This is a genomic window from Ruthenibacterium lactatiformans, assembly GCF_000949455.1.
GTDB lineage: Bacteria > Bacillota > Clostridia > Oscillospirales > Ruminococcaceae > Ruthenibacterium > Ruthenibacterium lactatiformans.
Genome location: NZ_JXXK01000014.1, coordinates 1 through 55,645, shown reverse-complemented (window position 1 = coordinate 55,645; position 55,645 = coordinate 1). Strand labels below are relative to the sequence as shown.

The following is a 55,645-nucleotide window of genomic DNA, read 5'->3' as shown; positions in this document are numbered from 1 at the left end:
GCTGGAGGCGCCGATGTTAAAAATAATAGCGCTGCCCGCCGCAGGCAGGATAACGGCGTAGCACAGCTCCAGGAACGTGTCGTCCGTAAACGGGCGGGCCATGGGCACGGCGCGCTCCAGCACCCAGACATAGAACGAGAGCGCCACCGAAGAGTAAAGCGTGGCCCCGATGACCGCGCGCCCCAGAAACACCAGCCCCAGCACGATGAGCACGCCGTTGATGATAAACATGAACGTGCCCACATCCATATGCGGCAGCAGCGTGGCCGCGATGATGGAGATGCCGGACGTACCGCCCATTGCAAAATTATTGGGTGATTTGAAAAAATGGATGCCTGCCGCCAGCAGCACAAGGCCGAAGTTGAGCAGCAGGAACCAGATGATATGCGCGCGGGTAAAGATTTTTTTAGCAGCTTCCATCTTGGGGTTTCTCCCGTTCTGTGGTATAATATGTCCGGTTGGTGAATGCGAGCCGCAGGCGAAGCATGAGCCTGGCGGCATAGATACCATGTTTCTTAGTGAACACGAGCGGTACGCGAAGTGCGAGCTTAGAAATATGGTATAATAACCTCAAAGCCGCCGCATGTGCGGCCGGGCGTGTGCGTGGCACACGCCCCTGTGCTAACGCACAGAGCTTTGAGAACATTGAACCATGCAAAACCGCAACAAGTGCGGTTTTGTTGAGGTTGCGTCGCGGCGTCATGGTATAATAACCTCAAAGCCGCCGCATGCGCGGCCGCGCGTGTGCACTGCACACGCCCCTGTGCTGACGCACAGGGCTTTGAGGACATTGAACCATGCAAAACCGCAGCAGGTGCGGTTTTGTTCTAGCCACGGCTGGCGGAGACATGATATAATATATAATAATATGGGGTTTTTTAGCCGTTTCCGCAATGTTTTGTCTCTGACCGCCCCCATTTTAGCACACTGTCCGCGTCGGTACAAGCCGCGCGGAGCCTGCCGGAAAAATTTTTTGCCCGGTGCGGGCCGCGCCCGCGAAAAAATATGTTTTTATTGCCCGGGACAGAAGGTGTGCGCGTCCCGCGATAAGGAAAGATTGGAACCCACTGCATGAAATTCAGCGATTTGAACCTGATTCCCCCAATTTTGAAAGCCGCCGCCGAGGCGGGCTACGAAGAACCGTCTCCCATTCAGCAAAAAGCCATTCCGCCCGTACTGGCCGGGCGGGACCTGCTGGGCTGCGCTCAGACCGGAACCGGCAAGACCGCCGCGTTCGCCATGCCCATTCTGCAGCGTCTGGCGGCTGCGCCAGCACCTTCGGGCGGGCGCCCCATCCGAGCGCTCATTCTCACGCCGACCCGCGAGCTTGCGCTGCAGATCGACGAAAGCTTTGCGGCCTACGGCCGCCATATGCGCCTTGCACACTGCGTTATTTTCGGCGGCGTGAACCAGAATCCCCAGGTGGCCCGGCTGAAAAAGGGCGTAGATATCCTGACAGCCACGCCCGGCCGCCTGAACGATCTCATCGGACAGGGCTATATCGACCTGAAAAATGTTGAGATATTCGTATTGGACGAAGCCGACCGTATGCTGGACATGGGCTTTGTACATGATGTGAAGCGGGTGCTCGCCTGCCTTCCGGGGCAAAAGCAGACGCTGCTGTTCTCGGCCACCATGCCGCGGGAGATCGAGGAGCTGGCCGACGGCCTGCTCCACGGCCCGGAAAAGGTGATGGTCGCGCCGCCCGCCACGACGGTGGAGCGCATTGAGCAAAGCGTTTATTTTGTGGACAAGGGCAACAAGCGCCACCTGCTGGCGCAGCTGCTGCAAAAACCGGAGGTGACCAGCGCGCTGGTGTTCACCCGCACCAAGCATGGGGCGGACCGCGTTGTGCGGGAGCTTGCCCGCGCGGGCATCGGGGCTATGGCCATCCACGGCAACAAAAGCCAGAACGCCCGGCAGGACGCGCTGGGCCGCTTCAAGGACGGCCGTATCCGCGTGCTGGTGGCCACGGACATTGCCGCCCGCGGCATTGACGTCAGCGGCCTTTCCCATGTGTTCAACTATGATCTGCCCAATATCCCCGAGACATATGTGCACAGGATCGGGCGCACGGGGCGCGCGGGGCACGCGGGCGTGGCCGTAAGCTTCTGCGACTTTGAGGAAAAGGAATATCTGGCGGATATTGAAAAGCTGACGCACATCCGCATCCCGTCCGTGGAACACGAGTGGCCGATGCAGGTGTTTGAAAAAGAAGAGAAACAGACGCAGGGGCGCGGCCAGCGCGCGCCGCGTACCGAGCGCGCGCCTGCCGTGCGGCCGGCCGTACAGGCGCAGCAGCAGGCCCCTGCGCGGAAAAAGCCGGTCCGGGCCGCCGCCCGGCCGGAAAAAAGTGAGGAATTTCAAATGGAACAGACGAATACGCCACAGCGCCCGCAGCAGGACGGCGCGGCCCCGGCCGAAAGTGCAAAGCGCCGCCGTCGGCGCGGCGGCCGCCGCCATAAGAGCGGCGGGCAGGGCCCGGCTGCAGCCAGCCAGGCGCCGCAGAAAAAAGAGAGTGCTCCGCAGGCGCAGCCCCAGCAGCCCCAAAAGGAGAAACCGGCAAACGGCGCGCCGCGCGGCAAGAACGGACGCGGCGAAAAAGCCGAGCACGCGCCCCGCGCTGAAAAGAGCGCAAAGTCTGCAAAAGAGGAGCCGCGCTTTTCCGAGGTGGACGACAGCATCCAGCTTATCGCACGTAGGGCCCCTGCACAAAAATATGCCAGCTTTGAAGAGTATATGAAGGCGCACGAAGAATAAGCACCGCGGATATACGGCAGGGCGCGGCGCGCCGGGCACACGCCCGCGCCGCGCCTTTTTTGCGCCTGCCGCACCGCGGCGCCGCCCGGAAAAACATGCGAAAGGGAGCGATACCATGGAGCTTTTCCGCTGCCCGGTGTGCGGGGCGCCGCTGACACGCGGCGCCCGCGTCCTGGTCTGTCCCAAACGCCACAGTTTTGACCTCGCGGCTGAGGGCTACGCCCATCTTCTGCCGGCCGCCCAGATGCACGCCAAAATCCCCGGCGACAGCAGGGAGATGGTGGCGGCCCGCCGCCGGTTTCTGGATACGGGCGGGTATGCCTGCTTTTCCGACGGGCTGAATGCGCTTGTCTGCAGCCTGCTTATGGAGCTGCCGGCTCCCTCATTGGTAGACGCGGGCTGTGGGGAAGGGTATTATACCGCCCGTCTTGTACAGGCGCTGCGCGCATCAGGCAAAACGCCGTCGGCGGCCGCGTTCGATATTTCCAAATTCGCGGTAAAGGCAGCGGCCAGGCGGGACAAGGCACATGCCGTGCAGTGGGCGGTGGCCAGCAGCTTCGCCATCCCGGTGGCCGATGCGGCGGCGGATTGCCTGGTCGATATTTTCAGCCCGGCCGCCGCACAGGAATTTGCCCGTGTGGTGAAGCCCGGCGGAGCATTCGTGTTTGCGGTGCCCGGCCCGCGCCACCTGTACGGCCTTAAGGAGGTGCTCTACGAGCGCCCTTACGAAAATACGGTGCAGGATGTCGCTTATCCCGGCTTTGCGCTGGAGCAGAGGATACCCGTACACAGCATGCTCACCGTGACGGGCAGCACGATCCTGGACCTGTTTGCGATGACGCCTTATTATTGGAAAACGCCCCGCTCCGGCGCTGAAAGGCTGGCCTCGCTGGATACGCTTACAACAGAACTGCATTTTGATTTTCTGATCTACCGCCGGGCGCATGCGTGAAACGGCTGCCGGCATGGAACAGATAAAAGGTCTCCGGTACCGCGGTTTGCCGGAGATTTTTTGCATATACTAGAAGTGCGCGCCTGGCCCGGTCCTTGCGGCTTTCAACAAAATAAGATAAAATGTATGATGCAAAACCGATAAAAGGAGATTGGATTTTATGGGCGCTTTACAGGCGAAAGAAAACATCTGGTACGTGGGCGTGCAGGATCCCGGCCTGCGCGTGTTCGATATCATCATGCATTCAGACCACGGTACTTCCTACAATTCCTATATCGTGAAGGGCACTGAAAAAACGGTGCTGTTCGAGACGAGCAAGGAGCCGTTCTTTGAGGAGTTCCTTGCCAATATCCGCGAGGTGTGCGACCCGGCTTCTCTGGATTATATCGTCGTCAACCATACCGAGCCGGACCACACGGGCAGCATGAAGCGGCTGCTGGAGCTTGCGCCCGGCGCCACGGTGCTGGGCAGCGGAACGGCGCTGACGTTTTTGAAAGAAATCGTCAACGGCCCGTTTCCGTCCCGCGCCGTCACGGAGAAGGACGAGATTGACCTGGGCGGTCTGACGATGAAATTCCTCAGTGTGCCCATGCTTCATTGGCCCGACAGCATGTATACGTACATCCCGGAGCTGAAAGCCCTGTTTACCTGCGACAGCTTTGGCTGCCATTATGCCGACCCGCGCGTATTCAACGACCTCATCGACGGCGATTTCACTCCCGCGTACAAATATTATTTCGACCACATCATCGGGCCGTTCAAAGACCCGTTCATGCGCAGCGCACTGGATAAGATCGGCAGCCTGCCCGTGGAGTTTGTGGGCAACGGCCACGGCCCCGTGCTGCGCAGCGGCGTGCAGAAGTATTTTGACATGTACCGCACCTGGTGCCGGCCTGAACAGAGGCCGGAAAAAGTGGTGGCAGTTGCCTACGTTTCCGCTTACGGCTATACGCGCCGCCTGGCCGAGCACATCCGCGACGGCTTGAAGGAAGGCGGCGTGCGTGTGGAAATGTACGACCTCGTCTCCGACGACACCGCCGCTGCAAAGGCCGCGGTAGCCGCGGCGGACGGCTTTTTGCTGGGCAGCCCCACGCTGGTCGGCGACGCGCTGCCTCCAGTGTACGAAATGTTTCTTGGCCTGAACCCCATCATCCACAAGGGCAAGCCGGCGGGTGCGTTCGGCAGCTACGGCTGGAGCGGCGAGGCGGTTCCCAATCTGACTGCGCGCATGCAGCAGCTTCGGCTGAGCCTGCCGCTGGAGGGCATGCGTGTCCGGTTCTGCCCCACACAGGAGGACCTGGCTGCAGCCGTACAGTTCGGCCGGGATTTTGCCAAAGCCGTGCGCGGTGAATGATTCTTTTTTAAAAACTATTGCATTGTATTATCAATTGGCATATAATATCAATAGGTGAAACGAAATGAATAAAAGGAGGTTAGTATTATGAAAAAATGGAGATGCACGATTTGCGGCCAGACATTTGAGGGCGACGTTCCTCCCGTGCCGTGCCCCGTTTGCGGCGCCGGTGAAGAGGCCTTTGAAGAAGTGGCGGAATAAGACTGTACCAATAATAAAAGCCCCGTGCGTATGCGCGGGGCTTTTTGCGTGGCCGAAGAGTTTATATACGGGCGCGTTCAGCCCTCTGCAAACAAAGCAGCCAGGGCCTGACCAACCAGGCGGCCGGAGTATTTGGCCTCTTCCAAAGTATTGGCATGGCCGCCCATCTCAATGAGCAGGCTGCCGGTCGTAAGATCCTGATTGTAATAGCGGTAGTCGAACAGCACAGGCCGTGTGAGGCCGGGGAACATGCTTTCCATCTTATCCTGCCAGCGGCTGGCAAAGCGGAGGTTCTGTTTAAAATTGGGCAGATTGCCGTCCACGTCTGCGCCGCAGATGATCATGACCTGGGCGGCTTTCATGCCGCCGATGTCCGCCACGGGCTTGACACGGGTGCCGTCGTCCCGCTGGATGGCGTCGCGGTGGACGTCCAGCACCACCTTGATGCTGGGATACCGCTCCAGATAACTGCGCACGGTGGCGTTGCTTTTGGCGTAGCTGCCGTTGTAGCTTGGGTAATCGTGCAGGGTGGTGTCGTGCAGGGTGTTTACGCCCGCCGCGTTGAGCTGAGCAGCCATTTCGGCTCCTACTGCGGCCATATTGACAGAAAGATCCGTGCTGCGGGCGGAAAACGCCGGATCGCACCAGTTTTTTTCCTCCAGTTCGTAGGTTTCTGTGGTGTGCGTGTGCATAATGAGTACCTGAGGCTCCGCGCTGTTCAGCTCCACCTGGAACGGAAGCGTCTGCATCATTTCCGCGGCTACCTCGCTGTCAGGCAGGTCGGTGCTGTTGCGCACGGTGGCTGCGCCGCTGGAAACATAGCCCGCACCCGCGCCCTGCTCGTAATGCGCTTCCAGCAGCGGGGCCATGCCATCGGGAATGGGGCCGTCCGGTACGGAGGAAGCGCCGGAAGATACGCTTTGCGCTTCGCTCTGAGGCAGCATTTCCTCCTCGGTCGGGCCCACCGTCCAGAAGCCTGCCTCGGGATCGTCCTCATCGATAGGCTGCGCCGTGGGCACTGCGTCCTCGTCCATGGCGTCGTCCAGCACTCGCCGGGTTGCGGCCAGCGCTGCATTCGGCGCGCACAGAATGCTGCTGAAATACGCGGCAGCCTGCGGGAGGGAAAAGGACGGCGCGGCGAAGGCCGTGCTGCCCAGCGTGGCCAGCGTCAGCAGGCCCGCCAGCACGGGCATTACAATATGCCGCCTTCTGCGCCGCTTGTACATTTTGACATCACCTCATGCAATTTATATGCATAGGGGGTGGGGAAAAGTCCGGCCCGGATAAAATTTTGGACAGGCTGTCCGCCCGGTTTCGGAGGGCGCGCGGCGGAGAGAAAAAACTTCCGCTTACAATTGGGGGCAAAATGTGGTATACTATAAACAGGAAATGCCGCAGCGGCGGCAAAACGGGATACTGAAAAATTGCAGCGTGTGGTTTTGAGGAACGTAAGTCCGGCTGTCAAAACCGCACGCTGTTTTGATTTTTGGCGGAGCGAAGCGCAGGGGAGGGAGCACGGCGCGGCGCGTCCGCCTGTTCGGGACGAAACGGGTGGAGTGGTTTTACAGGAGGGAATACGATGTTTCAAAAAGGCGATTTGATCGTGTACGGGAATATGGGCGTATGCCGTGTGGAGGCTGTGGAGGCTCCGGCGGGGCTGCCGGGCGCCGGCGAAAAAAAGCTGTATTATAAGCTGGACCCTGTGTACGAAACAGGCACGGTATATATTCCTGTGGACGCCAAGGTGTTTATGCGGCCCATTCTGACGCATGCCCAGGCAGAGGCGCTCATCGGCCGGATCCCGGAGATTGAGGAGAACCCATGCGGCGGGAAGGATCAGCAGATGCTGGCCGAGCACTACCGTTCGCTCATGCGCACGCACGACTGCGACGATTTGGTGCAGCTTATCAAGACGATCTACGGCAAAAACAGGGAGCGTACGGCGCAGGGCAAAAAGCCCGCACGTACCGAGGCCGAATATATGAAGCGTGCCGAGGAGCTGCTTCATGGTGAGCTGGCCGCCGCGCTGGGCATCACGCCTGAACAGGTGCCGGGCTATATCGCGGCCGAGGTGGCGCAGGCGGGCTGCGGCGCTGAAACCTGAAAGAAAAAACTGCGCGGCGCGCGGGAACGGAAGCGTCCCGCACCGCGCAGCTTTTTGCAAAGGGAAAGCCCCCGTGTGGTGAGCACGGGGGCTTTTAGGGGTATCTCTCTTGGTGTGAGGAGGAATCATGTGCAGGAACCCGGATTGCGGCTTCCGTGTCCCTGTGATTGTATTATAGAAAAGAATTGCGTAAGGTTTGTTAAACCGCTGTGAACAAACTGTAAATAGTTTTGCCCGGCTTTTCAAATCCGCCACGGTTTGCTATAATAGGACAAGACGGCGGGCCTCAGCCCTCTACGACCCACTTCTTGACGGCGTCCACGGTCTGGGGAATATCGACGCCCTTGTCCTGCTCGTACTTGCTCTTGCCCAGCAGCGCCTTGAAGTCCTTCAGCGTGTAGTGGCCCGTGCCGCGCGGCAGCGCAAGGGTCGCTTTTTTATTGGTGAAAACGCACACGGTCTCCACCTGGATGCCGCGCAGGTTCGCAGTAAACAGCGTGTCACGCACCAGGCGGGTATCGGCCTCTGCGGCGCGCATGGGGTTTTCAAACGAGATGCGCTTTTCCGCGTCCACCTGCAGCCACATCGGGTCGCCGGGGTTGCCGTAGATCTGGCCGCCCAGCCCCACACATTTTACGCACAAAAGGCCGAACCAGCCGACGATGATGAAATCAAGGTCGGCAAATTTGCCGTCCTTGGCAATCTGCGCGGGGGCGATGACCTGATACTGGTGCAGCGCCGCGAAACGGCGGGCCGCGCTCAGGGCTTTTGCGCTTTTTTTCGCGCCGTCCAGGTTTTTGGCTTTCCGGGGCGTTTCTGTGCCTTCGTCCCGGCTTTTGACAAAAAAGAAATAAACGGCCACTGCAGCGGCGATAACAAGGAGCAGAAGCAACAGATCCATGAGAGTCAAAGTGAAAAACCTCCAATAAAACAAAAATACCGCGCAGCGCAAGGCTGCGCGCAGTAAAATCCTTTTACAAGTATACCAAAGCCCGCGCCAAAACACAATTCCCGGCGGCGCACGAAACGTAAATTTATTTTGAACTGAGGAAAAAGAACATGAAACATGAGAAATCCTGCGGGGCGATCTGCTATACCCGCGAAGAAGGCGCGCCCCGCGTGCTTGTCATCTGCCACCGCTATGGCGGCCACTGGGCTTTTCCAAAAGGCCATGTGGAAGCCGGTGAGAGCGAGGAAGAGACCGCCATGCGCGAGGTGCGCGAAGAAACGGGCGCGCAGGTACGCGTGCGTCCGGGCTACCGCGAGGTGACGACCTATTCGCCCGCAAAGGGCGTGACAAAGGATGTTGTGTTCTTTGTGGCCGAGATCACCGGCGGCACGCTGCGGGCCCAGCCGGAGGAGGTGCGGGCAGTTTGCCTGCTGCCGCTGGAGGAAGCACAGCGCCGGCTGACTTATGCCGCCGACAAGGAATTGCTGGAAAAGGCAAAAAATATGATTCTGGACGAAAAAAACGGTTGACAACCGTGTTCGACTATGATAACATATATGATGCACTCCAAAAGCGGAGTGGTATGCGCTGCTAGCTCAGTTGGATAGAGTGTTTGGCTACGAACCAAAAGGTCAGGGGTTCGAATCCCTTGCAGCGCACCACAGGAACGGTATCCCGGTTGGGATGCCGTTTTTGTTTTTTGGGAAAAAGTCGTTCTTATGTGCTGCAAGGGATTCGAACCCGAAAGGGACGAGCCCGTGAAGAAAACGTGCCGGTGGCACGTTTTTAGGGTGAGGGGCCGCAGCGGCTACGCCGCAAGGCCGGCAGACGCGCAAGCGGCTGCAAAATCCCTTGCAGCGCACCACAGGAACGGTATCCCGGTTGGGATGCCGTTTTTGTTTTTCAACGATATTTTGCACTGGAAAGACACTTCAGCGTGCAGCCGTGTCCACGGAACCCGTTCCGCAGGAACGGTGGGATATACAGTTTTTTGTCATACACGAGTGCTATAATAAAGTGATAACAATGAAGTAAATACAAAAGGGAGGCTCGCGGATGGGATGGTTTTTGCTGATTGGCGCACTGGCCGTTACGTTCGTTGTTTATTGCTGCCTCATTGTGGGGAGCGATTCCTTTCAGGACAGACGCAAATAGGCTTGCGGACGGCGCAGAGCCGAAAAATATAGAAACCCGTCCCCGGCCGGGGACGGGTTTTCCGTATCTTCGTTTGACGTTATTGCCTCGGGGACGCGGTTTTCCGGCGGCGCGCTGCAATGCACAGCGTTACCACGGGAAGCCAGAAACTCGGAAGCAGCATCAGGTTGAACAGCTGGAACAGCAGCGTTTTCCAGGACAATACAGCGGCGCCCGCCGCGGAGGAAACCTGCCACAATGACAATATGCCCAACAGGAGCCAGCACAGCAAAGCGGCGGCGGAAAACATCAAAGCAAGCGTATGCTTTGCACGCGGCCCGTTTTGCCCCCAGCGCAGCAGCACGCAGGCGGCGCAGCATCCCAGAATGAAGGGAACGGCGAGCCACAGCGGTGTGAGCATCGGGGCGAGAAAATTTGCAGCGCCTGTTATAAAAATGGCCGTCGGCCCGTCTGCACCGCCGATAACGCCCATGCCGGAGCTTTGAAAATAAAAAAGCAGAAAGGGAAGAATGGAAAGCAGTGCTGCTCCGCCCGCCAGTATCGCCGCAATGAGGAACACCCAGCGCCAGGGGCTGCCTTTGGGAAGAAGCTGATCCTGCATTTCCTCGTTAAAGCCCGCGGCAACCTCCTGCGGCGTGCCCATCTCCGCGATGATCTCATCGATGCTTTGTCCTTTTTCCAGCCGGGCGTGGATATCGGTGCCGATGTCCCCGTTGATGCGCGCTTTTGCTTTCAGAGGCAGGCGCAGCTCCCGCTCGATGGCATTGACATAGCGCTTGATCTTTTTCTCCTGTTCCGTCATAACTGCTCCTCCCTGTCAAATCCGTCCACGCAGTCCGCGAAGGCGCGCCATGCTTTGCGTTGTACGGCATAAGCCGCATGACCCTCCGGCGTGGCCGTGTAGTATTTTTTCGGTGCGGTGCGGCCCCCGCTGGTACGCCATTGCGCTTCGATAAGCCCATCGTCTTCCAGCCGGTACAAAATGGGATACAACGTGCCTTCCTTCAGCGCAAAAAGCCCGTTGCTGCGCCGGGCCATGCTGCCCAGCAGCTCGTAGCCGTAAGTAGGTCCCGCACACACCAGCCCCAGTACCAGCATCTCCAGCGCGCCCTTTTTCAACTGTCGTTCAAAGCGCGATTCCATCCGCTCCCCTCCGTCCTGGTTTTATACCTAGTATTACTAAACACTAATATAGCATAAATTCTGGGAAAGTCAAGACCGTTCTGGAACCGGCGCGCGGTTTTTCAGCCGGGGCCGGCGCCTGTGCTTTTGGTGCAGGCGGTGCAGCAGAGCGGGAAGTGTGGTATAATAACCTCAAGCCCGTCGCTTACGCGGCTGCGCGCATTTCATGCGCTGATGCGCTTTCGCGCATGGGCTTGAGAACATTAAACCATGCAAAACCGCAGCAGGCGCGGTTTTGTTGGGGCCGCTTCGCGGCGGAGATATTTGACTTACCGGGAGGGATACCATTGCAGCTGTTCGATGCGCATATGCACTATTCTGATACCCATGGTCCGGCCTTTGATGCGGTGCGGGAGCGCCACGGCGTCGGGGCCTGTACGCTGGCGTGTATTCCGCAGATGGGCGTATGCTCCACCGTGCCGGATGCGCTTTATTACAAAGCAGTGCATCCGGAGGGAACTGTCTATGTGATGGGAGGGTTGGAACGCAGCGCCTGGTTTCTCCACGAGGGAGATGCGGCGGCGCTGGGCGAAGATCTGGTCGCGCAGGCCGGGGCGCTGCTGGCCGCAGGCTGCGACGGCATCAAGCTGCTGGAGGGCAAACCTGATATCCGGCGCAATTTTCCCATTCCGGATTTCGATACTCCGGCATGGGAACCGTTCTGGCGCTGGGCAGAGGAACAGCGCGTGCCCATTCTGTGGCATGTGAACGACCCGGAGGAGTTTTGGGACGCCTCCCGCATCAATCCCTATGCGAAAAGCGAGGGCTGGTTCTACGGCCCGGAAACCATCAACAATGAGGAGCAGTACCGTCAGGTGTTTGCGGTGCTGGCATGCCACCCGGGCCTGAGGCTCCAGCTGGCGCACCTGTTTTTCTTTTCGGCGCAGCTGCCGCGGCTTTCGGCGCTGCTGCGGCGTTACCCGGAGGTGCGGGTAGACCTGACGCCCGGTATCGAGCTGTACACGAACCTTGCCGGAGATATTCCTGCTGCACGGGCATTTTTTGAAGAATTCGGCACGCGCATCCTCTATGGCAGCGATATCGGCTCCCGTGCCTCCATCGCGCAGCCGCCCCGGCCGCTGGACAGCAGCGAGAGCGCCGCGCGGGTGGACGTGATCCGCACGTTTCTGGAAACGCCGGAGAATGAACCCTATACGCTGCTGCCGGACGGCAGATATCTGTTCCGCATCGCACCCACGCCCATGCGCGGATTGGGCCTTTCATCCGAGGCGCTGGAGCAGGTATACGGCGGCAACGCACGAATGTTCCTGGGCCGTGCGAGACCGGTGGATGCCGCAAAAGCCGCGTCGCTGGCACACAGCTTTGCCGCCGGCGTGGAGGCGCTGCATGCAAGGGAGCTGTTTTTGGCGGCGGATGCGGCCCCGCTGCGGCAAAAGGCCGTGCAGCTGCAGGCGTTGGCGGAGTAAGCGGGCGCGGTCCGCCGCATACTAATACAGAACATGGAAAAGGGGAGAGCGAAATGAAGACAGACAAACGCAAGGTTGCTCTGGTAGGCTGCGGCATGGTGGGCATGAGCTATGCCTACGCTATGCTGAACCAGAACGTATGCGACGAGCTGGTGCTCATCGACGTGGACAAAAAGCGCGCAGAGGGGGAGGCCATGGATATGAACCACGGGCTGGCCTTTTCCGGCAGTAATATGAAGATCTTTGCGGGGAGCTACGACGATTGCGGCGATGCGGACATTGTGTGCATCTGCGCAGGTGTGGCGCAAAAGCCCGGCGAAACGCGGCTGGACCTTTTGCAGCGCAATGCCGCCGTCTTCAAAAGCATCATTGACCCGGTGACGGAGAGCGGCTTCAACGGGCTGTTCCTTGTAGCTACAAACCCGGTGGACATCATGACACGCATTACCTGCGCGCTGTCGGGCTTCAATCCAAGGCGCGTGCTGGGCACAGGAACGGCGCTGGACACCGCGCGTCTGCGCTATCTGTTGGGCGATTATTTTCATGTGGACCCGCGCAACATGCACGCCTATGTGATGGGTGAACACGGCGATTCGGAATTTGTTCCCTGGAGCCAGGCCATGCTGGCCACAAAGCCTGTGCTGGAGCTGTGCCGCCAGTCCGGCGGGCGCTATTGCAGCGAGGAACTGGATAAGATCGCTGAAGAAGTGCGCACGGCCGCCTACAAGATCATCGAAGCCAAGCGCGCCACCTATTACGGCATCGGCATGGCGCTTACACGCATCACGCGGGCGGTGTTCGGCAACGAAAGCAGCGTACTGACGGTATCCGCCATGCTGCGGGGCGAATACGGCCAGAAAGACGTATTTGTGGGCGTACCCTGCATTGTGAACCGCAGCGGCATCCAGCGTGTGCTGGAGCTGAACCTCTCCGAGGAGGAGCAGGCACGGTTCAGCGCTTCCTGCGAGACGCTGCGGGAGAGCTATGCCGGACTGAAGCTATAAACAGAAGAAAAGAAAAAGAAGCAGACGGCTCTGTGCCGTCTGCTTCTTTTTTGGCCCGGAAGGGTCAAAGCGCCGCGTCCTCCGGCGCGCGCAGCCCAAAAACGTCCCACAGCACCTGCGCGGTTTCTGCGCCTGGCGCAACGGAGCGGGAACGGGCCACTGCGCCCTTACGATACCATGTCAGCTTGCTGTCGCGCAGTGACAAATGAGCATCCGGTAAAAAAATAGAGGCCCGCACCGTTTTGTTGAAAGGCGACATCGGATGCACGTCGCAAAAAAGGCTGGGCATAATAAAGTCGATGTCGAGCTGCGGTTCCTCGGTAAAGCCATACAGCCGGCGCCAGGCTCCGCCCGGCGACCGTTTCCACAGGACCCAGCCCCAAAAGGCGTCGCGGGAAAAGCGGTATTCCGTCACGCCGTCCCATTGCGCTTCGCTCTCGGCCAGCACAAGCGGCGCGCGGGGGCCTTCGCTGTTCATGCCTGTTTCGGTGAGATACCTCTTCCCCTCCAGCGTTACGACGAGCACACGGTGGCGGCGCATCTGGATGCCGGCCTCCGAAGGATAGATGAAACGGCCCGCATAGCTGGTGACCTGGTATCCCAGCGAACACAGCAGCCAGCAGAACAGGCCGTTCAGCTCGAAGCAGAGGCCGCCGCGGCGCTTTTCCACGATTTTTTCAAACAATGCTCCGTGTTCCAGAGAGGTGATCGCGCCGCGCAGGAGGTCCAGGTTTTCATAGGGCACATGCAGCAGATGTGCGGACTGCAGGCGGCGCAGCGTTTCCAGCGTGGGAGGAGGAGGGACGGCGTCACGCAGGCCGATGCGGTCAAGATAGCGCAGGATCTGTTCGGGCGGCATCGGTGTTTCGGAGAGCAGCGCGTCCTCCGCGCAGATGGGTCGGTTCGGCATTGTAAAAGCTCCTTTGATGATTTTCCGCAGCACTCATACCGAGAGCGCCAGGCACAGCATGCCCAGATAATAGGCAGCCAGATTCACCGCACGCAGCGCTTTGCGCGGCCTGACATAAAAATAAACGAACAGCAGCACCGCGTCCGAAATGAGGAACAGCGCGGCCCCCACGGCAGCCAGCGCGCCGCGCCGTCCGCCGCAGGCAAAGCCGAACGCTGTGCCGCGGGCGCACATCAGCCCTACGCAGAGCGAGTACGCCAGAGCGGGCAGCTCCATGTGCATGCGCCGCAGCTTGAAGCGTTTGTGCCGCGCGCAGGCAGCCGTCACGGCCAACGCGGCCAGCGGAGCGGCGGCGTCCCACAGTGTGAAGCGCGGTCCGCCCGGCATGGCCAGCGTGAACAGCACGCAGAACCCTGCGTGGGCCAGTGTGAAAGCGCCCACTCCCAGCAGGAACCAGCGGCCGAAAAAGCCCGCGTGGTTATTGGCCAGCCCCAGCAGCACGTCTCCGGCCAGGCACAGCACAAAGCAGGGCAGAAGCCCCCGGAAATACGCATCTGCCGTGTGTCCGCCCAGCAGGTACGCCGTGGCGGCTATGACAAGGAACCCGCAGCTTACGGCGGCCTTTACCGCCGTATAGCGGTTGAAATGATGGCGGGAATACGCCACGCAGAGCAGCGCGGCCAGCCCGCCCAGATAGATGAGGGAAAGCAGCGTCAGCACAGCGGCAGCCATAGCCGCCTCCTTCCCGGCCCTCGGGCCGTGTTTTTTGCATGAAAACGAAAAACGCCGGGCGCGGTTTTCAAACCGGCCCGGCGTTTTTGTGTCACATGCTTTCGGGCACGGTGATCTTCAGCAGGGTAAGCGCGTTGGAGATGACGTTTTTCGTAGCGGTGCACAGTGCAATGCGCGCCTGGCAAACGCAGTGCTCGGCGTCCTTTACGCGGCAGGAATTGTAGAATTTGTGGTAGCGGTTGGCCAGCTCGGTGACGTAGCGCGTGATGCGCGCCGGGTCATAGCTTTTGGCCGCGGAAATGATTTCGCCGGGAAAGTCTGCGATATGGCGGATCAGTTCCTTTTCCGCGGGCTCTGTCAGCAGCGTCAGATCCGCCTTGTCCGCGCCCTCGAACACGATGCCGTCTTCGGCCAGCTTTTTCAGGATGCTGCAGATGCGGGCATGGGCGTACTGCACATAATACACCGGATTTTCGCTGTCCTGCGCCACGGCCAGGTCCATATCAAAGTCCATTACGCTGCCCGGCTCCCGCAGGTTGAACTGGAAGCGGGCGGAGTCGATGGGGACCTCGTCCAGAAGCTCCGCCAGCCCGATGGCTTTTCCGGTGCGCTTGCTCATGCGCACCGGCTGGCCGTCCTGCATCAAACGCACGAACTGCATCAGCACGATGTCCAGCTTTTCGCCGTCTAGGCCGATGGCGTCCATGGCGCCTTTCATTCGGGCCACGTGGCCGTGATGGTCTGCGCCCCATACGTCGATGGCGCGGGAGAAGCCGCGCACCGCGAATTTGTTGTAGTGGTAAGCGATATCCGCCGCAAAATAGGTGGGCACGCCGTTGGCGCGCACCAGGACTTCGTCCTTATCCTCGTCCGTCACTTCGCCGTCCAGGCCCTTGCGCGTCACCTTGTTGCCGCCGTATTTCTCGGCGTACTGCATGGAACGGTACCAGATGGCGCCGTCTTTTTCGTAGGTGGCGCCGCGTTCGGCCAATTTGTCCAGCATTTCCCGGATGGCGCCGGATTCGTGCAGCGTGGTCTCGCTGAACCAGACGTCGTAATTCACGCGGTATTTGGCCATGTCGTCCTTAAGCCCCTGCACGTTCAACGGCAGCGCAAAAGCCGCGATATCCTTCTGCAGTTCCTCAAAAGGCTTTTCCATATAGACGTTCCCGTGCACGTCTGCAAATTTCTGTGCCAGCACACGGATATCCGCACCCTGATAGCAGTCCTCGGGGAAAGGTACGGCGTCCTCGCCCCTGAAGATCTGAAGGTAGCGGACGGCAAGGCTCTTGCCGAACTTGAGGATCTGGTTGCCCGCGTCGTTGATGAGAAACTCCCGTGTGACGTCATAGCCCGCCCAGTCCATGGCGGCGGCGAGGCAGTCGCCCAAAGCGCCGCCGCGGGCGTTGCCCAGATGCATCGGACCCGTAGGATTGGCCGAAACGAACTCCACATTCACCTTTTCACCTTTGCCGTAGCTTGTGCGGCCGTAGTCCGCGCCGGCTGCGTTGGCGGCTAAAACTACGTCGGCAAACCAGCCCGGGGCAAGGAACAGGTTGATGAAGCCGGGGCCCGCGATCTCCACGCGGCTGAAATGCGTTTCCTCCAAAGCGGGCATCGCAGCGGCCACGGCCTCGGCGATTTTACGCGGGGGCATACCGAATACGCGCGCGCCCGCCATGGCGAAGTTGGAAGCCAGGTCTCCGTTCTTCACGTCGTTTGGCACCTCCACCACAAAGGCGGGCAGCTCCTTTTCCGGCAGGCTGCCGTCCGCCATAGCGGCGCGGGCAGCGGCCTCCAGCAGCCCGCGGGCCTCATCCATAGCGGCCTGTTTCGGGTCGAAATGTTTAAAATCCTGCATTTTTTCAAAACTCCTGTCCCTTTGAATTCCTGTTATACCGGCGCGCCCCGTCAGTTGGCGGGCTTGACGGTGATCTTTACAATGTTGCGGCTCACGGCGGCGGTTTCCATGTCCAGCAGATAGCTGAAGCGGACGGTGCCGCCCTCGTCGGAAAGGCGGCTGTGGATCTCGTCCGCGGCCACGCCCAGGCTCAGCGAACCATGGCCCGTCTCGTAATGGCACACATGCCGCCGGCCCTTTTCTATGACGAGCTGGCTGGGCGCCGGGCCGAAGCGCAGCATGCTCACCTTGTGTGAATCCTCCACCTTTACGGTGGTCACACAGCCTGCATAGCCTGTGGCCTCGGTTTCTTTGTAGCTGATGAAGAAGCTGCCGTTGCGCTTGACAAAGCTGCCCCGCGTCATCAGCTTCACGCTGTCGCTTTCGCCGTCCTGCTCCATGGTGCCGTGGATGGTGATGAGATAATCTTCCTTCATACAGGGTCATCCTTTTCCTTTTTACGTTGAGGCGCCTTGCTCCACGGGATAACCGTCCACGCTGATGCGCGTCACGGGCCCGCCCGCGTATTCGCCCAAAAACCAGTCCGAAAGCTGGGCGAAGCTCTCGGTGGTGTCGCTTACATAATAGCGTGCCGTGCCCGCGCGGCCCTCCCGCAGCAGCCCGGCGGAGGCCAGCGCGTCCCGTGCGGCCAGCGCGGTTTCCCGCCCGGGGTCGATGAGCGCCACTTCGGGGCCCATCAGATCCGCGATGATGGGCGCGATGAGCGGGTAGTGCGTGCAGCCCAGGATCAGCGTATCCACGCCCGCGGCCCTTATGTCCTTCAGGTAATCCCGTGCCACAAGGCGCGTCACGGCGTTGTCTGCGCCGAAATACCCGTTTTCCACCAGCGGCACGAACAGCGGGCATGCGGTGGCTACGATGCGCGCGCCGGGCATCAGCGCGGCGATGGCCGCGTTGTAGCTGCCGCTCTTAACGGTGGCGGGCGTACCGATGACACCGATGAGCCCTGTTCTGGTGGCGCGTACGGCGGCGGCCGCCGCGCTCTGCACCACGCCCGTATAAGGCACGGGCAGCGTGCGTGTGTAAGCCTCGGACAGCGTGCTGCTCACGGTGCCGCAGGCGGCCATCACATATTTCACGTTTTGTTCCAGAAGGAATGCGATGTCCTGCTTTGCGTACCGTACAATGACATCTACGCCGCGGGTGCCGTAGGGCACCCGGCCCGTATCGCCGAAATAGACGATGTCCTCGCCGGGCAGGATGCGCCGCAGCTCGCGCACGGCCGTCAGCCCGCCCAGGCCGGAATCGAACACGCCGATGGGAGCGCCGCGCCCCGGCGCGTTTCGCTCAGTCATGGACGCCGCCCGCCCTTTCCAGCGCCAGCGTGATCAGGCTGTCCAGCAGGCCGGGATACGTCTCGCCCGCCGCCAGCATCAGCTTGGGATACATGCTGATGCTGGTAAAGCCCGGCAAGGTGTTGATCTCGTTGAGCAGCACGCGCTGTGTGCCGTGCTCCACAAAAAAGTCCACGCGGGCCAAACCTTTGCAGCACAGCGCCCGGTAGGCGCGCACGGCCAGGTCCCGCACCTCGTCCAGCTTTTCCGGCGCAAGCTGCGCCGGGATGGCCACCCGGCTGGTGCCGGAGATGTATTTGTCATCGTAGGTGTAAAATTCGGCGCTGGCCAAAATTTCGCCGGGATGGGTGCCGGAGACTTCGTCGTTGCCGCGCACCGCGCATTCTACTTCCTGCCCCTGTACGAACCGCTCGAACACCACGCGGGAATCGTGCTGCAGGGCGAGGTCCACGGCCGCCTCCAGCTCCGCCATGTCCCGCGCCTTGGAGATGCCCACGCTGGAGCCCGCGTTGGCGGGCTTGACGAAAATGGGCCAGCCCAGTTTTTCCGCCGCGCGCCGGGCAATGGCCGCCAGCTCCGGCCGCTGCCAGCGCTCCATGCAGTCCCATTCACAGCGGGGAATGCCCGTTGCATCCATCACACGGTTGGCAATGATCTTATCCATGCACACCGCGCTGCCCAGCACGCCGCAGCCCACATAGGGCAGGCCGGCCAGCTCCAGCAGGCCCTGTATCGTGCCGTCCTCGCCGTTTTTGCCGTGCAGAACGGGAAACACCACGTCCACGGGCAGGCTGCGGCAGACGCCGTTTTCAAACGCCACAAGCCCCGCCAGCCCGCTGCCCGGGCAGATGGCTGCGGGCACATTGCCGGAGTGGCGCTCCCAGGCGCCGCTGCAAAGGTCCTCCACAGGGCCGGAGTACAAATACCAGCGCCCGTCTTTCGTGATGCCCACGGGCAGCACATCGTATTTTTCCGTGTCCAGATTGTTCAGCACGCTGGTCGCGCTCATGCGCGATACCTCGTGCTCGCTGGACGCGCCGCCGAACAGTACGGCGACTTTCAATTTCTTCAAAACACTCCACACCTTTCCTCGGGCCGCCGTGGAATAAAGCCCTGGGGCAGGCGCCTGAAAACCCGCGTGCACAAAACGCCCTGCTTTCAGACCGCCCGGAGAAAGGCTTTCGGGACGGACCGCTGCGCGGCAGCACGGCTGTTTTGCCGTGCTGCCCGCATGGTATCACTTGTATGCTGCAATCGTAGCCTTTATAATACCATACAATGGTTGATTTTAAAAGACGGCGCGGCAAATTTTGACGCGCGGCGGAAAAAGCCCGGAAAACGGCCCCGCAGGCGAAAAAATCCCTTGACGCGGGACTGTGTGCTGTGCTATGATGGTTGTACCTCTTTTGCAGGTCTATTTTTTTGTGCGCATTTTTCGATGCGCCGCCTGCGGCAAGAGGGAGGCTATTTGATGGAGGTGCCGAAAAATGAGAGTGAAGATCACCCTTGCCTGCACGGAGTGCAAACAGCGCAACTACAACACCAAGAAGAACAAGAAGAACAGTCCCGACAGGCTCGAGATGAAGAAGTATTGCCGCTTCTGCAAAAAGCATACCGTTCACCGCGAGACGAAGTAAGAAAGGCGGACATGCAACATGGCTGACAAAACCGAGAAAAAGTCCAAAGGCTTTTTCGCTGGCGTGAAGCGCTTCTTCGGACGCATCGGCAAGTTTTTCCGCGATACCGTGAGCGAGATGAAGAAGGTCGTATGGCCCTCGAAAAAGCAGATCATCAACAACACCGTCGTGGTGGCTGTCGTGGTGGTCGTGGCCGCGGTACTCATCATGGTCCTGGACGCTGTGTTCGGCTTCGGGCTGAACCAGTTGCTGAAGGGCGTGTGACCGTCCGCACTTTTAAAGCAGAAAGCGGGGTTTTGACAAATGGCAGAGGATAGAGACACCGAGGCGCGCTGGTATGTGGTGCACACCTACTCCGGCTACGAAAACAAGGTTGCGCAAAACCTTGAAACCATCGTGGAGAACCGGCGCCTGCAGGAGCTTATCCATGAGGTAAAGGTCCCCGTGGAGCTGGTGCCCGACATCAAGGACGGCAAGGAGCGCGAGGTGGAGCGCAAGCTCTTCCCGGGTTATGTGCTCGTCAAAATGGTGATGACGGACGACAGCTGGTATATCGTGCGCAATACGCGCGGCGTCACGGGCTTTGTCGGCCCGTCGTCCAAGCCCATCCCCCTCACCGACGAGGAAGTGGATAAGCTGGGCGTGGACGTACGCGAAGTGAGCCTCGATTACGCCGTGGGCGACAACGTTCAGATCATGAACGGCCCGCTGGAAGGCTTCATCGGTATCGTGGAGGGCATCGATACCGACGCGAAAAAGGTAAACGTAAAGGTTTCCATGTTCGGCCGCGAAACGCCGGCGGAGCTGGACTTTACACAGGTGAAACCCCTGTAAGCCCTGAAACGTTTTTCCGGTAAGAGCACGCGCTGCAAGGCGCTGTTTCTTATAGAGCGCGCGAAGGGTATCGCGCGTTCGTGGGAGGGCCTTGGCAATCCGGCCAAAGCCCGCAACTTACCACAATTTTTGGAGGTGCACAAAATGGCTCAGAAAGTAACGGGGTATATCAAACTCCAGATTCCGGCCGGCAAAGCTACCCCGGCTCCCCCTGTTGGCCCTGCGCTTGGCCAGCACGGCGTGAACATCATGGCGTTCACGAAGGAATTCAACGAGCGCACGCAGAAGGATATCGGTTACCTGATTCCTGTCGTCATTACGGTCTATGCGGACCGTTCCTTCAGCTTCATCACCAAGACGCCCCCGGCGGCTGTCCTTATCAAGAAGGCTGTCGGTATCGAGAGCGGTTCCGGCGTGCCCAACAAGACGAAGGTCGCGTCCATCACGAAGAAGCAGCTGGAGGAGATCGCCAGCACCAAAATGCCCGACCTGAACGCGGCGAACCTGGAGACGGCCATCAGCATGATCGCCGGCACCTGCCGCAGCATGGGCGTTACGGTCACCGACTAACTGTCCGCATAACAACCTTACCATTAGTGGGAGGATCATTCCGTATTACCACAGGAGGATATTATGAATCACGGTAAACATTATGTCGACAGCAAAAAGCTTGTCGACCGTACAAAACTGTACGACACCGAAGAGGCCCTGGCGCTGTGCTGCCAGACCGCCAAGGCGAAGTTCGACGAAACGGTCGAGCTGCATGTGCGCCTGGGCGTTGACAGCCGTCACGCGGACCAGCAGGTGCGCGGCGCCGTCGTGCTGCCCAACGGCACCGGCAAGGACGTGCGCGTTATCGCCATCGCCAAGGGCGACGCCGCCAAGGCCGCTGAAGAGGCGGGTGCGATGATGGTCGGCGACGCCGATCTGGTCGCAAAAATCCAGAACGAAGGCTTTATTGATTTTGACGTGCTGGTCACCACGCCCGACATGATGGGCCTGGTAGGCCGTCTGGGTAAGGTGCTCGGCCCCCGCGGCCTGATGCCGAACCCCAAGGCCGGTACGGTCACGCCCGATGTGGGCCGCGCCGTTACCGAGGCGAAGGCCGGTAAGATCGAGTACCGCTTGGACAAAGCCAACATCATCCATGTGCCCATCGGCAAGGCGTCTTTCGGCGCCGAGAAGCTGGGCCAGAACCTGTCCGTTGTGATGGAAGCCATCGTCAAGGCGAAGCCCGCCGCGGCGAAAGGCCAGTATATCAAGAGCGCTACCGTGGCGTCCACGATGGGCCCCGGCATCAAGCTGAACAGCGCAAAATTCGGCGGCTGAGCTGCAAACTGAAAAAGCGCGCTCCTGCTGATTTTCAACATCGGCAGCAAAATGCGCGCGAACGCGCGGCTTTGGCAACACGGCCGGCGCGTATCTTCCGGCGCATCTACGCGGAAAAGCGCGGAACGGTTTTATGCGAATAAAACCGCAGCGTTTCCGGCTTTTCGGGTTTCGCTGCGCAAGCTGCGGGAAATCGACGGGAACGCCGGGAGAAGCACAGAGTGAATTTGCCCCTTGACGCGCGCAAAACTCTGTGTTAAAATAACAAAGCTGTTTTAAAGACAGCAGGTGCTTTTGCATAAAGGGTTTCGCCCGCCTGCCGAGAAACGCGAAAAAACATTTAATTGTATTTTTTTGCCTCTTTCTCGCAAGGGAAAGAGGCTTTTTTATGTGCTTACACACAATTGAAACGAGGTGAAATGATTTGCCAAGTGAGAAAATTTTGAGCGAGAAACAGGCTTATGTTGCCGCCCTGCGTGAAAAGCTGATGAATTCTGTTGCCGGCGTTGTCGTCGAATATAAGGGTATCAGCGTTGCGGACGACACCAAACTGCGCGCCGAACTGCGCGCGGCAGGCGTTGAGTATGCCGTTGTGAAAAACACCATGCTGCGCCTGGCCATTAAGGACTCCGACCTCGCCGGGATGACGGACGCCCTGACGGGTTCCACCGCCCTCGCGATCTCGAAAGAGGATCCCATTGCTGCCGCCCGTATTCTGAACAAGTTTGCGGAAGGCTCCAAGAAGGGCTTCGCCCTGAAGGCCGGCTACATGGAAGGCCAGGTCATGGATGTTGACGCCGTCAGCGCCATCGCCAAGCTGCCCGACCGTGAAGGCATGCTGTCCATGTTCGCAGGCGCCCTTACCAGCACCCTCAGCGGTCTGGCTGTGGCCATGCAGGCTTATGTGGATAAGCAGGAAGAACCAGCGGCATAATTTCGGCCGCACCCAAACACAAAACAACACTAAAATAAAATTGGAGGTATTATCATGGCTTCTGAGAAAATCACTGCCATTATCGACGAGATCAAAGGCCTGTCCATCCTGGAGCTGAAAGAGCTCATCGACACCTATTGCGAAGAATTCGGCGTTTCCGCTGTTGCCGCTGCTCCGGCTGCTGCCGCTGCCGCTGCTCCCGCCGCCGAGGAGAAGACGGAGTTTGACGTTGTGCTGGCTGAAGTCGGCGCCAACAAGATGGCCGTCATCAAGACCGTTAAGGAAGTTACCGGTCTGGGCCTGAAGGAAGCGAAGGACCTGGTCGACAACGCTCCGAAGACGCTGAAGGAAGCTGTTGCGAAGGACGCTGCCGAGGAAATGAAGAAGAAGCTGGAAGATGCCGGCGCCAAGATCGAACTGAAATAAGTTTGGTTTTTCCAAGCCCCCGCTGCAGGACGCAGCGGGGGCTTTTCTGATTCATGGAGTTTGTGAAAATATAAATTTAATATTGACTTTAATAAAATTAAAGTATATATTTAATATAGTGAAAGGAGGCGCGCTATGGCAATTGAAACGGTTCCGGAGTGGATGGCCGGGCTGGAGGATGAGGACGTGGCGTTCATCAAAAAATTCCTGCTGGCCTCCGGCAGCCTGAAGGAAGTGGCCGGGCTGTACGGGGTCACTTATCCCACGGTGCGCCTGAGGCTGGACAGGCTCATCCAAAAAATACATTTGAGCGAAGATACAGCGGCAGACCCGTATGTGGCGCTCGTCAAGAGGTTGGCCGTGGCGGACAAGCTGGATTTTGATACCGCCAAACTGCTGATCCAGAGCTACAAAAAAACGAAAGGGGAGGATGCGTAATGGCAATCATAACGACGCTGGTCGGTCTGGGCGTTCTGCTGGTGTTCACAGTGCTGGGCTGCGTGCTGGAGGTTTTTCTGGCCAGGAGGGAGAGCATATGGCCGGGACTGGCCCTGCCTATCCTCGCCGGCCTGTATGCGGTGGTGATGGCGCTGAGCTATACAGCTGCGCCGGATACACCCTGGAACCAGGTGTTGGGCGGCGTGCTGGCGGTATTCCTGGTTTCGGGCATCCCGGCTTTTTTGCTGCTGATGGTGTTCTTTATCTGCCGCAGTGGCAGGCGCCGGAAAAAGCAGCTGGAAAAAATGAATGTGCAGGATCTGTGATGCCGGCCTGCGGCGGCATACTTTGCATACAAAGAGAAAGACGCCCCGTGCCGGGTCATCCGGTACGGGGCGCCGCGCTTTTACGCAGGTCATTTATTTTTCGGATGCAAAAGGTTCGTGATGCCGCCCAGAAGCAGAAAGCCGCCGATGATGCCGGCCTGCACGCGGAAGGAGCCGCCTTTTAAAAAGGGCAGGATCTCCCATGGGCTAACTGCGAAAAACACAAAAATAAGCCCGAGGACCAGCAGCAGGGCTGCTCCGAGAATGCGTTTGTTTTTTGGCAATGAAAGCCCTCCTCTGTTCGGGGAACCTTCCCCGCTGAGATACGGTTTCATAGTACCAGCTTTGCGGTAGAGCTGTCAAGTGGGCGGAGCCTGCACTACTCTGTTTCACCGGGGAACGGTTCATTGGCAAAAAAGGCGATGCCGCAGGCGCCCGGCCCCGCATGGGTGCCGATCACAGTACCGATGGCCTGCACCATCGGCTTTTGCAGATGCAGGTTCTGCGTTACATAGCAGGCAAAGGGGCCGACGCCCTTGGGGCTGCCGGAATAGCCGACTACGACGGGCCATGCTTCATCAATGCCGCCGCACCGGTCGATTCCTTTAAAAATGGCGACATATGCGCCGGGCATGCCGCGGGCTTTGTCCACCATGCCCAGCTTGCCGCGGGCGTCCAGAGAAAGCACGGGCTTGATGCCCAGCAGGCCGCCGGCGATGGCAACCGCGCCGGAAAGGCGGCCGCCCTTGTGCAGGTATTTCAGCGTGTCCACTACCGCATACAGGCGCAGATGGGTACGGGCGGTCTCCAGATCGGCTACGATGTCCATGGCGGAAAAGCCCTCGGCAACACGCTGAACGGCACGCCGCACCAGAAGCTGAAGCCCCAATGTGGCGCTGCGGCTGTCGACGATATAGATGTTGTCATATTCTGCTTCTTCTTTGGCGATCTCAGCGCTTTGGCAGGTGCCGGAGAGCGCTGCAGACAGCAGCACACAGATCACGGTGTCGCCCGCCGCCTTGGCGGCAAGAAAGTGGGAAAGAAACAGCTCCGGGCTGGGCTGGCTAGTGGTGGGCAGTTTATCGGCCGCTGCCAGCATGTCGTAAAAACGCTCCAGGGGCAGGTCTATCCCATCCTGATAGTGGGCGTCGCCGAAGCTGACGGTGAGCGGTACCACGGCCACGCCCAGCGCGGCGGCGTCCGCCATGGAAAAATCTGCGGTGGAATCGGTGAGGATGCGGATCATAGTATCTTCTCCTGTTCTTCTATGGGGCGTGCGTCCCCCTCCGGGGCCGCACGGGATGGAGCACCTGCCCGGAAAATGGCTCGCCGGGCCGGTGCGGCGGCTGTCACAATTCTGCAAAAAAAGCGTGCAGGGAGGCGAGCGCGGTGGAGAGCGCCGCTATTTCGGCCTCGCTCAGGCGGGCAGCTGCACGGGCGACCAGTGTTTCGTGGAATGCCGCGTGGCTTTCCAGCGCGGACCGCGCGGCAGATGTCAGCGCCACCGTCACGCGGCGCTTGTCCCGGCTGCCGCGGGAGCGGACGAGATATCCTTTCTGCTCCAGCGTTTTGACAGCCACACTCAGCGTGCCGGAGGTGATGGAAAGATGTGCGGCAACCTCCGCCATGCCCGCTGCGCCGGATGCGTCGACAGACGACTTTTCCACGGCTTCCAGCACATGCATCTCGGAAACAGAGAGGTTTTTGCATGGCCCTTTGCGGATGCTGGCCTCCTCCAGACGGAGGATATCATTGAATACATTGACCAAAAAACCGTTCAGTTGCGCTTCATGCTGTGTCATTGCGGGCCTCCTTCAGGTGAATAGTTTGAAATTCAAACAAAATCGATTATACGTCTGGTAAAGCCGAAAGTCAAGAAGATATTTTGATATTCAAAATTTATTTACAAAGCAAACGGTTTGCTTTGGAGGGAAGACAACAGGCTTTTGCTTGACAAAGAAGCGGCAGAGGCGTAAACTGATATTTACTAAACTAGTAATTTAGTAAATAAGTGGTTGAGAGAAGGAATAAAAATGCCGTCAGAAGCCCGCAAGCGGGAATTAAAAGAACAATATAAGGCCATGCGTCCCGAGATGGGAGTTTTCGTTTTCCGGTGCGTTCCCACGGGCAAAAATTATGTGGGCTGGACGCACGACCTGAAAGGCACGCTCAACAGCCTGCGATTCCAGTTGGAGTTGGGCAGCTGCCGGGAAAAGGCGCTGCAGGAGGCGTGGCGTGTTCATGGCGGAGCGGCGTTTTGTGTGGACGTGCTGGAAAAGCTGCCCTATGACAAAGACGATGAAACAAAGACCGATTATTCCGAGGAACTTACCCTGCTGTGCCGGCTGTGGCAGGAGAAGCTGCCGGACCACGAGGAAGTTTGGAGGAACCGCACATGAAGATCCCCACCACATTAAAGCACAAGCCTGTCATTGTTGCGGAAAATTACGACAGTATCGACGGGCGCGGCGCATACCATTCCGATGCGAAGGGCCTTTCCCTGGGCCTGGCCCAATGGAACGACCGGGGCAAGGTGGATATCTCGGCCAAAGTCTGGCGGCATACCGGGGAGAAATGGTCGCGCCAGTCGGAGGAGCTGCCCATGCACCGCGTTCTGGACCTTGCCATCCTGCTGTGCCGCACCAACCTGTATTTTCGCGATGAAGCGTACCGCCATCCACGATATTATGACCCGGAGCATCCGCGGATCGACCGTGTGGGCCTGCAGGGCGACGCGATGGACATTGAAGTATGCACGGAAAATCCCATGCTGGAAGAAGATATCCGCCTGTTTTACAATGTGCTGGGCGAGGACGGCGAGCTGCTGGGCGAGCGATTTTCCGTTCTGGCCCGGCTGCTGCGGGAGATGGGATATTGATTCCTGAGCGAGGCCTTTTTTAAAAGTTGTAAAATTTGACGAGCCGTGTCGAATCGGCTTGAAAATCCCTGCAAAATAGTGTAATTTATTATTACTGCGCAAAAATCTGTTTGGGAGACCGCGGTTCGTCCCAGGACCGCAGGGCGAACAAACAGATTGAGCCGTTTTGGGATATCGATTGAAACGCCGGGAAACGGCGTGCCTGCGGGGAAAGCTCCGGAGGCAGAAACACGGAGGGATTTTCATGAAAAAAATGACGAAACGCATCGCGCTGGCGCTTTCCATGGTACTGTTTGCACTGGCGTTCACAGCCTGCGGCCCGAACCTGCTTTCCGGCGGAGACGGCGGCTCGAAGGATACGGAGGGCGGCATCGGCGATACGCTGTCCAACATGTTCTTCGATTATACGGTGCTGGAGGCCACGAGCCCGGCGGAATATGACGGTTATACTGCCGCGGAGGGAAACCGTCTGATCGTTTGCAGCGTAAAGGTGAAGAACACCTTTGGCGAAACGATCCCCATGTATGATTCCGACTTTCAGCTGCAGTGGGGCAACATCGGCGGCGACGACGATGATTACACCTTCTCGCTGGATGCGTTCAACGACACGATGATGCCGCTGGAATATGAACTGGCCGACGGCGAAGAAGTGACCTATGACCTGGTGTTCGAGGCCCCCGCAGATGTGAAGGACTTCGGCCTGGTTTATCTGGAGGAATACTACACGGGCAGCGAATCCGAGTCCGGCACGGGTGATTTCTTCAGTGTGAACTTCACGGTGGAGTAAACGTACATCCCGCATGTGAACAGACGCAAACGCCCCGGGCGGCCGAAAGGCCGCCCGGGGCGTTCTATGTTTTGGTGCGTACAGCGTCATTCCGGCGCTTTCATGCTTTCCACCATGCTGATGTTCCGCAGCTTGCGCTTCATGCCGAGGTTCACCAGCAGGGAAAAGACAACGGTGAGCACGGCAGAGAGCACAAAGCTGAGGGGCTTGATGTCCCGCCCGAACATGACCATATCCACCTCTACCGTGCGCATGATGAACATGTGCAGGAAGATACCGCCCACAAGGCCCAGCAGCATGCCGATCACTGTGAGAACGTTGGATTCGCGGTAGACGTAGGCCTCCACCTCGCGCTCAAAGAAGCCCAGCACCTTGATGGTGGCGATTTCCTTTGTGCGCTCGGTGATATTGATGTTCATCAGGTTGTACAGTACCACAAAAGCCAGCATGCCGGCACACAGGATGATCACGTACACGACATAGTTGATGCTCGCGATGGTGTCGTCCAGACTCGAGCGCATGCTGCTCATCTGCGTGAGGCCCGCTACCCCGTCCACCTCCAGCAGGGATGTGGAGAAGGCTTCGTCCACATCCTGCGCATCGTCGGGCAGGATGCCCAGCACAGAGTTGTATTCCAGCGCGCTGCCGTAGGCGTCCTCATAAACGGAGGGCGTCATATACACATAATTTTCCACATAATTTTCCGCTACGCCCGTGACGGTGAATGTGCCCTCCCGGCCTTCGCCGTTTTCCAGCGTGAGCGTGTCCCCGGGCGAAAGGCCCGCTTCGTCGCTGAACTTTTCCGTGATGACCACGCCGTCGTCTGTCAGCGGTACGGCTGCGCCGCTTTTGCGTTCATGCAGGTCGATAAAATTGTCCAGCCGTGCTTCATCCTCGGGTACAAAGAGGTATACGTCATAGCTCTGGCCGTCCACATCCAGCGAAATGCGCTCCTGCTGTACGGGCAGGTAGCTCGTGACCTGTTCGGGAGCATCCATCAGCGCCTGGAATCCGGCATCCTTCAAGGCGCTCTCTTTGCTCAGTGTCACGAGGAAATCATAGGTGAACACCTTGCCGAACTGTTTGGATACGATGTCGCTGATGGAGTCCTTCAGGCCGAAGCCCGTCACCAGCAGCGCCGTACAGCCAGCCACGCCGATGACCGTCATGAAAAAGCGCTTTTTGTATCGGAACAGGTTGCGCGCCGTCACCTTGTGGGTGAACTTCATGCGCTTCCATACCGGTGTGATGCGCTCCAGGAAGATACGCTTGCCTGCCTTGGGCGCTTTGGGCAAAAGGAGCTGTGCGGCCCACTCTTTCAGCGTCTGGCCGCAGGCGTTCAGTGTGGCGGCGCTGGTGCACAGGAGCGCCGCGCCCACGCCCAGCACGGCCAGCGAAGCGTGGAACAGACAGCGGAACCCGGGGATGGTATACATGGTGCCGTAGGCGTTCCAGATGACGATGGGAATGACCGTAAAGCCGAAGGCAAGGCCGGCGGCGCCGCCCACCAGTGTGGCCACCCAGGCATAGAACAGATATTTGAACATGATCTGTCCCCGCTTGTAGCCCAATGCCTTCAGTGTGCCGATCTGCAGGCGTTCTTCCTCCACCATGCGCGTCATGGTGGTAAGGGCCACCAGCGCGGCCACCAGGAAAAAGAAAATGGGGAACACCGTGGTGATGGCCTCCAGCTTATCCACATTGGAAAGGTAAGAGGACGCGCTCACGTGGGAGGTGCGGTCCAGAATCATCCATTCCGGAACTTCCAGCTCCGCCAGCTTCTGCTCCCCGTCCGCGATCTCAGCCTCGGCGTCGGCCAGCTGCTGCTCTACATCTTTTTTCTGTTTTTCGTATTCCGCCTCGCCGTCTTCCAGCTCGGCTTTGCCGTCCTCCAGCTGGGCCAGGCCGTCCTCATACTGCGCCTTGGCGGAATCCAGCTTTGATTGTGCCAGCTCCAGCTGGAGCTGGGCCAGGCCGGGGGCCAGGCTCAGGGCCGTTTCGCCGGAGGCAATCTGCTTTTCCGCCTCCAGGACCTGTTTTTTGGCGGCCGCCAGCTGCTGCTGACCGTCGGCCAATTGCTTTTCTCCCTCTGCGATCTGCGGCTCTGCCTCGGTGATCTGTGCTTTTGCGGTGTCCAACTGCGTGCGCGCTGCGGCGAGCGCCGCGCTGGACGTGTCGTAGGCAGCCTGCGCCGACGCCAGCTGCGCGTTGGCGGTGTCCAGCGCCGCCTTCGCGGGGGCCACAGCAGTCTGTGCCGCCGAATATTCGGCCTGTGCCGCGTTCAGTGCCGCGTTTGCGGTATCCAGCTCCACCTGCGCCGCGTCCCGTGCATCAATGGCGGCCTTGGCGGCAACCGGCTCCGTGGCCAGCCACTCGTCCTCCGTGGCGCAGCCTGCGGCGCTCATGCCCGCGTCCACCTGTGCCTGCGCCGCGTCGCGTTCGGATTTGGCTGTGTTTGCCCGGGACTGCGCCGCCTCATAGGCGGCCTGCTTGCCGGAGAGGTCCGCCGCCGCCGCTGCGGCGTCATACGTTTCCTGGGCTGCGGCTGCGGCCTCCCGCAGTGCGGGCAGCGCGGCCGCCAGTTCCGGCAGGCGTGCTTCTCCCTCGGCAACAGTGGGCTCCAGTGTTTCCACAAGCTGTTTGGCCGCGGCAAGCTGGGCCTTCGCGTCGGCCAGCTCTTGCTTTTTGTCGTTCAGCAGGGCCTCGTTTTCCTCGATCTGCGCTTTGGCGTCGATCAGCGCGGCCTGGCCTGCCGCAAGCTCCTGCTGCTTCTGTGTCAGAGTGCCGGGCAGACTTTCCTTATTGGCCTGCAGCTCTTTTTCGCCGCTGGCAATCTGGTTTTTCGCGCTGTCCAGCTGCGCTTGGGCGTCCTCCAGCTCCGCGCGCCCTTCGTCCAGCTGCTCTTCTGCATCGCCCAGCTTTTCCGCAGCCTCTGCCTTGGCGTCTTCCAGCTCCTGCCGGGCGTCGGCCAGCTTTTGCTCGGTATCTGTTTTGACTTCGTTGTAACGGGCGGTGCAGCGCGCGCCGCTGACCGCCTCCACCCGGTCCGCCACGGCGTCCACTGCGGCCTGGTATTCGTCCGAGGCGCTGTCCAGCGCCTGCGCGCCGGCCACAGTGGCGAAGATCTCGCTGTAAGCCTCCTGGGAAAAGCTCTCTTCGCCCACGTACATTTTCAGGGCGACGGTGCCGTCGCCGATGGTGGCGCTTTCCCGGTCCACCGAGAAATAATAGCTGGTGCGCACGATGCCCACGATCTTGAACTCGGTATCTGCCAGCGTGCCGCTCACGTCGCCGTTGGTGGCGGCGATGGTCAGCGTATTGCCCACGCTCAGCGGTCCGGTTCCGTCGATGACGTTTCCTTCCACCAGCACACATTCGTTGCGCTGAATGGGCAGGCGGCCCTCCACCACGTCCAGGCGGTTCAGATAATTTTCCGGCTCTTTTTCCTCGATTTGGCCCGTGGGCAGGCTGTGAATGCGTGTGACGATGTTCTTTTTTTCGCCTGCGTCCACGAACATGTCCGTCATATAGGCGGGCATCACCTCGTCGACGCCGTCCACGGCGGCGATGGCTGCCACGTCATCGTCCGTCAGGCCCAGCGGGCTGACGATGCGCAGGTCGTGCATGTTCTGCCGGTCAAAGTATTCGTCGATGGTGGTGCGCATATCGATGGGCATGGCCATCAGCCCCGACAGGAGCCCAACGCCCAGCGCCACGATGGCGGCGATGGCGATGAAGCGGCTGAAGGTGCCCTTCATGGTGCGCAGCACAACTTTCCGGTATGTTTTTTTCACAGCCGCGTCACCACTCGATCTCTTCCACCGGGGTGGGGTGTTCGTTCACCACATTGGAGATGGCCTGCCCGCTTTTGATGCGGATGACGCGGTCGGCCATGGCGGTGAGCGCGGAGTTGTGCGTGATGACGATGACGGTGCGCCCCGTGCTGCGGCAGGTGTCCTGCAGCAGGGCCAGCACCTGTTTGCCGGTTTTGTAGTCCAGCGCGCCCGTGGGTTCGTCACACAGAAGAATTTTTGGGTTTTTGGCCAGCGCGCGGGCAATGGAAACGCGCTGCTGCTCGCCGCCCGAAAGCTGCGCCGGGAAGTTGCCCATGCGGTGCTCCAGCCCCACCTGGCGCAGCGTTTCGGCCGCAGGCAGCGGCTCTTTGCAGATCTCGCTGGCGAGCTCCACGTTTTCCAGCGCCGTCAGATTCTGCACCAGATTGTAGAACTGGAATACAAAGCCCACGTCGTACCGGCGGTATTCGGTGAGCTGCCGCTGATTGTAGGCGCTCACCTCCTTGCCGTCCAGCCAGATATGTCCTTCGTCGCAGGTGTCCATACCGCCCAGCATGTTCAGCACGGTGGTTTTTCCCGCGCCCGAAGGGCCGACGATAATGCAGAATTCGCCTTTTTCGATGTGGAAGGTGACATGGTCGGCTGCGGCGATGCGGTTTTCACCCATTTGGTAATATTTGCAGACATTGTCAAAGGTAACAAAATGCTCCAAAACGGATACGCTCCTTCAGCGCTTGTTAAGGGACAGGCTGTCCGTTAATAAACGCGGTGTTGATTATTTTCGATGATTTCATTATAATAAGAATCACAAAAAACCGCAATCATCATTGTGCAAATTTATGTGGAAAAATAGACACATTGCACAGCATCTGTCGATTTTTTTGTAAACTTTCTATGACACGGAGGGAAAGGCCATGGCAGAGAACACCACAGACCGCCGCGTGCGGAAAACGCGCGGGCAGCTGCGGCAGGGGCTGGTGCGTCTGATGCGGGAAAAAAGCATTCAGGATATCACGGTGAAGGAACTGTGCGAGGAATGCGATATCAACCGCGGTACGTTTTATCTGCATTATACAGACGTGTACCAGCTTCTGCACAGCATCGAGGACGAGCTGCTGGTGGAGTTCGAGCGCGTGCTGGACGGCCTGACGGCGCAGTCGGTGCTGGCAGCGGCCACGCCCAGCCCGGCCATGTGCAGCATGTTTGAGCTGCTGGCCGACAATGCGGACATGTGCCTGGTGCTGCTGTGCCACAACGGCGACATGGCCTTTCTGGAAAAGGTCAAGGATATTGTGCGCCTGCGCGTGCTGGACGAATGGGGCGCGCAGTTCCGCAGCAACGGGCGGGACACCTATGATTATGTATATTCCTTCATCGTATCCGGCTGCATCGGCATGCTGCAGTGCTGGCTGGAGAAAGAGATGCCCATCTCCCCGCGGGAGATGGCAGCCATGGTGGAGGGCGTGCTGGTGAAGGGCGTCACGGCGCTGCTGTAACTGCCCCGCCATGCCGGAAAACCCCTCTCCCGCCGGGTGCTGAAACGGCACGGCTCCCGCATATAGATGGGGAAAGGGGCTGATGTTTATGCTGTTCGCGCTCACACTCACGACGCTTGCAGGCCTTTCCACGGGGCTGGGCGGGCTTGTGGTTCTGCTGTTCAAACGCCCGCGGGCGCGGATGATGGCGTTTTCCATGGGGTTTGCCGGGGGCGTGATGCTTACGGTGTCGCTCTCCGACATGCTGCCGCATACCGTCGAGACCTATTCCGATACCATGGGCCGGTTCCCGGCGGCGCTGGCCTCTGCCAGCTTGTGCGTGATGGGAATGCTGATCGCTCTGCTGCTGGAGCGGTGCATCCCCGATGAAAAGGAGCTTGCGGCCCGCCCGGACGGGCATGCGGCGCGTGGGACGCCGGCCATCAATCCCGGCGCGCTGCGCAGCGCTATGGTGACAACGGCCGCCATCGTGCTGCACAATCTGCCCGAGGGCATCCTCACGCTGTTTACAAGCTACGCCAGCCCAACGCTGGGCGCAACGCTTACGCTGGCCATTGCACTGCACAATATTCCAGAGGGCATCGCTATCTCGGTGCCCGTATACTACGCCACAAACAGCCGGGTGCGCGGCGCGCTTTACGCTCTGCTGTCCGGCCTGGCCGAGCCCGCCGGTGCGCTGCTGGCGTTCTTTTTGCTGCGGAGCTTCATCTCGCCGCTGTTCCTCAACGGGCTTATCGCGACCATCGCGGGCATTATGATCTATGTATCCATCAGCGAGCTCATACCCGAGGGCTTTTCCTACGGCAGGCGCGGCTATACCGTGGGGGGACTGGTGGCGGGCATCCTGGCCATGAGCGTGGGCATTTACCTTGTTTAATCGCCCGCCGCGTGCTATACTGTTTGTAACCGTTTCTTCATATTTTTGTGATATAATAACCTTAAAGCCGCCGCTGCCGCGGCTGCGCGTGTGCGCTGCACACGCCCCTGTGCTGGCGCACAGGGTTTTGAGAACATTGGACCATGCAAAACCGCAGCAGGTGCGGTTTTGCTGAGGCCGCTGCGCGGCGTCATGCTGTACTGAAAAACGGAGATCTGCCGCGGAGGGAGGGTCTTGTGTTGCGAAACCGGATGCGCCTGTGTGCAGCGCTGTTGTGCTGTGTGCTGCTGTGCAGCTGCGACGGCATTGTCCTGGGCGGCAAAAATGTGGAAGAGCTTCTGCGCGCGCCGCGTCCGTCCGAACGGCAGAGCGCCGTGCAGACGGCTCTGAATGCCTATCTGGGCGAGACCCTTCAGCTGAAATATCCCCGGGGCGGCGCCGAGCCGGACCCGGTAATCTTTGCGGACCTGGACGGCGACGGCGCCGAGGAGGCCGCAGTGCTGTACACTGCCGAAAGCAAGGGCCAGAACGTGCATCTTTCGGTGCTGGAGCAGGACGGCAGCGGCGGCTGGAGCATCGCCTACGAGGTGATGGGCCTGTCTACCGAGGTGGCCGAGGTGGAGCTGGCCGAGGTGTTCGGCGGCTCCACGCAGCTGGTGGTGGGCTATGCAAACGCCAATTTGGTGGACAAGTATCTGGAGGTCTACGACTACCGGGACGTGACGATCTACTCCGCCTGCAAGCAGCCCTATGACGCCTACCTGCTGGGCGACCTGACGGGCAGCGGACGTACGGAGCTGGCGGTGGCCGCCGCCACATCGGAGCCGGGCGGGCTGTCCCTGCAGCTTTTTGTGCCGGACGGGCGCGCCATGACGGCGGCACAGGGCGTAGAGCTGGACGAGCGGCTGGAAAAATGCACCGCTCTTTACGCGACCCGCTGCGGCGCGGCCCGCGGCCTTATTGTGGACGGTTCAGTGTCCTCGGGGGCGGCCAGCCAGCTTCTGTGTTGGGAAGACGGCGTGCTGTTTCCCTATCCGGACAAAGAGGAAGGCGGCGACGTATTTGCCCGCAGCCAGCGCTCCCGCACCCTGTCCGCGTTGGGGCCCCAGGACCTTTTGGGCACGGGCGAGGTGCTGATCCCCGAGGTGGGCGCCAGCATCGCTACGCTGCAGTCGGCCCGGCGTTTTTATCCCGTGGAGTGGATGAACTACCTGTGCGAGCAGCCGCTGCAGCAGTTCGGCGTCTACGACGCGGATCACAACTATTTTGTGCGCCTGCCCACAGAATGGCAGGATAATATGACCGTATCCGCCCAGTCCGAGAGCGATTGGCAGATACGGTCCAAAGAGGACAACAGCCTGCTGTGCGCGGTGCGCGTGGCAGACCGCGCCGCTGCCAACGGCACCTATACACAGGCGGCGCAGCTGGCAGAGAAAAAAGTGCTCGTGTATTTCGGCGAAAGCTGCACTGCGGTACAGGCGAACCTGATCCGCCGCGGCGTGGCTGTGCTGGGATGACCGGGCTTCAAGACATCCTTCGGGAGGAATGTACATGAGAAAGATCCTGGTTGTGGAAGACGAAGACGCCATCCGCGAGGTGGTTGCGCTCAACCTGCGCCTCGCCGGCTACGAGGTGACGGAGGCTGCCAGCGCCGAGCAGGCTCTGGCGGTGTTCAGCCCGTCGGCGGGCTTCGACGTGGCCGTGCTGGACATCATGCTGCCCGGAATGAACGGTTTTTCCCTGTGTGAGACCATCCGGAGGGACAGCGCGTCCATCGGCATCATCATGCTCAGTGCAAAAACGCTGGAGACGGATAAGATCAAAGGCCTCTCCATCGGCGCGGACGATTATATGACAAAGCCTTTCAGTGTCAGCGAGCTGCTGGCGCGCGTGGAAGCGCTGGTGCGCCGCGTGGGGCGGCAGGGCGCCTCCTCGGCCGCGCCGGAGCCGGATGGCCGCATGGTGTCCGGCGTATTCGTGCTGGACCAGAAAAGCCGCGTGCTGTACAAGAACGGCACGCCCATCGACCTTACGCAGGTGGAGTTCCAGATCATGGAGCTGTTTTTTGCCAACCCGGGCGTGGCGCTGGTGCGCGAGAAGATTCTGGAGGGCGTCTGGGGCGAAAACTATTTCGGCGACGTGAAGATCGTGGACGTGAACATTCGGCGTCTGCGCATGAAGATCGAGGACGAGCCCAGCGCGCCCAAGCATATCCTGACGGTGTGGGGCTACGGCTACCGCTGGAACGCATAGCACTGGTTTTGTATTTTCTTTGGGCAGAGGGGGCGGCCGTGTGAACAGCATCACCAAGCGCTGGGTGCGCGGCAGCCTGCTTGTCACCATTCTGTGTGCCTTGTGGCGGAGGCCGTGTTCCTGTATTATTCCATCACCAATTACTACGACGGCGCGCGGCGGGCTATGACGACGCGCACCAGCACCATCATCACCCAGCTCAACGCAAGCGCGGCCCAGACGGGCGAGAGCCAGGGCGTGCTTTTGCGCCGTATGGTGGAGCAATTTACGGAGAAGGACAAGTTCGAGCTGATGCTTGTGAACGCTGCTGGAAAGCCTCTGGTGACAAGCACAGGATTTGCGCCGGACGACAGCGTGGCCGGAGAGGATTATCTGGAGGCGCTGGCCAGCGAAAAGGGCGAGGGCCACGCGGTGTACCGCACGGCCATGGGCGAAAAGGTGATGGCCGTCACCACACTGCTGCCCCGGGCCGCGGGAGAGATCGTGGCCGTGCGCTTTGTCACCAGCCTCACGCTGGTGGACCAGAGCATCGCGGCGCTGGTGGCTTTCAGCCTGGCGCTGGTCACGGCAGTGGTGCTGTTCAGCGTGTGGACGGGCATGTTCTTCATCCGCAGTATCGTGCGCCCCATCGGAGAGATCGAGGCTACCGCCGCGAAGATCGCCGAGGGAAATCTGGACACGCGTATCGAAAACAAATATAATGATGAGATCGGCAAGCTGTCCGACACCATCAACCATATGGCGGGCGAGCTGGACAAGACCGAGCGCATGAAAAACGAGTTCATCTCCTCGGTCTCCCACGAGCTGCGCACTCCGCTCACTTCCATCAAGGGCTGGGTGGAGACCATCGCCGCCATCCGTGACCCGGCCGACCCAAATTTCCGCCGGGGCGTGCAGGTCATTTCCAGCGAGGCGGACCGTCTGTACAGCATGGTGGAGGAGCTGCTGGATTTTTCCCGTATGCAGAACGGCCTGAAGCTGGACCTGCAGCTTTTGGACCTGGTGGCCGAGGTGAGCGACGCGGCCATCATGGTGGAGCGCCGCGTGGAGCTGGAGGGCCTGCATCTTGCGTATGACGAACCCGAAGAGCCGATGCCGGTGATGGCGGACCCCGCCCGGCTGCGCCAGGTGTTCATCAACGTTCTGGACAACGCCGTCAAATATTCTCCGCCCCACGGCACTGTACGTATGGACGTGCTGTCCGACGGCAACAGCGCTTTCGTCAATATCTCGGATGAAGGGCGGGGCATTGCGCCGGACGATTTGGAAAACGTCAAGGTGAAGTTTTTTAAGGGAAAAGGCGCGGTGCGCGGAAGCGGTATCGGGCTGGCTGTGGTGGATGAGATCGTCACCGCACTGGACGGCAGCGTGGACATCCAAAGCGAGGTGGGACGCGGCACGACGGTGACCGTGCGCCTGCCTCTGTACAAGCGGCCGGCTCCGTCCGGCGCGCCGCCCCGCGGCGGCACGGCGGGGGTTTGAAACGCTTTCCCGGCGTCGCGGGCCTGCCCGCGCGCCGTGAAACGCTGTCCGGCCTTTGGGCCGGGAGCGGATAATTTATTGATGCATCGTCCGCAGAAAGGAAATCCGATTGAACAACAAAAATGAAAAAGCCTGCTGCTTTAAAACGAGCGTGGGCGGACAGGCCCTTATGGAGGGCGTGATGATGCGCGGCCCGCAGAAAATGTGCGTGGCTGTGCGCCAGCCGGACGGAGAGATTTTTACCGAGGTGTCGCCCATCCGGACGCATCCCTGGCAGAAATGGCCCTTCGTGCGGGGAATATTCAACTTTATCGACAGCCTGGTCTCGGGCTACAAGTGCCTTATGAAGAGCGCCGAAGTCTCCATGGGAGAGGACGCGGACCTGGAGGAAACAAAGTTCGACAAATGGGTGGCCGAAAAATTCGGCGACAAAGGAACCAATTTCATCATGGCCGTGGCGGCCGTGCTGGGCGGCGTTCTGGCGCTTGTTCTGTTTATGGTGGTGCCCACTGCGCTGGCCGGGCTGCTGGCGCGGTTCGTGCCGCTGGGGGGCTGGCGCGCGTTGATTGAGGGCGTGTTCAAGCTCGTCATGCTGGTGGGCTACATGGCTCTGGTCAGCCGCATGAAGGAGATTGCCCGCATGTTCCGCTACCATGGCGCGGAGCATAAGACCATTGCCTGTTATGAGTCAGGCCGGGAGCTGACCGTCGAAAACGTGCGCCCCTGTACCCGTTTCCATCCGCGCTGCGGCACCAGCTTTCTGCTGATCGTCATTCTCATCAGCATTTTGGCCGGCGCGCTGATCACCACCGAAAACACACTGCTGCGCATTGCGCTTAAGCTGCTGCTTCTGCCTGTCGTGATGAGCGTCAGCTATGAGATCATCAAGCTCTGCGGCCGGTACGATAACCCGCTCACCCGCGCGGTGTCCGCACCGGGGCTCTGGCTGCAGCGCATCACGACCAGCGAACCGGACGACGGCATGATCGAATGCGCCATCGCCGCGGTGCTTCCGGTCCTGCCGGAAAATCCCGAAGACGGAAAATGGTAACGCCCCTGGCGGCAGTGCGGGACAGGCTGGAGGCCGCAGGCATCCCGGACGCGGCGTTCGAGGCCGCGCAGCTTTACATGCTTGCCACCGGGCGGGACGCACGGCTGTCCGGCGGCGCGCCGCTGACGGATTTTGAACAGAAGAAGCTGGACGCACTGTGTGAAAAACGGTGTGCGCGGTTCCCGCTGCAATATCTGTGCGGCGAATGGGACTTTCTGGACCTGACGCTGAAGGTGGGGCCGGGCGTGCTGATCCCCCGGGCCGACACCGAGACCGTGGCAGAGGCGGCCATTGAAGCGGCGCGTGAAGCTGGGCCGGGCGCTGCTGTGGCGGACCTGTGCAGCGGCACCGGAGCCATTGCGCTGGGGGTGGCAACGCATGTGCCGGGTGCGCGCGTCACGGCCGTGGAGCTCTCACCGGACGCACTGGCCTATCTGCGCGCCAACAATGCGGCCTGCGGCTGTCCGCTGTGTGTGGTGCAGGCGGATGTTCTGCGCTGGCAGGAGGAATGCGCGCCGGGCAGCTTTGATGTCATCGTGTCCAACCCGCCGTATATCGCGCCGGAGGAGATGGCCGGGCTGCAACCGGAGCTTTTCCATGAGCCGCGCATGGCGCTGGAGGCCCCGGACGGGGGCTTGGCCTTCTACAAGCATATCGCGCCTGCTTATTTCGGCGCGCTCAAACCGGGCGGCCGTCTCATTCTGGAGATCGGCTGGCGTCAGGCGGACGCTGTGTGTGCTCTGTGCCTTTCTGCGGGATATGAGGATGTGTCTGTCCGCAGTGATTTGAGCGGCAACCCACGCTGTGTGCTGGCCCGCCGTCCGATTGCATTTTAGCGGCTTTTGGGGTATAATAACCCCAACCCCGCCGCTGCCGCGGCCACGCGCATTGCATGCGCTGATGCGCTGGCGCGCATGGGCCCGGGAACATTGAACCGTGCAAAACCGCAGCGAGTGCGGTTTTGCTGAGGCCGCTGCGCGGCGTCGCGGTATCCTATGACTGTTTAACAAATGCGGGCCGCAGGTGAGCGTGCGTTTAGCGGCATAGATACTGTGGATTTTGGTGAATATGGGCGAACGGCGAAATATGAGCTTAGAAACATGGTATACTATTTCCACATATCATGAAGAAGCAATGCGCGAAATGTCCCCTTTATAGGACGGTTTGCGCGTTATACTTGAAAAGCGGGGCAGGCTGGGCCGCCCCGCAGGATGGAGGGACGTTATGGCGGAGAAAAAACAGTCTGCGGCGGACAAAAAGGCTGCGGGTGATAAAAAAAGCGCGCTGGAAACGGCGCTGGCACAAATTGAAAAACAGTTCGGGAAAGGCGCCGTGATGAAGCTGGGGCAGAACGTCACCATGCAGGTGGACGCCATTTCCACGGGCAGCATCTCGCTGGACATGGCGCTGGGCATCGGCGGCCTGCCCCGCGGGCGTATCGTCGAGATCTACGGACCGGAAGCGTCGGGCAAAACGACGCTGGCGCTGCACTGCATCGCCGAGGCCCAGAAGGGTGGCGGCGAGGTTGCGTTCATCGACGTGGAACACGCGCTGGACCCTGTGTACGCCAAGGCGCTGGGTGTTGATATCGACAGCCTTCTCGTCAGCCAGCCGGACACGGGCGAGCAGGCGCTGGAGATCTGCGAGGCGCTGGTGCGCTCGGGCGCCATCGACTGTGTGGTCGTGGACTCCGTGGCGGCCATGGTGCCCCGTGCCGAGATCGAGGGCGAAATGGGCGACGCCCATGTGGGCCTGCAGGCCCGCCTGATGAGCCAGGCCATGCGCAAGCTGACGGGCATCATCGGCAAGACGGGCACCGTCGTCATCTTCATCAACCAGCTGCGTTTGAAGGTGGGCATCGTGTACGGCAATCCAGAGGTGACTGCCGGCGGCAACGCGCTGAAATATTATTCCTCTGTGCGTATCGACGTGCGCCGTACCGAGCAGCTTAAGGATTCCTCCGGTGCTGTGATCGGCAGCCGCACGCGGGCGAAGGTGGTTAAAAACAAGGTGGCTCCGCCTTTCCGCGAGGCGTATTTCGATATCATGTTCGGCGAGGGCATCTCCAAATCCGGCGAATTGCTGGATCTGGCCGTGCAGCTGGGTATTGTCCAGAAGAGCGGCGCGTGGTTCGGCTATGGCGAAACGCGCCTGGGCCAGGGCCGCGACAACACCAAAATCTATTTGGAGGAACACCCCGAGCTGTTCGCGGAGATTGAAAAGCAGGTGCGCGAAAACGCGGATAAATTGAACGCGGGAAAAAAGGGCGCCGCCGCGAAAAAAAAGGCGTCCATTGACGACGCGCCCGATGTGGCGAAGCCCGCCGCCAAGGCGGAGGCGCCCGCTCCGGCTGCGCCCGCCAAGCGCGCCAGCATCGATATTATGGTGGAAGACGACGAGTGACGATCAGCCGCATTGCAAAAACAAAACAGGGGCGCTTTTCCTTGTTCGATGAAAACGGGGATTTCCTGTTTTCCATCGACGGAGAAACCATGGTGAAAAACCATGTGAGGGAAGGCGCGGCGCTGGATGCCGCGTCCCTGGAGGCCCTGAAAGAGCAGAGCGATACCCGCAAGGCCAAGGACAAGGCCCTCGGGTATCTTTCTTTGCGCGACCATGCATCGGGTGAGCTGTATGACAAGCTGTGCCGAAAATTCGACGCCCGCTCGGCGGCTGCGGCCGTGGCTGAAATGCAGCGGCTGGGTTTGATAAACGATGAAAATTTTGCCCGGCACAGGGCAAAATATCTGGCGGACCAGAACCGCTCTCCACGGGAGATCCGGCGCAGGCTGGCGGAGAAGGGCATTGACCGGGATGCCGTTGACACGGCGCTGGCCGAGCTTGCCCCCGACGAGACGCAGGCCTGCCGCGCGCTCATTGAGAAAAACTATGGGCGCAGGCTGCGCGAGGGCGGACGTGATAAGGTCATTGCCGCGCTGGCGCGCAGGGGGTTCAGCTACGGCGCCATCCGGGCGGCGCTGGAGCAGTGCGGTGAAACGGCGGACGAGGACGGAAGCTGGGAATGACCCGTCGCGCCCCGGCGGAAACGCCCGCGCACTTTTGTCCGCTGTACACTTTTGATTTTTAACACGGGAGACGATTATGGTAATTGCACTGATTTCCCTCGGCTGTCCCAAAAACCAGGTGGATGCCGACGTGATGTGTCACGCTCTGCTGGAGCGCGGCCATATCACCACCGCCGACCTCTCCGAGGCCGACGCCATCATCGTGAACACCTGCGGCTTCATCGAAAGCGCCAAGCAGGAGGCCATCGACAGCATTCTGGAGGCCTGTTCCTATAAGGAACAGAAGCCGGAGCTGAAGGTGGTCGTAACAGGTTGTCTGGCGCAGCGTTACCAGCATGAGATCGTCAAAGAGATCCCGGAGGTGGACGCCGTTGTGGGCCTTGGCTCCAACGCGGCCATCTGCTCCATTCTGGAGCGGCTGACAGGCACGCAGCCTGTGGAGAGCTACGGTGCAAAAGAGAGCCTTCCGCTGGGCGGCAAGCGCGTCATCAGCACGCCGCGCCATTACGCGTACTTAAAAATCGCTGAGGGCTGCAACAACCGCTGCCATTACTGCGCCATCCCGCTCATCCGCGGCCCGCTGCGCAGCCGTACCATCCCGGATATTGTGGCCGAAGCGCGCTTTCTGGCGGGTGAAGGCGTAAAAGAGCTCATCGTTGTGGCGCAGGACATCACGGCCTTCGGCGCGGACCGCGGCCGGGTGGAGATCGCGGAGCTTCTGGATGCGCTGAACGCCGTGGAGGGCATCGAGTGGATCCGCCTGCTGTACGCTTATCCTGAGCGCATCACCGACGCGTTTATCGCGGCCATGACGCGCAACGAAAAGGTGCTGCATTATCTGGACGTGCCCATCCAGCACATCAATTCCGAGATGCTGCGCGCCATGAACCGCCGGGGCGACCGGGAGACGGTGCTGGACGCGCTGACGCGTCTGCGCGCTGCCATGCCGGACATCACGCTGCGTACCACGCTCATCACGGGATATCCGGGCGAGACGCAGGCCCAGTTCGAAGAATTGTGCGAATTTGTCAAGGATTATGCGTTCGACCGCTTGGGCTGTTTTGCGTACAGCGAGGAAGAGGGCACGGTGGCGGCCGGTCTGCCTCAGCTGCCGCAGGAGCTGCGCGAGCAGCGCGCCGAGGCCGTCGTGAACATCCAGGCGAACGTGATGGCGCGCAGGCAGGAGGAAAAGGTGGGCCGCACCGTGCAGGTCATCTGCGACGGCTACGACGACGAAAACGACCTGTATATCTGCCGCACCCGCGCAGATGCCCCCGATATTGACGCGGAATGCTGTGTGCGCAGCGAAACACCGCTGGAACCCGGCGCGTTTTACCGGGTGACCATTGAGGAGAGCGACGTGTACGACCTGTACGGGGCTTTGGCCGAAAGCTGACGCCGCCGCGGGGACACCCATTGTCCGCGCGTCGTTCTCCGGCGCGCCGAAAAGGAGTTTTGAACGATGAACCTGCCCAATAAACTGACGATGCTGCGCGTGCTGCTGATTCCCGTGTTTATGGTGTGCGCGGCCAACCGCTGGATGTTGGCGGCCGGCATTATTTTCGCCGCTGCGAGCCTTACCGATTACTTTGACGGCCACCTGGCGCGCAAAAACAATTTGGTGACGGATTTCGGCAAATTTGCCGACCCGCTGGCCGATAAGCTGCTGACGACGACGGCATTCCTGTACATGCTGGTGGACGGTGTGTGCGACCCCGTGGTGCTGGCGATCATTCTGGCCCGGGAATTCGCGGTCTCCGGCCTGCGGATGGTTGCAGCGGGCGCGCCGGGCGGCAAGGTCATCGCGGCCAATATGTGGGGCAAGGTGAAAACCGCGCTGCAAATGCTCACCATTTGTTTTTATTACTTTGGTTATGCGGCGGAGGCCGCGTTTTCCGCGCACCCGGGGCGCAGCGTGTTTGCCACGCAGGTCATCAGCTATGTGCTGTGCTGGGTGGTGGCGGCTGTCACGCTCATTTCCGGGGTAAAATATCTTTGGGACAACCGGCATTTCATCAATACGGCAAAATAATAATGCGCGGCGGGATGCCGCCCGTGCCGAACAGGAACGGTAAAAGCGGCCGCGCGGGAGGGTTCCCGTGCGGCCGCTTTTGAGCGGAAAGGGAGCGGATACCATGGCGACACAGGCAAAGCTTTCAGATTACGGCATTTCAGTGGGGACCCTGCCCAGCGGGCCGCTGGGAAAGATCTCCGATGTACCGGGTGTGACGGTGGGCCACTGCACCGTCGATACACAGACGCAAAAAACGGGTGTGACGGTGGTGATGCCCTGTGCGGACGACATGTTTGCCCAAAAGCTGCCCGCCGCGGCCTGTGTGCTCAACGGCTTCGGCAAAACCGCGGGACTGGTACAGATCGGCGAGCTGGGCACGCTGGAAACACCCATCGCACTGACGAACACACTGAATGTCGGTCTGGTGTACGACGCAATGGTGGAATATATGGTGGGGCGCTGTGCCCAAAGCGGCACGGCGCTGCGCAGTGTGAACCCTGTGGTGGCAGAGTGCAACGACGGTGGGCTGAACGACATTGCCCGCCGCGCGGTGCGGCAGGAACATGTGTTTGCGGCCATTGAAAACGCGCGGGCCGATTTTGAGGAAGGCGATGTGGGCGCGGGCAAAGGCATGGTGTGCCACGGCCTGAAAGGCGGCATCGGCAGCGCCAGCCGCATTGTGGAGCTGGACGGCGCGCGTTATACCCTGGGCGTGCTGGCGCTTGCAAACCACGGCAGGCTGGAGGATCTGTGCATCGGCGGGAAAAGCGTCGGCGCCAAAATCGCGGCGCATTTGGAAAGCGCGCCGGAACAGCAGCAGGACAAGGGCAGCTGTATTGTTGTGATGGCGACAGACCTGCCTCTCTGCGCCCGGCAGCTGGAGCGCGTGGTAAAACGGGCGTCCGTGGGGCTGGCGCGGCTGGGCAGCTACATCGGCCACGGCAGCGGCGAGGTGTTTTTAGGCTTTTCCACAACGAACCGCGTGCCTCATGAAAGCGCCCGCGCGGTGCTGCCCTGCACGGTGCTGCACGAGGGCCGGATAGACGCGGTGTTTCGGGCCATGGGAGAGGCCACGGAAGAAGCCGTGCTGCGCGCCATGCTGTGTGCGGATACGGTGACCGGCTTTGATGGCAGCACAAAATATACGATTCGTAATTTTATTAGTCAAATATACTAATTGGCGCAAACTGTTTCGCAAAAGAGAATTGGCCGGCGGTCAAAATCGGTTACAGCTTGATAACAGGTCTTGCATAATCCGGTTTTCTGTGGTAATATAACTAATGTACGATAGTAAACTTATGAAAGAGTGGGCCGCAGAGGTCCGCTCTTTCCTGTTTGTTTGGAGGTTTTTGATGGCAAAAGGCAAAGGCGGCGGCACCGTCGGGACAGTGGAGGCGCTGGTCATGCCGGTGCTCGAGCAGCTCGGCATGCGCCTGTGGGATGTGCGCTTTGAAAAGGAAGGGCCGGACTGGTTCCTGCGGATCTATATCGACAGAGATGAGCCGCTGGACCTCAACGCCTGTGAGGAAGCCACGCGCGCCATCAACCCCGTCATCGACGCGGCGGACCCCATCGACCAAAGCTATTTTATGGAGGTGGGCAGCCCGGGCCTGGGCCGCAAACTCACCAGGGACGTCCACTTTGAGGCAATGCGGGGCCGCAGGGTGGCCGCGCATCTCATCCGCGCAACGGCCGCGGGGGAAAAGGACGTGGCGGGCATCCTGCAGGGCAAGGACGGCGCGCGCGTCACGCTGCTGCTGGACGACGGCTCCGAGACGGTTATCGAGGAAAAAGAAGCGAGCTACTTCAAATTGTGCGACGATGAAGACCTGTTTTGACGCATAGGATGAATGTAAATATTATATAGAATGGATGATTGGAAAAAATGAACGCAGAATTTTTTGAAGCATTGGCCATGCTGGAAAAGGAACGCGGCCTGCCCGCCGATTACCTGCTGGAAAAAATCAAAAACGCCATCGTGATCGCCGTGAAGAAGGACTACGAGGTCGAGGATGAAAACGTGTCCGTCGTCATCGAGCCGGACCAGGGCAAATTCAGCGTTTCGCTGCTTAAGACCGTCGTCGAGGAAGTGGAGGACCCCGCTACCGAGATCTCTCTGGAGGAGGCCCAGCAGAAAAAGAAAAGCTGCAAGGCGGGCGATGAATACGCCATCCCTCTCAAGACAAAGGACTTCGGGCGCATCGCCGCGCAGACGGCTAAGCACGTCATCCGCCAAGGCCTCAAGGAGGCCGAGCGCAGCCAGATGTACGCCGAGATGCAGAGCAAGGCCCATGAGATCATCTCCGCCGTCGTCACCAACATCGAACCGGTCAAGGGCATTGTGACGCTGGAGCTGGGCAAGGGCGGCGTGGCCACGCTGCCCCGCAACGAGCAGGTCGCCGGTGAGGAGCTGCGCGAGGGCCAGCATGTCAAGGTATATGTTGTGGATGTTATGGAGACCGAGCGCGGCCCGCGCATGATGATCAGCCGCACGCATCCCGGCCTTGTCAAGCGCATGTTCGAGATGGAGGTGCCTGAGATCTTCGACGGCACCGTCGAGATCAAAGCCATCAGCCGCGAGGCCGGCGCCCGCACGAAAATGGCCGTCTGGAGCAAGGATGAAAACGTGGACCCCGTGGGCGCGTGCATCGGCCCCCGCGGCCAGCGCGTGGCCAACATCGTCGAGGAGCTGGGCGGTGAAAAGATCGACATCGTCCGCTGGAGCGAGGACCCTGCCCAGTTCATCAGCGCGGCGCTCAGCCCCGCCACCGTCGTGGGCGTGGAGCTGCTGGAGGGCGATACCAAATCCTGCCGCGTCACCGTGCCGGATCACCAGCTTTCGCTGGCCATCGGCAACAAGGGCCAGAACGCGCGCCTGTGCGCGCGCCTGACGGGCTATAACATCGACATCCGCCCCGAGAGCGGTTATTATGGCGAGGAGCCGCCCATGAAGAAAACGCCGGAGCCCGCCGCCGAGGAATAACGGCCGGACGGGACTTGGAAAAGGAGACATGTATGACGCCAAAAAAGATACCCCTTCGCCGCTGCAACGGCTGCGGCGAAAGCAAACCGAAAAAGGAACTGGTGCGCGTGGTGCGTGCGGGGGACGGCACGGTTTCGCTGGACCTGACGGGCAAAAAGCCCGGGCGCGGCGCATACGTGTGCCCCAGCGCGGCATGTCTTGCCAAAGCGCGCAAAGCCGGGCGCATCGCCCGCGCGCTGGAGGTGAGCATCCCGGAAGAAATTTACGACGCCATGGCCGCCGAGATCGAGAAGGCCGGGGCGCAAAAAGGAGAGACGCATGCCGGGTAATATCCTGTTCGCACTTTCTCTTTGCCGCAAGGCGGGGGCCCTGGTGATGGGCTTCGACGCCGTAAAAGACAGCGTCGGCAAAGGGAAGGCACAACTGGTGCTGTGCGCCGGAGACCTTTCGGAGGGCACGCGCCGCCGCGTCGGCGCCTTCTGTGAGGATTGGGTGGAGGTGGCGGACCTGCCCGAAACCCAGTTCGCCCTCGCACAGATCAGCAAAAAACCCACCGGCGTATTCGCCGTAACAGACCCCGAGCTTGCAAAGCTCTGCCGCAAAAACCTTGCTGCCCAAGCGGCCAACCAGAAGGAGGAACGTCCATGTCAGTAGTCATCAAATACAAACTCAGCGATGTAGCAAAGGACCTCAATGTCCAGAATAAGGAGCTCATCGATTTTCTGTATCAGACGCTGGGCGAGTCGAAAAAGCATACCTCGCCCCTTACAGAAGCCGAGCTGAACCATGTGTTCGAGCATTACACGCAGAAAAATTCCGAGGCAAGCCTCGACGCGTACCTTGCCAGCGCGCCCGCGCCCAAGGTGGCGGAAAAGGATATCCTGAAAAAGGCCGACGGCACCGTTGTGGCGGCCGGCCCGGCCAAGCGCAAAGAGCGCATCCGCCCCGCCAAGCCCGAGAAGGAGAACAAGCCCGCGCCTGAGAAGCGGGAGGTCGTCACCGTCACGGTGGATACCCGCATCACGGACGTGAATCTGGATAAGTTCAACGAAAAATACACCGAGCTGGCTTCCACGAAAAATGTGGAGAACCGCCGCAAGCCCACGCCCGCGGGCAACAAACAAAAGTTCTCGGGCCGCAACAACCGCCGCCAGCAGCCGTTCCAGAAAAAGCGCGAGACAGAGGCCGAGCGCCTGCAGCGCATCCAGCTGGAAAAGGCTCGTAAGGCGCAGCTGAAGGTATCCATTCCCGACGAGATCACGGTGGGTGAGCTTGCCAGCCGCCTGAAGGTGAACGTGGCGCAGGTCATCAAAAAGCTGATGGGCCTGGGCATCATGGCAGCCATCTCCGAGGTCGTCGATTTCGACACCGCCAGCCTGGTGGCCGAGGAGCTGGGCGCGAAGGTAGAGCACGAGGTGCATGTTACCATCGAGGAACGCCTGTTCGAAGTGGATGAGGATAAGGACGAGGATCTGGAAGAGCGCCCGCCTGTCGTCGTGGTCATGGGCCACGTCGACCACGGCAAGACCTCCATCCTGGACGCCATCCGCAAAACGCGCGTTACCGCGGGCGAGGCCGGCGGCATAACGCAGCATATCGGCGCGTATCAGGTGACGATGAACGGCAAGCCCATCACATTCCTGGACACTCCGGGCCATGAGGCTTTCACATCCATGCGCGCCCGCGGCGCGAACCTGACGGACATCGCCGTGCTGGTGGTGGCCGCGGACGACGGCATCATGCCGCAGACCGTCGAATCGATCAATCACGCCAAAGCGGCGAATACTACCATCATCGTGGCCATCAACAAGATGGATAAACCCACGGCCAACCCCAACCATGTAATGGAGCAGCTCACGCAGTATGAGCTGGTGCCTGAAGAATGGGGCGGCGACACCATCTGCGTGCCTGTGTCCGCGCTGACGGGCCAGGGCATCGAGGACCTGCTGGAAAGCATCAACCTGGTGGCCGAGGTCAAAGAACTGAAAGCGAACCCCCACCGCCGCGCCAAGGGCGCCGTTATCGAGGCGCGTCTGGACAAGGGGCAGGGCCCCGTGGCCACGATCCTCGTCCAGAAGGGCACGCTGCATCAGGGCGATGTGGTCATCGCGGGTACGTCCGTGGGCCGTGTGCGCGTCATGCGCGACGACCAGGGCGCCATCCTCAAGGAGGCCGGTCCCTCCATGCCGGTGGAGATCACGGGCCTGACGGAGGTGCCTGCGGCGGGCGATCTGTTCGACGCCGTAGAAGACGAGAAGCTGGCCCGTGAGCTGGCCGACCGCCGTGCTGCCGAGCAGAAGGAACAGCAGTTCAGCGCATACAAGAAGGTCACGCTGGATAACCTGTTCAGCCAGATCGCCGAGGGCGAACGCAAGGAGCTTGCCATCATTGTCAAGGCCGACGTGCAGGGCAGCGCCGAGGCCGTAAAACAGAGCCTTGAAAAGATCTCCAACGACGAGGTGCGCGTGCGCGTCATCCATGCGGGCGTAGGCGCCATCAACAAATCCGACGTCATGCTTGCCAACGCGGGCAATGCCATCATCATCGGCTTCAATGTCCGTCCGGACCCCGTTGCCAAGGAGGAAGCCGCCCAGGCCGAGGTGGAGCTGCGCATGTACCGCGTCATCTACGACGCCATCAACGATGTCACCGACGCCATGAAGGGCATGCTGGCGCCCAAGTTCCGCGAGGTGGAGCTGGGCCGCGCCGAGGTGCGCAGCGTGTTCAAGATATCTTCCGCGGGCACCATTGCCGGCTGCTACGTGCTGGAGGGCAAGGTAACGCGTGCCGCGAAGATCCGACTGGTGCGCGACGGCATCGTCATCACCGAGGACGAGATCGACAGCCTGCGCCGCTTCAAGGACGACGTGAAGGAAGTTGCCCAGGGCTACGAGTGCGGTATCGGCCTTGACAAGTTCTCCGACATCAAGGAGGGCGATATCTTCGAGGCCTTCATCATGGAGGAATACCGCGACTGAACGGAACGTTCCGTTTGAAAGGAGACACTATGCCGCAGAGCAAAAATATGGCGCGCCTGTCCGAGGACATGAAGCGCGAGCTGATCGCCATCATCGGGGGGATGAAAGACCCCCGCGTGCAGGGCTTCCTGACGGTGATGCGCGTGGAGGTCGCGCCGGATCTGTCCACGGCCAAGGTGCACGTGAGCAAGATGGGCGAGGAAAACGCAACGGCCGAAGCCGTGGGCGCGCTGAACCGCGCCGCGGGCCATGTGCGCAGCGAGATCGCAAAGCGCATGCACATCCGCAAGGCGCCGGAATTCCGCTTCGTGGCGGACGACGGCGCGAAGTATGCGGCGCACATCAATGAATTGATCGCGGGGCTGGAGCGGGAAGAGCGCTGACGCGCTCGGCGGGGCTATCCCCAAAAGCGATGAATGAGGAGAGTTTATGAGCGAGATTTTAGACATCGCGGCAGCGCTGAGCAGGCTGCTGAAAGCGGAAAACGTGCTGCTGATCTGTCATAAAAACCCGGACGGCGACACCATCGGCAGCGCCGCCGCGCTGTACTGGGCGCTGAAGGGCCTGGGCAAAACAGTGGCCGTGCTGTGCGCGGACCCCATCCCGTCCCGGTATGATTATATGGACATCGGCCTGTACACAGGCCAGTTCACGCCCGGCTACACGGTAGCCGTGGACGTGGCGGGCATCCAGCTGTTCGGCGATTCCATCGCGGAATATACACGCCGCATCGACATGTGCATCGACCACCATCCCTCCAACTCAGGGTATGCTGACTGCATGCTGCTGGACGGCGACGCCGCCGCCACAGCCGAGATCATTTACGAGCTGCTGACGGCCATCGGCACCGAGATCACGCCCACCATCGCGGACTGCCTGTATACGGGCCTGTCCACGGATACCGGCTGCTTCAAGTTTGCCAATACCACGGCCCGCACCCACGAGATCGCGGCAAAGCTCATCACCGCGGGCGCAAGCCTCGTTAAGCTCAACAACATCCTGTTCGAGAGCAAATCCCGCAGCCGTCTGGCCATTGAGCGCCTGGCGCTGGAAAGCCTGGAATACAGCTTTGGCGGCCGGTGCGCCACGGTCTACCTTACAAAAGAGCAGATCGCCGAGACCGGCGCCGACGGCACCGATTTGGAGGGTATCACCAGCCTGCCCCGCATGATCGAGGGCGTGGAGGTCGGCATCACCATCCGCCAGCAGCCCACGGGCAGCTATAAGGTGAGCGTGCGCACCGTGACAGGCGTGGACGCTTCCGCCATCTGCGCCCATCTGGGCGGCGGAGGCCACAAGCAGGCCGCCGGATGCGAACTGCTGGGCAGTCTGGACAACGCCAAGGCCGCCCTGCTGACCGAGGTGGAAAAAGCGTTATGCAAGGAATCCTAGTTGTCGACAAACCGGAGGGCTTTACCTCCTTTGACGTAGTGGCAAAGCTGCGCGGCATCTGCGGTACGCGGCGCATTGGGCACGGCGGAACGCTGGACCCGATGGCCACGGGCGTGCTGCCCGTTTTTGTGGGCGGCGCGGCCAAAGCCGTGGATATGCAGGAGCGTGCCGACAAAATGTACACGGCCACGATGCTGCTGGGCCGGCGCACCGACACCGGCGACGTTACCGGCGAAACGCTGGAGCAGGCGGCTGTTCCAGCGGACATCGGCCTGGACGCCGTGGCCGCGGTGCTGCCGCGCTTCACGGGTACGCAGCAGCAGGTGCCCCCCATGTACTCCGCCGTGAAAGTAAACGGACAACCGCTGTACAAGGCGGCCCGCGCGGGGAAGACCGTGGAGCGCACGCCGCGCCCCGTCACGCTGCACAGCATTATGCTGGCGGGCAGCCCCGCACCCAACGAGTATATTTTAAATATCCACTGCAGCAAGGGCACCTATGTGCGCGTGCTGCTGGAGGATATTGGCCGGGCGTTGGGCGTGCCCGCCACCATGGCGGCGCTGCGCCGCACGGCGTCGGGCCCCTATACGCTGGAAATGGCGTATACGCTGGATGAGCTGCAGCGCGCCCGGGAGGCCGGTACGCTGGAGAGCCTGCTGCTGAGCGTGGAAAGCGTTTTCACCTGTCTGCCCGCCGTAGAGGTGAACGAGGAGACGCGCCGCCGCCTGCTGAATGGTGCGCCTACTTACCGGTTCCCGGCCCGGGACGGGCGCTACCGCGCGCTGTGCGAGGGGGAATTTCTGGGGGTGTGCCGGGTGGAAAAGCACATCCTGACTGTGGAAAAACTGTTTTGCGAACGCGCGTGACGCGCCCCGCCGGGGCCGCTGCGCGCGGCGTTCGCTTTTGGGGCCTTTTATCCCGAGCAGGGAACGGCCCGCATTGAAAAACGGGAGGTGTGCGTTTGCACTGCTACGATACTCTTGCGACGATAGAGGGCGGCACGGGCGCCTGTGTGGCCCTTGGCTATTTTGACGGCGTGCACCTGGGGCACCGCCGTGTGCTGGCGCGCACGGTGGAAGCTGCGCGGGAGCGGGGCTGCACGTCCGCCGTGTTCACCTTTGCACCGCCGCTGGACCGGGCTGTAAAAGGCAGGGCCATCCTTACGCCGGAGGAAAAGGCGCGGCGCATTGCCGCCATGGGCGTGGAGCATTATGTGCGTCCGCCCTTTGAGGAATTCTGCACGCTTTCGCCGGAGGCGTTCGTCCACGACGTGCTGGCTGTGCGTTTCGGCGCGAAGGCTGTTTTCTGCGGGGATAACTTCACGTTCGGCAGCCGCAAGGCGGGCAATGTGGACATGCTGCGCCGTCTGTGCGCGGCCGCGGGAATTTCGGTGGAGATCGTGCCCATGGTACAGCGGGAGGGCGCGCCTGTTTCATCGTCCCGCATCCGCGCCTGCCTGGAGGCGGGCGATGTGGAAACTGCGGGCGCCATGCTGGGGGAGCCTTACTGCATCGACCTTCCCGTACGTCACGGCAAGCGGCTGGGGACTGCGTTGGGCTTTCCCACCATCAACCAGATCTATCCCGATTGGATGCTGCTTCCCCGGCAGGGCGTATATGTAACGCGGGTCCTGCTGGACGGCGTGTGGCGGCCCAGTGCTACGGGCTTGGGCACGCGCCCCACGGTGAACGGCGACGGCGTTACCTGCGAGACGTTTATCCCGGATTTTTCCGGCGATATCTACGGCGACAGAGTGCCGGTGCGCTTCTGCCGTTTTTTGTGGCCCACGCAGAAATTCGGTACGCTGGAGGAGCTTTCGGCCATGGTGGGCCGCGCCGCGCAGGCCGCGCGGGAGTGGCGGGAGAAATGAGCCTCCGTTGTTATAAGCCGCACAAAACTTGGCAAAACGCCTTGTTTTTGCGTGTGCGTTGTGTTATACTGTTTAGGCTGCCTTATTATGGGCTGCAAGCCTACCCAGGCCCGGTGTCCGGCGCATCCCTCGATGGTCTACCGACACTGCGTCTGCGGCAAATCATAAAAAAGAGGAGAAAGAAACCATGGAAAACAAACAGGACATCATCGCTTCCGCCCGCGTACACGAGACGGACACGGGTTCCCCCGAGGTTCAGGTCGCGCTGCTCACCGCGCGCATCAACCACCTGAATGAACACCTGAAGGCCAATAAAAACGACAAGCACAGCTACCGCGGTCTGCTGAAGATGGTCGGCCAGCGCCGTAACCTGCTGGCTTATCTGCAGAAGAAGGACATCGAGCGCTACCGCGCCCTGATCGCCAAGCTGGGCCTGCGCAAGTAAGAAAATCCGAAAAGGCAGGCGGCGTTTGCCGTCTGCCTTTCCGTGTTTTTACCGCGTCCCCCGCGGGGGACTTCAAAAGAAAACCGCAGGGCGGCATCCGCGTGTTGTTAGCAATGAATCGAGGGCTTTCCCGCCGGGAGAGCACTGGCTTTATTGCTAAAACACCGCCCGTCCTGTGAAAAAACAGGAGGTATACAATGGCACTCGAATTTGCATCCAAAAAAGAAACGTTCCCCAAGTACAAAGTGTTTGAAACCGAGCTGGCAGGCCGCCCGTTCGTTGTGGAGACGGGCAAGATGTGCGGCCTTTCCAACGGCAGCTGCCTGGTGCGCTACGGCGAGACCGCCGTGCTGTGCAACGTCACCATGAGCGACAAGCCCCGCGACGGCATCGACTTCTTCCCCCTTTCGGTGGACTTTGAAGAAAAGCTGTATTCCGTGGGCCGCATCCCCGGCAGCTTCATGCGCCGCGAGGGCCGTCCCGGCGAAAAGGCCGTGCTGACGAGCCGTGTTGTGGACCGTCCCATCCGTCCACTGTTTCCCAAGGACATGCGGAACGACGTCTCTGTGGTGATGACCGTTATGAGCGTGGACCAGGACTGCAGCCCCGAAATCGCGGGCATGATCGGCACGTCCATTGCGCTTTCCATCTCCGACATTCCCTGGAAAGGACCCATCGCGGGCGTGTTCATGGGCCTTGTGGACGGCGAGCTGGTGGTGAACCCCACCGAAAAGCAGCGTGAAGCAAGCGACCTGCAGCTTACCGTTGCCGCCAGCGCCGAAAAGATCGTCATGATCGAGGCCGGCGCCAACGAGGTGGACGAAGCCACCATGCTGAAAGCCATCAAGACCGGCGACGCCGAGATCCAGAAGATTATCACCTTCATCAACGGCATCGTGGCTGAGATCGGCAAACCCAAAATCGAGTTCCAGTCCATGGAGTTGGACCACGACCTGCTGGAGGAAGTGAAGCGGGATTATCTGGACGCTTTCAAGGCGGCCATGGACACCGACGACAAGACCGTGCGCGACGCGCGGCTGCTCCCCATCCGCAACGAGCTGGAGGAGAAATACGCCGAGCAGTGGGGCGCTGCGACCATTGAGGAACTGATGTACAAGATGCAGAAGTTCGTGGTGCGCCGCTGGCTGCTGGACGAGGGTAAGCGCGTGGACGGCCGCGGCATCAACGAGATCCGCCCGCTGGCCGCCGAAGTGGGCTTGCTGCCCCGCGTACACGGCTCCGGCATGTTCACCCGCGGCCAGACACAGGTGCTGACGGCTGTCACGCTGTCCGGCCTGCGGGACGCGCAGATCATGGACGACATTTCCCTGGAGCCCACGAAGCGGTATATGCACCACTATAATTTCCCGCCCTATTCCGTGGGCGAGGCGCGTGCGCCCCGCAGCCCGGGCCGCCGCGAGATCGGCCACGGCGCTCTTGCCGAGCGCGCCCTGCTGCCCGTGCTGCCCAGTGTTGAGGAGTTCCCGTACGCCATCCGCGGCGTGTCCGAGGTGCTCAGCTCCAACGGCTCCACCAGCCAGGCGTCCATCTGCGGCTCCACGCTGGCGCTGATGGACGCGGGTGTTCCCATCAAAAAACCCGTCGCGGGCATCTCCTGCGGCCTCATCACCGAGGGCGACCGCTGGATGACCATGCTGGACATTCAGGGTGTGGAGGACTTCCACGGCGATATGGACTTCAAGGTGGGCGGCACACGCGACGGCATTACGGCCATCCAGATGGATATGAAGGTAGACGGGCTGACTTACGAGATCATCGAGGAAGCCTTTGAGAAATGCCGCAAGGCGCGCCTGTATATCCTGGACGAGATCATGGCCCCGGTCATCGCCGAGCCGCGCGCGGAGCTTTCCAAGTACGCGCCCAAGATGCTGTCCATGAAGATCGATGTGGATAAGATCCGCGACGTCATCGGCAAGGGCGGCAAGGTCATTCAGGAGATCTGCGCCAACTGCAACGCGAAGATCGACATCGAGGAAGACGGCAGCGTATTCATCTCCGCCATCGACATCGCGGACGCGGAGCGCGCCATGCACACCATCAAGACCATTGTGGAGGACCCGGAGATCGGCGCCATCTATAAGGGCAAGGTCACCCGCCTGATGACGTTCGGCGCGTTCGTAGAGATCGCCCCGGGCAAAGAGGGCCTGGTGCATATCTCCAAGCTGGACACCAAGCGCGTGGAGAAGGTGGAAGATGTCGTGGCTGTGGGCGACGAGCTTCTGGTAAAGGTCACCGAGATCGACCAGCAGGGACGCATCAATCTGTCCCGCAAGGACGCGCTGGCGGACTTGGCTGCAAAGCAGAAGTAAGGAAAATCCAGGCTGCCCGGGCCGATTCGGCCGCGTGCGTTGCCGAAGCGCACGGTACGGCAGCCACGGAACCAAGCGGCAAAGCAGAATAGAAACGCCAAAAGGCGGCGCAGCGGTTT

Annotated in this window: 59 protein-coding genes, 1 tRNA gene and 1 other annotated feature (1 of these 61 cut by a window edge); of the genes, 44 read left to right on the top strand and 16 right to left on the bottom strand. The window is 60.5% G+C overall.

The window, feature by feature from the left end; translation table 11 throughout:
* Positions 1-420: the beginning of a YitT family protein gene (locus tag TQ39_RS10800; RefSeq protein WP_050005521.1), read on the bottom strand. The gene continues 450 nt to the left of window position 1, outside the view; the window shows 420 of its 870 coding nt (coding positions 1-420); its start codon is at positions 418-420; its stop codon lies off the left edge, out of view.
* Between the two features lie 651 nt (positions 421-1,071).
* On the opposite strand from TQ39_RS10800, the gene TQ39_RS10795 reads away from it, so the two are divergent.
* The 4 genes from TQ39_RS10795 (at position 1,072) to TQ39_RS10780 (ending at position 5,267) form a co-directional block, all read left to right on the top strand.
* Positions 1,072-2,760: a DEAD/DEAH box helicase gene (locus TQ39_RS10795; protein ID WP_050005520.1), complete on the top strand. Its 1,689-nt coding sequence runs from the start codon at positions 1,072-1,074 to the stop codon at positions 2,758-2,760.
* Between the two features lie 115 nt (positions 2,761-2,875).
* Positions 2,876-3,712, top strand: a complete 837-nt coding sequence (locus TQ39_RS10790; protein WP_050005519.1) for a putative RNA methyltransferase — start codon at positions 2,876-2,878, stop codon at positions 3,710-3,712.
* A 160-nt stretch (positions 3,713-3,872) separates the two neighbouring features.
* Positions 3,873-5,066 carry an FprA family A-type flavoprotein gene (locus TQ39_RS10785; protein ID WP_050005518.1) on the top strand — a complete coding sequence of 398 codons (1,194 nt, stop codon included), beginning with the start codon at positions 3,873-3,875 and terminating at the stop codon, positions 5,064-5,066.
* Positions 5,067-5,153: 87 nt separating this feature from the next.
* Complete coding sequence (locus TQ39_RS10780; RefSeq protein ID WP_009323825.1) at positions 5,154-5,267, top strand: rubredoxin-like domain-containing protein; 114 nt, start codon at positions 5,154-5,156, stop codon at positions 5,265-5,267.
* Positions 5,268-5,344: 77 nt separating this feature from the next.
* On the opposite strand, the gene spoIIP is transcribed toward TQ39_RS10780, so the two are convergent.
* Positions 5,345-6,460, bottom strand: coding sequence for a stage II sporulation protein P (spoIIP, locus tag TQ39_RS10775; protein ID WP_009323828.1), 1,116 nt, complete (start codon positions 6,458-6,460; stop codon positions 5,345-5,347).
* 386 nt (positions 6,461-6,846) lie between these two features.
* On the opposite strand from spoIIP, the gene TQ39_RS10770 reads away from it, so the two are divergent.
* Complete coding sequence (locus TQ39_RS10770) at positions 6,847-7,371, top strand: CarD family transcriptional regulator (protein ID WP_009323829.1); 525 nt, start codon at positions 6,847-6,849, stop codon at positions 7,369-7,371.
* A 286-nt stretch (positions 7,372-7,657) separates the two neighbouring features.
* Here TQ39_RS10770 and TQ39_RS10765 read toward each other — a convergent pair whose 3' ends face one another.
* Positions 7,658-8,272, bottom strand: coding sequence for a nuclease-related domain-containing protein (locus TQ39_RS10765; RefSeq protein WP_040910029.1), 615 nt, complete (start codon positions 8,270-8,272; stop codon positions 7,658-7,660).
* Positions 8,273-8,430: 158 nt separating this feature from the next.
* Between TQ39_RS10765 and TQ39_RS10760 the strand changes: the two genes are divergently transcribed.
* Together TQ39_RS10760 and TQ39_RS10755 are read left to right on the top strand one after the other, a co-directional pair.
* Positions 8,431-8,850 (top strand): bis(5'-nucleosyl)-tetraphosphatase, encoded by a 420-nt coding sequence (locus TQ39_RS10760; protein WP_009323831.1) that lies wholly within the window; start codon positions 8,431-8,433, stop codon positions 8,848-8,850.
* Between the two features lie 55 nt (positions 8,851-8,905).
* A tRNA-Arg gene (locus tag TQ39_RS10755) sits at positions 8,906-8,982 on the top strand.
* Between the two features lie 572 nt (positions 8,983-9,554).
* On the opposite strand, the gene TQ39_RS10750 is transcribed toward TQ39_RS10755, so the two are convergent.
* The gene (locus tag TQ39_RS10750) at positions 9,555-10,277 is read right to left on the bottom strand and encodes an HAAS signaling domain-containing protein (RefSeq protein WP_050005516.1); all 723 of its coding nucleotides are present in this window, start codon (positions 10,275-10,277) and stop codon (positions 9,555-9,557) included.
* Positions 10,274-10,618, bottom strand: a complete 345-nt coding sequence (locus tag TQ39_RS10745) for a PadR family transcriptional regulator (RefSeq protein ID WP_009323834.1) — start codon at positions 10,616-10,618, stop codon at positions 10,274-10,276. The genes TQ39_RS10750 and TQ39_RS10745 overlap by 4 nt, the downstream gene beginning before the upstream one ends.
* Positions 10,619-10,944: 326 nt before the next feature.
* On the opposite strand from TQ39_RS10745, the gene TQ39_RS10740 reads away from it, so the two are divergent.
* Positions 10,945-12,084 carry an amidohydrolase family protein gene (locus tag TQ39_RS10740; protein ID WP_009323835.1) on the top strand — a complete coding sequence of 380 codons (1,140 nt, stop codon included), beginning with the start codon at positions 10,945-10,947 and terminating at the stop codon, positions 12,082-12,084.
* Positions 12,085-12,137: 53 nt separating this feature from the next.
* Positions 12,138-13,088, top strand: a complete 951-nt coding sequence (locus tag TQ39_RS10735) for an L-lactate dehydrogenase (RefSeq protein WP_009323836.1) — start codon at positions 12,138-12,140, stop codon at positions 13,086-13,088.
* Between the two features lie 64 nt (positions 13,089-13,152).
* Here TQ39_RS10735 and TQ39_RS10730 read toward each other — a convergent pair whose 3' ends face one another.
* From TQ39_RS10730 to TQ39_RS10705, 6 genes are all read right to left on the bottom strand, one after another.
* On the bottom strand, positions 13,153-13,998 hold the full coding sequence (locus tag TQ39_RS10730) for an arylamine N-acetyltransferase family protein (protein WP_082052207.1): 846 nt from the start codon (positions 13,996-13,998) through the stop codon (positions 13,153-13,155).
* Positions 13,999-14,031: 33 nt separating this feature from the next.
* Positions 14,032-14,730, bottom strand: a complete 699-nt coding sequence (locus tag TQ39_RS10725; RefSeq protein ID WP_009323838.1) for a lysoplasmalogenase family protein — start codon at positions 14,728-14,730, stop codon at positions 14,032-14,034.
* Positions 14,731-14,821: 91 nt separating this feature from the next.
* Positions 14,822-16,591: an arginine--tRNA ligase gene (gene argS, locus TQ39_RS10720; RefSeq protein ID WP_050005515.1), complete on the bottom strand. Its 1,770-nt coding sequence runs from the start codon at positions 16,589-16,591 to the stop codon at positions 14,822-14,824.
* 50 nt (positions 16,592-16,641) lie between these two features.
* The gene (locus TQ39_RS10715; RefSeq protein ID WP_050005514.1) at positions 16,642-17,067 is read right to left on the bottom strand and encodes a YwiB family protein; all 426 of its coding nucleotides are present in this window, start codon (positions 17,065-17,067) and stop codon (positions 16,642-16,644) included.
* 21 nt (positions 17,068-17,088) lie between these two features.
* Positions 17,089-17,946, bottom strand: a complete 858-nt coding sequence (murI, locus tag TQ39_RS10710) for a glutamate racemase (protein WP_050005513.1) — start codon at positions 17,944-17,946, stop codon at positions 17,089-17,091.
* Positions 17,939-19,018 carry a D-alanine--D-alanine ligase family protein gene (locus tag TQ39_RS10705; RefSeq protein ID WP_050005512.1) on the bottom strand — a complete coding sequence of 360 codons (1,080 nt, stop codon included), beginning with the start codon at positions 19,016-19,018 and terminating at the stop codon, positions 17,939-17,941. The genes murI and TQ39_RS10705 overlap by 8 nt, the downstream gene beginning before the upstream one ends.
* A 415-nt stretch (positions 19,019-19,433) precedes the next feature.
* On the opposite strand from TQ39_RS10705, the gene rpmG reads away from it, so the two are divergent.
* The 9 genes from rpmG (at position 19,434) to TQ39_RS10660 (ending at position 23,870) form a co-directional block, all read left to right on the top strand.
* Positions 19,434-19,583, top strand: coding sequence for a 50S ribosomal protein L33 (rpmG, locus tag TQ39_RS10700; RefSeq protein ID WP_009323843.1), 150 nt, complete (start codon positions 19,434-19,436; stop codon positions 19,581-19,583).
* Between the two features lie 18 nt (positions 19,584-19,601).
* Positions 19,602-19,847, top strand: a complete 246-nt coding sequence (gene secE / locus TQ39_RS10695; RefSeq protein ID WP_009323844.1) for a preprotein translocase subunit SecE — start codon at positions 19,602-19,604, stop codon at positions 19,845-19,847.
* A 39-nt stretch (positions 19,848-19,886) separates the two neighbouring features.
* Positions 19,887-20,417, top strand: a complete 531-nt coding sequence (gene nusG, locus TQ39_RS10690) for a transcription termination/antitermination protein NusG (RefSeq protein WP_009323845.1) — start codon at positions 19,887-19,889, stop codon at positions 20,415-20,417.
* A gap of 144 nt (positions 20,418-20,561) precedes the next feature.
* Positions 20,562-20,987, top strand: coding sequence for a 50S ribosomal protein L11 (rplK, locus tag TQ39_RS10685; protein WP_009323846.1), 426 nt, complete (start codon positions 20,562-20,564; stop codon positions 20,985-20,987).
* Between the two features lie 63 nt (positions 20,988-21,050).
* Complete coding sequence (gene rplA / locus TQ39_RS10680; protein WP_009323847.1) at positions 21,051-21,746, top strand: 50S ribosomal protein L1; 696 nt, start codon at positions 21,051-21,053, stop codon at positions 21,744-21,746.
* A 257-nt stretch (positions 21,747-22,003) separates the two neighbouring features.
* Positions 22,004-22,143 (top strand) — a sequence feature (ribosomal protein L10 leader region).
* A gap of 27 nt (positions 22,144-22,170) precedes the next feature.
* Positions 22,171-22,680: a 50S ribosomal protein L10 gene (rplJ, locus tag TQ39_RS10675; protein WP_050005511.1), complete on the top strand. Its 510-nt coding sequence runs from the start codon at positions 22,171-22,173 to the stop codon at positions 22,678-22,680.
* Positions 22,681-22,734: 54 nt separating this feature from the next.
* Positions 22,735-23,106, top strand: coding sequence for a 50S ribosomal protein L7/L12 (gene rplL / locus TQ39_RS10670; RefSeq protein WP_009323849.1), 372 nt, complete (start codon positions 22,735-22,737; stop codon positions 23,104-23,106).
* Positions 23,107-23,241: 135 nt separating this feature from the next.
* Positions 23,242-23,544: a DUF2089 family protein gene (locus TQ39_RS10665; protein ID WP_009323850.1), complete on the top strand. Its 303-nt coding sequence runs from the start codon at positions 23,242-23,244 to the stop codon at positions 23,542-23,544.
* Complete coding sequence (locus tag TQ39_RS10660; RefSeq protein ID WP_050005510.1) at positions 23,544-23,870, top strand: hypothetical protein; 327 nt, start codon at positions 23,544-23,546, stop codon at positions 23,868-23,870. The genes TQ39_RS10665 and TQ39_RS10660 overlap by 1 nt, the downstream gene beginning before the upstream one ends.
* 89 nt (positions 23,871-23,959) lie before the next feature.
* Here TQ39_RS10660 and TQ39_RS10655 read toward each other — a convergent pair whose 3' ends face one another.
* The 3 genes from TQ39_RS10655 to TQ39_RS10645 all read right to left on the bottom strand — a co-directional run bounded on the left by TQ39_RS10655 (position 23,960) and on the right by TQ39_RS10645 (position 25,672).
* Entirely contained in the window at positions 23,960-24,154 is a 195-nt protein-coding gene (locus TQ39_RS10655) for a hypothetical protein (protein ID WP_009323853.1), read from the bottom strand.
* Positions 24,155-24,249: 95 nt separating this feature from the next.
* Complete coding sequence (locus TQ39_RS10650; protein WP_009323854.1) at positions 24,250-25,116, bottom strand: DegV family protein; 867 nt, start codon at positions 25,114-25,116, stop codon at positions 24,250-24,252.
* A gap of 103 nt (positions 25,117-25,219) precedes the next feature.
* Positions 25,220-25,672 (bottom strand): MarR family winged helix-turn-helix transcriptional regulator, encoded by a 453-nt coding sequence (locus TQ39_RS10645; RefSeq protein ID WP_009323855.1) that lies wholly within the window; start codon positions 25,670-25,672, stop codon positions 25,220-25,222.
* Between the two features lie 231 nt (positions 25,673-25,903).
* On the opposite strand from TQ39_RS10645, the gene TQ39_RS10640 reads away from it, so the two are divergent.
* The 3 genes from TQ39_RS10640 to TQ39_RS10630 all read left to right on the top strand — a co-directional run bounded on the left by TQ39_RS10640 (position 25,904) and on the right by TQ39_RS10630 (position 27,535).
* A complete protein-coding gene (locus tag TQ39_RS10640) occupies positions 25,904-26,269 on the top strand; it encodes a GIY-YIG nuclease family protein (RefSeq protein ID WP_050005509.1) in 366 nt (121 codons plus the stop codon).
* Positions 26,266-26,748: a DUF6530 family protein gene (locus TQ39_RS10635; protein ID WP_009323857.1), complete on the top strand. Its 483-nt coding sequence runs from the start codon at positions 26,266-26,268 to the stop codon at positions 26,746-26,748. The genes TQ39_RS10640 and TQ39_RS10635 overlap by 4 nt, the downstream gene beginning before the upstream one ends.
* A 244-nt stretch (positions 26,749-26,992) precedes the next feature.
* Positions 26,993-27,535 carry a DUF4352 domain-containing protein gene (locus tag TQ39_RS10630; protein ID WP_050005508.1) on the top strand — a complete coding sequence of 181 codons (543 nt, stop codon included), beginning with the start codon at positions 26,993-26,995 and terminating at the stop codon, positions 27,533-27,535.
* Between the two features lie 86 nt (positions 27,536-27,621).
* On the opposite strand, the gene TQ39_RS10625 is transcribed toward TQ39_RS10630, so the two are convergent.
* Both TQ39_RS10625 and TQ39_RS10620 read right to left on the bottom strand, forming a co-directional pair.
* Positions 27,622-31,329 carry an FtsX-like permease family protein gene (locus tag TQ39_RS10625; protein ID WP_050005507.1) on the bottom strand — a complete coding sequence of 1,236 codons (3,708 nt, stop codon included), beginning with the start codon at positions 31,327-31,329 and terminating at the stop codon, positions 27,622-27,624.
* A 7-nt stretch (positions 31,330-31,336) separates the two neighbouring features.
* The gene (locus tag TQ39_RS10620) at positions 31,337-32,041 is read right to left on the bottom strand and encodes an ABC transporter ATP-binding protein (protein ID WP_009323860.1); all 705 of its coding nucleotides are present in this window, start codon (positions 32,039-32,041) and stop codon (positions 31,337-31,339) included.
* A gap of 202 nt (positions 32,042-32,243) precedes the next feature.
* Between TQ39_RS10620 and TQ39_RS10615 the strand changes: the two genes are divergently transcribed.
* The 23 genes from TQ39_RS10615 to TQ39_RS10505 all read left to right on the top strand — a co-directional run bounded on the left by TQ39_RS10615 (position 32,244) and on the right by TQ39_RS10505 (position 55,526).
* Entirely contained in the window at positions 32,244-32,825 is a 582-nt protein-coding gene (locus TQ39_RS10615; protein ID WP_009323861.1) for a TetR/AcrR family transcriptional regulator, read from the top strand.
* An 82-nt stretch (positions 32,826-32,907) separates the two neighbouring features.
* Entirely contained in the window at positions 32,908-33,702 is a 795-nt protein-coding gene (zupT, locus tag TQ39_RS10610; protein WP_009323862.1) for a zinc transporter ZupT, read from the top strand.
* 239 nt (positions 33,703-33,941) lie between these two features.
* A complete protein-coding gene (locus TQ39_RS10605) occupies positions 33,942-35,219 on the top strand; it encodes a hypothetical protein (protein ID WP_009323863.1) in 1,278 nt (425 codons plus the stop codon).
* A gap of 34 nt (positions 35,220-35,253) precedes the next feature.
* On the top strand, positions 35,254-35,955 hold the full coding sequence (locus TQ39_RS10600) for a response regulator transcription factor (protein WP_009323864.1): 702 nt from the start codon (positions 35,254-35,256) through the stop codon (positions 35,953-35,955).
* Positions 35,956-36,069: 114 nt separating this feature from the next.
* A complete protein-coding gene (locus TQ39_RS10595) occupies positions 36,070-37,437 on the top strand; it encodes a sensor histidine kinase (RefSeq protein ID WP_242853485.1) in 1,368 nt (455 codons plus the stop codon).
* A gap of 109 nt (positions 37,438-37,546) precedes the next feature.
* A complete protein-coding gene (locus tag TQ39_RS10590; protein ID WP_050005505.1) occupies positions 37,547-38,488 on the top strand; it encodes a DUF1385 domain-containing protein in 942 nt (313 codons plus the stop codon).
* Positions 38,482-39,324: a peptide chain release factor N(5)-glutamine methyltransferase gene (gene prmC, locus TQ39_RS10585; RefSeq protein WP_050005504.1), complete on the top strand. Its 843-nt coding sequence runs from the start codon at positions 38,482-38,484 to the stop codon at positions 39,322-39,324. Before TQ39_RS10590 ends, prmC begins: the two co-directional genes overlap by 7 nt.
* Positions 39,325-39,712: 388 nt before the next feature.
* Entirely contained in the window at positions 39,713-40,891 is a 1,179-nt protein-coding gene (gene recA, locus TQ39_RS10580) for a recombinase RecA (protein WP_009323868.1), read from the top strand.
* Complete coding sequence (locus tag TQ39_RS10575) at positions 40,888-41,514, top strand: regulatory protein RecX (protein ID WP_009323869.1); 627 nt, start codon at positions 40,888-40,890, stop codon at positions 41,512-41,514. The genes recA and TQ39_RS10575 overlap by 4 nt, the downstream gene beginning before the upstream one ends.
* A gap of 76 nt (positions 41,515-41,590) precedes the next feature.
* Positions 41,591-42,910, top strand: coding sequence for a 30S ribosomal protein S12 methylthiotransferase RimO (rimO, locus tag TQ39_RS10570; RefSeq protein ID WP_050005503.1), 1,320 nt, complete (start codon positions 41,591-41,593; stop codon positions 42,908-42,910).
* A 66-nt stretch (positions 42,911-42,976) separates the two neighbouring features.
* The gene (gene pgsA / locus TQ39_RS10565) at positions 42,977-43,546 is read left to right on the top strand and encodes a CDP-diacylglycerol--glycerol-3-phosphate 3-phosphatidyltransferase (RefSeq protein ID WP_050005502.1); all 570 of its coding nucleotides are present in this window, start codon (positions 42,977-42,979) and stop codon (positions 43,544-43,546) included.
* A gap of 103 nt (positions 43,547-43,649) precedes the next feature.
* On the top strand, positions 43,650-44,705 hold the full coding sequence (locus tag TQ39_RS10560) for a DmpA family aminopeptidase (protein ID WP_050005501.1): 1,056 nt from the start codon (positions 43,650-43,652) through the stop codon (positions 44,703-44,705).
* A gap of 175 nt (positions 44,706-44,880) precedes the next feature.
* Entirely contained in the window at positions 44,881-45,366 is a 486-nt protein-coding gene (rimP, locus tag TQ39_RS10555; protein ID WP_050005500.1) for a ribosome maturation factor RimP, read from the top strand.
* 47 nt (positions 45,367-45,413) lie between these two features.
* On the top strand, positions 45,414-46,511 hold the full coding sequence (gene nusA, locus TQ39_RS10550; RefSeq protein WP_009323874.1) for a transcription termination factor NusA: 1,098 nt from the start codon (positions 45,414-45,416) through the stop codon (positions 46,509-46,511).
* A gap of 32 nt (positions 46,512-46,543) precedes the next feature.
* Positions 46,544-46,840, top strand: coding sequence for an RNase P modulator RnpM (gene rnpM / locus TQ39_RS10545; protein ID WP_009323875.1), 297 nt, complete (start codon positions 46,544-46,546; stop codon positions 46,838-46,840).
* Complete coding sequence (locus TQ39_RS10540; protein ID WP_050005499.1) at positions 46,830-47,165, top strand: L7Ae/L30e/S12e/Gadd45 family ribosomal protein; 336 nt, start codon at positions 46,830-46,832, stop codon at positions 47,163-47,165. The genes rnpM and TQ39_RS10540 overlap by 11 nt, the downstream gene beginning before the upstream one ends.
* Positions 47,156-49,489, top strand: a complete 2,334-nt coding sequence (gene infB, locus TQ39_RS10535; RefSeq protein ID WP_009323877.1) for a translation initiation factor IF-2 — start codon at positions 47,156-47,158, stop codon at positions 49,487-49,489. The genes TQ39_RS10540 and infB overlap by 10 nt, the downstream gene beginning before the upstream one ends.
* Positions 49,490-49,518: 29 nt before the next feature.
* Entirely contained in the window at positions 49,519-49,872 is a 354-nt protein-coding gene (rbfA, locus tag TQ39_RS10530) for a 30S ribosome-binding factor RbfA (RefSeq protein ID WP_009323878.1), read from the top strand.
* 46 nt (positions 49,873-49,918) lie between these two features.
* Positions 49,919-50,881, top strand: a complete 963-nt coding sequence (locus tag TQ39_RS10525) for a DHH family phosphoesterase (protein ID WP_009323879.1) — start codon at positions 49,919-49,921, stop codon at positions 50,879-50,881.
* Positions 50,866-51,747, top strand: coding sequence for a tRNA pseudouridine(55) synthase TruB (gene truB / locus TQ39_RS10520; protein WP_050005498.1), 882 nt, complete (start codon positions 50,866-50,868; stop codon positions 51,745-51,747). The genes TQ39_RS10525 and truB overlap by 16 nt, the downstream gene beginning before the upstream one ends.
* 95 nt (positions 51,748-51,842) lie before the next feature.
* Positions 51,843-52,751 (top strand): riboflavin biosynthesis protein RibF, encoded by a 909-nt coding sequence (gene ribF / locus TQ39_RS10515; protein ID WP_009323881.1) that lies wholly within the window; start codon positions 51,843-51,845, stop codon positions 52,749-52,751.
* A 187-nt stretch (positions 52,752-52,938) separates the two neighbouring features.
* The gene (rpsO, locus tag TQ39_RS10510) at positions 52,939-53,196 is read left to right on the top strand and encodes a 30S ribosomal protein S15 (protein WP_009323882.1); all 258 of its coding nucleotides are present in this window, start codon (positions 52,939-52,941) and stop codon (positions 53,194-53,196) included.
* A 197-nt stretch (positions 53,197-53,393) separates the two neighbouring features.
* A complete protein-coding gene (locus tag TQ39_RS10505; protein WP_009323883.1) occupies positions 53,394-55,526 on the top strand; it encodes a polyribonucleotide nucleotidyltransferase in 2,133 nt (710 codons plus the stop codon).
* Positions 55,527-55,645: the final 119 nt, after the last annotated feature.

Excerpts from the sequence above, each read along its gene's own strand:
- TQ39_RS10715 (WP_050005514.1), bottom strand. The coding sequence starts at position 17,067 with ATGAAGGAAGATTATCTCATCACCATCCACGGCACCATGGAGCAGGAC.
- nusG (WP_009323845.1), top strand. The coding sequence starts at position 19,887 with ATGGCAGAGGATAGAGACACCGAGGCGCGCTGGTATGTGGTGCACACC.
- rbfA (WP_009323878.1), top strand. The coding sequence starts at position 49,519 with ATGCCGCAGAGCAAAAATATGGCGCGCCTGTCCGAGGACATGAAGCGC.
- TQ39_RS10650 (WP_009323854.1), bottom strand. The coding sequence starts at position 25,116 with ATGATCCGCATCCTCACCGATTCCACCGCAGATTTTTCCATGGCGGAC.
- TQ39_RS10505 (WP_009323883.1), top strand. The coding sequence starts at position 53,394 with ATGGCACTCGAATTTGCATCCAAAAAAGAAACGTTCCCCAAGTACAAA.
- TQ39_RS10645 (WP_009323855.1), bottom strand. The coding sequence starts at position 25,672 with ATGACACAGCATGAAGCGCAACTGAACGGTTTTTTGGTCAATGTATTC.
- TQ39_RS10525 (WP_009323879.1), top strand. The coding sequence starts at position 49,919 with ATGAGCGAGATTTTAGACATCGCGGCAGCGCTGAGCAGGCTGCTGAAA.
- TQ39_RS10560 (WP_050005501.1), top strand. The coding sequence starts at position 43,650 with ATGGCGACACAGGCAAAGCTTTCAGATTACGGCATTTCAGTGGGGACC.
- TQ39_RS10785 (WP_050005518.1), top strand. The coding sequence starts at position 3,873 with ATGGGCGCTTTACAGGCGAAAGAAAACATCTGGTACGTGGGCGTGCAG.
- rplA (WP_009323847.1), top strand. The coding sequence starts at position 21,051 with ATGAATCACGGTAAACATTATGTCGACAGCAAAAAGCTTGTCGACCGT.
- TQ39_RS10640 (WP_050005509.1), top strand. The coding sequence starts at position 25,904 with ATGCCGTCAGAAGCCCGCAAGCGGGAATTAAAAGAACAATATAAGGCC.
- TQ39_RS10725 (WP_009323838.1), bottom strand. The coding sequence starts at position 14,730 with ATGGCTGCCGCTGTGCTGACGCTGCTTTCCCTCATCTATCTGGGCGGG.
- TQ39_RS10540 (WP_050005499.1), top strand. The coding sequence starts at position 46,830 with ATGCCGGGTAATATCCTGTTCGCACTTTCTCTTTGCCGCAAGGCGGGG.
- rpmG (WP_009323843.1), top strand. The coding sequence starts at position 19,434 with ATGAGAGTGAAGATCACCCTTGCCTGCACGGAGTGCAAACAGCGCAAC.
- TQ39_RS10730 (WP_082052207.1), bottom strand. The coding sequence starts at position 13,998 with ATGCCGAACCGACCCATCTGCGCGGAGGACGCGCTGCTCTCCGAAACA.
- TQ39_RS10615 (WP_009323861.1), top strand. The coding sequence starts at position 32,244 with ATGGCAGAGAACACCACAGACCGCCGCGTGCGGAAAACGCGCGGGCAG.
- TQ39_RS10770 (WP_009323829.1), top strand. The coding sequence starts at position 6,847 with ATGTTTCAAAAAGGCGATTTGATCGTGTACGGGAATATGGGCGTATGC.
- recA (WP_009323868.1), top strand. The coding sequence starts at position 39,713 with ATGGCGGAGAAAAAACAGTCTGCGGCGGACAAAAAGGCTGCGGGTGAT.
- TQ39_RS10735 (WP_009323836.1), top strand. The coding sequence starts at position 12,138 with ATGAAGACAGACAAACGCAAGGTTGCTCTGGTAGGCTGCGGCATGGTG.
- murI (WP_050005513.1), bottom strand. The coding sequence starts at position 17,946 with ATGACTGAGCGAAACGCGCCGGGGCGCGGCGCTCCCATCGGCGTGTTC.
- TQ39_RS10765 (WP_040910029.1), bottom strand. The coding sequence starts at position 8,272 with ATGGATCTGTTGCTTCTGCTCCTTGTTATCGCCGCTGCAGTGGCCGTT.
- truB (WP_050005498.1), top strand. The coding sequence starts at position 50,866 with ATGCAAGGAATCCTAGTTGTCGACAAACCGGAGGGCTTTACCTCCTTT.
- TQ39_RS10795 (WP_050005520.1), top strand. The coding sequence starts at position 1,072 with ATGAAATTCAGCGATTTGAACCTGATTCCCCCAATTTTGAAAGCCGCC.
- TQ39_RS10745 (WP_009323834.1), bottom strand. The coding sequence starts at position 10,618 with ATGGAATCGCGCTTTGAACGACAGTTGAAAAAGGGCGCGCTGGAGATG.
- TQ39_RS10790 (WP_050005519.1), top strand. The coding sequence starts at position 2,876 with ATGGAGCTTTTCCGCTGCCCGGTGTGCGGGGCGCCGCTGACACGCGGC.
- TQ39_RS10760 (WP_009323831.1), top strand. The coding sequence starts at position 8,431 with ATGAAACATGAGAAATCCTGCGGGGCGATCTGCTATACCCGCGAAGAA.
- TQ39_RS10750 (WP_050005516.1), bottom strand. The coding sequence starts at position 10,277 with ATGACGGAACAGGAGAAAAAGATCAAGCGCTATGTCAATGCCATCGAG.
- prmC (WP_050005504.1), top strand. The coding sequence starts at position 38,482 with ATGGTAACGCCCCTGGCGGCAGTGCGGGACAGGCTGGAGGCCGCAGGC.
- rplK (WP_009323846.1), top strand. The coding sequence starts at position 20,562 with ATGGCTCAGAAAGTAACGGGGTATATCAAACTCCAGATTCCGGCCGGC.
- TQ39_RS10660 (WP_050005510.1), top strand. The coding sequence starts at position 23,544 with ATGGCAATCATAACGACGCTGGTCGGTCTGGGCGTTCTGCTGGTGTTC.
- TQ39_RS10600 (WP_009323864.1), top strand. The coding sequence starts at position 35,254 with ATGAGAAAGATCCTGGTTGTGGAAGACGAAGACGCCATCCGCGAGGTG.
- secE (WP_009323844.1), top strand. The coding sequence starts at position 19,602 with ATGGCTGACAAAACCGAGAAAAAGTCCAAAGGCTTTTTCGCTGGCGTG.
- pgsA (WP_050005502.1), top strand. The coding sequence starts at position 42,977 with ATGAACCTGCCCAATAAACTGACGATGCTGCGCGTGCTGCTGATTCCC.
- rimP (WP_050005500.1), top strand. The coding sequence starts at position 44,881 with ATGGCAAAAGGCAAAGGCGGCGGCACCGTCGGGACAGTGGAGGCGCTG.
- zupT (WP_009323862.1), top strand. The coding sequence starts at position 32,908 with ATGTTTATGCTGTTCGCGCTCACACTCACGACGCTTGCAGGCCTTTCC.
- rimO (WP_050005503.1), top strand. The coding sequence starts at position 41,591 with ATGGTAATTGCACTGATTTCCCTCGGCTGTCCCAAAAACCAGGTGGAT.
- TQ39_RS10665 (WP_009323850.1), top strand. The coding sequence starts at position 23,242 with ATGGCAATTGAAACGGTTCCGGAGTGGATGGCCGGGCTGGAGGATGAG.
- nusA (WP_009323874.1), top strand. The coding sequence starts at position 45,414 with ATGAACGCAGAATTTTTTGAAGCATTGGCCATGCTGGAAAAGGAACGC.
- TQ39_RS10635 (WP_009323857.1), top strand. The coding sequence starts at position 26,266 with ATGAAGATCCCCACCACATTAAAGCACAAGCCTGTCATTGTTGCGGAA.
- argS (WP_050005515.1), bottom strand. The coding sequence starts at position 16,591 with ATGCAGGATTTTAAACATTTCGACCCGAAACAGGCCGCTATGGATGAG.
- TQ39_RS10630 (WP_050005508.1), top strand. The coding sequence starts at position 26,993 with ATGAAAAAAATGACGAAACGCATCGCGCTGGCGCTTTCCATGGTACTG.
- TQ39_RS10780 (WP_009323825.1), top strand. The coding sequence starts at position 5,154 with ATGAAAAAATGGAGATGCACGATTTGCGGCCAGACATTTGAGGGCGAC.
- rnpM (WP_009323875.1), top strand. The coding sequence starts at position 46,544 with ATGACGCCAAAAAAGATACCCCTTCGCCGCTGCAACGGCTGCGGCGAA.
- rpsO (WP_009323882.1), top strand. The coding sequence starts at position 52,939 with ATGGAAAACAAACAGGACATCATCGCTTCCGCCCGCGTACACGAGACG.
- rplL (WP_009323849.1), top strand. The coding sequence starts at position 22,735 with ATGGCTTCTGAGAAAATCACTGCCATTATCGACGAGATCAAAGGCCTG.
- infB (WP_009323877.1), top strand. The coding sequence starts at position 47,156 with ATGTCAGTAGTCATCAAATACAAACTCAGCGATGTAGCAAAGGACCTC.
- spoIIP (WP_009323828.1), bottom strand. The coding sequence starts at position 6,460 with ATGCCCGTGCTGGCGGGCCTGCTGACGCTGGCCACGCTGGGCAGCACG.